This window comes from Microbulbifer sp. SE14 (assembly GCF_059834885.1).
Window position 1 is genome coordinate 115,344 of the sequence record NZ_JCBAJA010000004.1, and the last position, 57,671, is coordinate 173,014.

General features: G+C 62.4%; 43 protein-coding genes and 1 riboswitch (2 of these 44 cut by a window edge). Of the genes, 19 read left to right on the plus strand and 24 right to left on the minus strand.

Going from position 1 to position 57,671, the window contains the following annotated elements; all coding sequences use genetic code 11:
- From AC6R19_RS04565 to AC6R19_RS04635, 15 genes are all read right to left on the minus strand, one after another.
- Positions 1-279, minus strand: the 5' portion of a protein-coding gene (locus AC6R19_RS04565; protein ID WP_500578458.1) for a 3-keto-disaccharide hydrolase. Its footprint begins 423 nt before the window's first position; the window shows 279 of its 702 coding nt (coding positions 1-279); its start codon is at positions 277-279; its stop codon lies beyond the left edge, outside the window.
- Between the two features lie 26 nt (positions 280-305).
- Positions 306-818, minus strand: a complete 513-nt coding sequence (locus AC6R19_RS04570; protein WP_500578459.1) for a type 1 periplasmic-binding domain-containing protein — start codon at positions 816-818, stop codon at positions 306-308.
- 407 nt (positions 819-1,225) lie between these two features.
- Positions 1,226-2,224 carry a lipoyl synthase gene (lipA, locus tag AC6R19_RS04575; protein WP_500578461.1) on the minus strand — a complete coding sequence of 333 codons (999 nt, stop codon included), beginning with the start codon at positions 2,222-2,224 and terminating at the stop codon, positions 1,226-1,228.
- Positions 2,217-2,933: a lipoyl(octanoyl) transferase LipB gene (gene lipB, locus AC6R19_RS04580; RefSeq protein ID WP_500578463.1), complete on the minus strand. Its 717-nt coding sequence runs from the start codon at positions 2,931-2,933 to the stop codon at positions 2,217-2,219. Before lipB ends, lipA begins: the two co-directional genes overlap by 8 nt.
- The gene (locus AC6R19_RS04585; RefSeq protein ID WP_500578464.1) at positions 2,933-3,214 is read right to left on the minus strand and encodes an HP0495 family protein; all 282 of its coding nucleotides are present in this window, start codon (positions 3,212-3,214) and stop codon (positions 2,933-2,935) included. The genes lipB and AC6R19_RS04585 overlap by 1 nt, the downstream gene beginning before the upstream one ends.
- Positions 3,215-3,457: 243 nt before the next feature.
- Positions 3,458-4,603, minus strand: coding sequence for a D-alanyl-D-alanine carboxypeptidase family protein (locus AC6R19_RS04590; RefSeq protein ID WP_500578465.1), 1,146 nt, complete (start codon positions 4,601-4,603; stop codon positions 3,458-3,460).
- Positions 4,604-4,768: 165 nt separating this feature from the next.
- Complete coding sequence (locus AC6R19_RS04595) at positions 4,769-5,638, minus strand: septal ring lytic transglycosylase RlpA family protein (RefSeq protein ID WP_500578467.1); 870 nt, start codon at positions 5,636-5,638, stop codon at positions 4,769-4,771.
- A 249-nt stretch (positions 5,639-5,887) separates the two neighbouring features.
- On the minus strand, positions 5,888-6,898 hold the full coding sequence (gene mltB, locus AC6R19_RS04600) for a lytic murein transglycosylase B (RefSeq protein WP_500578469.1): 1,011 nt from the start codon (positions 6,896-6,898) through the stop codon (positions 5,888-5,890).
- Between the two features lie 50 nt (positions 6,899-6,948).
- Entirely contained in the window at positions 6,949-8,094 is a 1,146-nt protein-coding gene (rodA, locus tag AC6R19_RS04605) for a rod shape-determining protein RodA (RefSeq protein WP_500578471.1), read from the minus strand.
- The gene (gene mrdA / locus AC6R19_RS04610) at positions 8,087-9,982 is read right to left on the minus strand and encodes a penicillin-binding protein 2 (RefSeq protein ID WP_500578472.1); all 1,896 of its coding nucleotides are present in this window, start codon (positions 9,980-9,982) and stop codon (positions 8,087-8,089) included. The genes rodA and mrdA overlap by 8 nt, the downstream gene beginning before the upstream one ends.
- Before the next feature lie 130 nt (positions 9,983-10,112).
- Entirely contained in the window at positions 10,113-10,589 is a 477-nt protein-coding gene (gene rlmH / locus AC6R19_RS04615) for a 23S rRNA (pseudouridine(1915)-N(3))-methyltransferase RlmH (protein ID WP_500578473.1), read from the minus strand.
- A gap of 236 nt (positions 10,590-10,825) precedes the next feature.
- Positions 10,826-11,188 (minus strand): ribosome silencing factor, encoded by a 363-nt coding sequence (rsfS, locus tag AC6R19_RS04620; protein WP_500578475.1) that lies wholly within the window; start codon positions 11,186-11,188, stop codon positions 10,826-10,828.
- Between the two features lie 15 nt (positions 11,189-11,203).
- Positions 11,204-11,869 carry a nicotinate-nucleotide adenylyltransferase gene (nadD, locus tag AC6R19_RS04625; protein WP_500578476.1) on the minus strand — a complete coding sequence of 222 codons (666 nt, stop codon included), beginning with the start codon at positions 11,867-11,869 and terminating at the stop codon, positions 11,204-11,206.
- Positions 11,869-13,158 (minus strand): glutamate-5-semialdehyde dehydrogenase, encoded by a 1,290-nt coding sequence (locus AC6R19_RS04630; RefSeq protein WP_500578477.1) that lies wholly within the window; start codon positions 13,156-13,158, stop codon positions 11,869-11,871. Before AC6R19_RS04630 ends, nadD begins: the two co-directional genes overlap by 1 nt.
- Positions 13,159-13,467: 309 nt before the next feature.
- Complete coding sequence (locus AC6R19_RS04635; protein ID WP_500578479.1) at positions 13,468-14,043, minus strand: LON peptidase substrate-binding domain-containing protein; 576 nt, start codon at positions 14,041-14,043, stop codon at positions 13,468-13,470.
- Positions 14,044-14,163: 120 nt separating this feature from the next.
- Between AC6R19_RS04635 and ypfJ the strand changes: the two genes are divergently transcribed.
- Together ypfJ and AC6R19_RS04645 are read left to right on the plus strand one after the other, a co-directional pair.
- Positions 14,164-15,057 carry a KPN_02809 family neutral zinc metallopeptidase gene (ypfJ, locus tag AC6R19_RS04640; RefSeq protein WP_500578481.1) on the plus strand — a complete coding sequence of 298 codons (894 nt, stop codon included), beginning with the start codon at positions 14,164-14,166 and terminating at the stop codon, positions 15,055-15,057.
- An 81-nt stretch (positions 15,058-15,138) separates the two neighbouring features.
- Positions 15,139-15,420 carry a peptidylprolyl isomerase gene (locus AC6R19_RS04645; RefSeq protein ID WP_500578483.1) on the plus strand — a complete coding sequence of 94 codons (282 nt, stop codon included), beginning with the start codon at positions 15,139-15,141 and terminating at the stop codon, positions 15,418-15,420.
- Positions 15,421-15,647: 227 nt separating this feature from the next.
- On the opposite strand, the gene AC6R19_RS04650 is transcribed toward AC6R19_RS04645, so the two are convergent.
- From AC6R19_RS04650 to mpl, 4 genes are all read right to left on the minus strand, one after another.
- The gene (locus AC6R19_RS04650; protein ID WP_500578484.1) at positions 15,648-18,260 is read right to left on the minus strand and encodes an efflux RND transporter permease subunit; all 2,613 of its coding nucleotides are present in this window, start codon (positions 18,258-18,260) and stop codon (positions 15,648-15,650) included.
- Between the two features lie 113 nt (positions 18,261-18,373).
- Positions 18,374-18,649, minus strand: coding sequence for an Rdx family protein (locus AC6R19_RS04655; protein ID WP_500578485.1), 276 nt, complete (start codon positions 18,647-18,649; stop codon positions 18,374-18,376).
- Between the two features lie 24 nt (positions 18,650-18,673).
- Positions 18,674-19,294, minus strand: coding sequence for a flavin prenyltransferase UbiX (locus AC6R19_RS04660; protein ID WP_500578486.1), 621 nt, complete (start codon positions 19,292-19,294; stop codon positions 18,674-18,676).
- A 20-nt stretch (positions 19,295-19,314) separates the two neighbouring features.
- Positions 19,315-20,703, minus strand: coding sequence for a UDP-N-acetylmuramate:L-alanyl-gamma-D-glutamyl-meso-diaminopimelate ligase (gene mpl / locus AC6R19_RS04665; RefSeq protein ID WP_500578488.1), 1,389 nt, complete (start codon positions 20,701-20,703; stop codon positions 19,315-19,317).
- 155 nt (positions 20,704-20,858) lie between these two features.
- Between mpl and AC6R19_RS04670 the strand changes: the two genes are divergently transcribed.
- From AC6R19_RS04670 to AC6R19_RS04705, 8 genes are all read left to right on the plus strand, one after another.
- Entirely contained in the window at positions 20,859-22,121 is a 1,263-nt protein-coding gene (locus tag AC6R19_RS04670; RefSeq protein WP_500578490.1) for a 6-phosphofructokinase, read from the plus strand.
- A gap of 162 nt (positions 22,122-22,283) precedes the next feature.
- Positions 22,284-22,399, plus strand: a riboswitch (TPP riboswitch).
- 58 nt (positions 22,400-22,457) lie between these two features.
- A complete protein-coding gene (locus AC6R19_RS04675) occupies positions 22,458-24,605 on the plus strand; it encodes a TonB-dependent receptor (RefSeq protein WP_500578491.1) in 2,148 nt (715 codons plus the stop codon).
- Positions 24,606-24,761: 156 nt separating this feature from the next.
- Positions 24,762-25,025: a hypothetical protein gene (locus AC6R19_RS04680; RefSeq protein WP_500578493.1), complete on the plus strand. Its 264-nt coding sequence runs from the start codon at positions 24,762-24,764 to the stop codon at positions 25,023-25,025.
- The gene (gene pnuC / locus AC6R19_RS04685; protein WP_500578495.1) at positions 25,018-25,680 is read left to right on the plus strand and encodes a nicotinamide riboside transporter PnuC; all 663 of its coding nucleotides are present in this window, start codon (positions 25,018-25,020) and stop codon (positions 25,678-25,680) included. Before AC6R19_RS04680 ends, pnuC begins: the two co-directional genes overlap by 8 nt.
- 10 nt (positions 25,681-25,690) lie before the next feature.
- Positions 25,691-26,566 carry a choline/ethanolamine kinase family protein gene (locus tag AC6R19_RS04690; RefSeq protein ID WP_500578497.1) on the plus strand — a complete coding sequence of 292 codons (876 nt, stop codon included), beginning with the start codon at positions 25,691-25,693 and terminating at the stop codon, positions 26,564-26,566.
- A gap of 91 nt (positions 26,567-26,657) precedes the next feature.
- Positions 26,658-27,845, plus strand: coding sequence for an AraC family transcriptional regulator (locus AC6R19_RS04695; protein ID WP_500578499.1), 1,188 nt, complete (start codon positions 26,658-26,660; stop codon positions 27,843-27,845).
- A 171-nt stretch (positions 27,846-28,016) separates the two neighbouring features.
- Positions 28,017-30,233: a TonB-dependent receptor gene (locus AC6R19_RS04700; RefSeq protein ID WP_500578501.1), complete on the plus strand. Its 2,217-nt coding sequence runs from the start codon at positions 28,017-28,019 to the stop codon at positions 30,231-30,233.
- A 121-nt stretch (positions 30,234-30,354) separates the two neighbouring features.
- Positions 30,355-31,845, plus strand: coding sequence for a M20 family peptidase (locus AC6R19_RS04705; RefSeq protein ID WP_500578502.1), 1,491 nt, complete (start codon positions 30,355-30,357; stop codon positions 31,843-31,845).
- Between the two features lie 164 nt (positions 31,846-32,009).
- On the opposite strand, the gene AC6R19_RS04710 is transcribed toward AC6R19_RS04705, so the two are convergent.
- A complete protein-coding gene (locus AC6R19_RS04710) occupies positions 32,010-32,195 on the minus strand; it encodes a hypothetical protein (RefSeq protein ID WP_500578503.1) in 186 nt (61 codons plus the stop codon).
- Between the two features lie 449 nt (positions 32,196-32,644).
- Between AC6R19_RS04710 and AC6R19_RS04715 the strand changes: the two genes are divergently transcribed.
- From AC6R19_RS04715 to AC6R19_RS04730, 4 genes are all read left to right on the plus strand, one after another.
- Positions 32,645-33,379, plus strand: coding sequence for a SapC family protein (locus tag AC6R19_RS04715; RefSeq protein WP_500578505.1), 735 nt, complete (start codon positions 32,645-32,647; stop codon positions 33,377-33,379).
- A gap of 103 nt (positions 33,380-33,482) precedes the next feature.
- On the plus strand, positions 33,483-34,391 hold the full coding sequence (locus AC6R19_RS04720; protein ID WP_500578507.1) for a transporter substrate-binding domain-containing protein: 909 nt from the start codon (positions 33,483-33,485) through the stop codon (positions 34,389-34,391).
- A complete protein-coding gene (locus AC6R19_RS04725) occupies positions 34,391-35,491 on the plus strand; it encodes an MltF family protein (protein ID WP_500578508.1) in 1,101 nt (366 codons plus the stop codon). Before AC6R19_RS04720 ends, AC6R19_RS04725 begins: the two co-directional genes overlap by 1 nt.
- A 302-nt stretch (positions 35,492-35,793) precedes the next feature.
- The gene (locus tag AC6R19_RS04730) at positions 35,794-36,351 is read left to right on the plus strand and encodes a hypothetical protein (RefSeq protein WP_500578509.1); all 558 of its coding nucleotides are present in this window, start codon (positions 35,794-35,796) and stop codon (positions 36,349-36,351) included.
- A 106-nt stretch (positions 36,352-36,457) separates the two neighbouring features.
- Here the strand turns inward: AC6R19_RS04730 and rrtA are convergent, their stop codons facing one another.
- Entirely contained in the window at positions 36,458-37,156 is a 699-nt protein-coding gene (gene rrtA, locus AC6R19_RS04735; RefSeq protein WP_500578510.1) for a rhombosortase, read from the minus strand.
- 451 nt (positions 37,157-37,607) lie between these two features.
- Positions 37,608-42,899, minus strand: coding sequence for a S8 family serine peptidase (locus AC6R19_RS04740; protein WP_500578511.1), 5,292 nt, complete (start codon positions 42,897-42,899; stop codon positions 37,608-37,610).
- Positions 42,900-43,343: 444 nt separating this feature from the next.
- Here AC6R19_RS04740 and AC6R19_RS04745 point away from each other — a divergent pair, with 444 nt between their 5' ends.
- The 5 genes from AC6R19_RS04745 (at position 43,344) to AC6R19_RS04765 (ending at position 47,336) form a co-directional block, all read left to right on the plus strand.
- Positions 43,344-44,198, plus strand: a complete 855-nt coding sequence (locus AC6R19_RS04745; RefSeq protein WP_500578512.1) for a MipA/OmpV family protein — start codon at positions 43,344-43,346, stop codon at positions 44,196-44,198.
- Positions 44,195-44,566: a DUF3019 domain-containing protein gene (locus tag AC6R19_RS04750; RefSeq protein WP_500578514.1), complete on the plus strand. Its 372-nt coding sequence runs from the start codon at positions 44,195-44,197 to the stop codon at positions 44,564-44,566. The genes AC6R19_RS04745 and AC6R19_RS04750 overlap by 4 nt, the downstream gene beginning before the upstream one ends.
- Positions 44,563-45,267, plus strand: a complete 705-nt coding sequence (locus AC6R19_RS04755) for a response regulator transcription factor (protein ID WP_500578515.1) — start codon at positions 44,563-44,565, stop codon at positions 45,265-45,267. The genes AC6R19_RS04750 and AC6R19_RS04755 overlap by 4 nt, the downstream gene beginning before the upstream one ends.
- Positions 45,267-46,445 (plus strand): sensor histidine kinase, encoded by a 1,179-nt coding sequence (locus AC6R19_RS04760; RefSeq protein ID WP_500578517.1) that lies wholly within the window; start codon positions 45,267-45,269, stop codon positions 46,443-46,445. Before AC6R19_RS04755 ends, AC6R19_RS04760 begins: the two co-directional genes overlap by 1 nt.
- Positions 46,446-46,640: 195 nt before the next feature.
- Positions 46,641-47,336, plus strand: coding sequence for an esterase/lipase family protein (locus AC6R19_RS04765; RefSeq protein ID WP_500578519.1), 696 nt, complete (start codon positions 46,641-46,643; stop codon positions 47,334-47,336).
- Between the two features lie 75 nt (positions 47,337-47,411).
- Here the strand turns inward: AC6R19_RS04765 and AC6R19_RS04770 are convergent, their stop codons facing one another.
- Together AC6R19_RS04770 and AC6R19_RS04775 are read right to left on the minus strand one after the other, a co-directional pair.
- On the minus strand, positions 47,412-47,957 hold the full coding sequence (locus tag AC6R19_RS04770; RefSeq protein WP_500578520.1) for an OmpH/Skp family outer membrane protein: 546 nt from the start codon (positions 47,955-47,957) through the stop codon (positions 47,412-47,414).
- Between the two features lie 69 nt (positions 47,958-48,026).
- A protein-coding gene (locus AC6R19_RS04775) for an ESPR-type extended signal peptide-containing protein (protein WP_500578521.1) crosses the window boundary here: on the minus strand, positions 48,027-57,671 show its 3' portion. The gene runs 1,281 nt beyond the window's last position; only the last 9,645 of its 10,926 coding nucleotides appear in the window; its start codon lies beyond the right edge, outside the window — the gene reads right to left on this strand; the stop codon is at positions 48,027-48,029.

Consider the following 57,671-nt stretch of genomic DNA (forward strand, 5'->3'; position numbering starts at 1 on the left):
TTCCAGTTGCAACTCGAAATCCGCAAATTTTTCTGCGCTCACCAGGTCTCCGGCCCCGCCGGCGGTGAGTACCAGGTTGCCATCGATCACCTGCCAGGTGTCACCGATCCGGGAGCCATTTACTCCGGTCCAGCCATTGAGTGTCTCGCCGTCAAACAGTGGGCGCCACTGCTCCGCAACGTCTGCCTGCGCACCCTGCTCACAGGTGGAGGCGCCACATAGCAGCGCCAAGCCGACTGCCACCAGCTTTCCGAGTTTCGTTTTTGTTCCGGTTACCATTATTTTTCTCCCGTTCTGCTAGCGGCTTAGCCGGTAAATGTGTTCAGTCTCGGCAGGGCCCGATGCTCTCCCGAACCACCAGATCGAAGGAGAGCTTGGTGCGCTTCTGCTCCAACTGCCGGCAATAATCTGCAGCAGCATCTGTCCAGCTCCACCACCGGATAGCTGGCGTCGTCGGCAATGCGTTCACGGGCATTGACCATAGGTCCCGACACAGCCAGGGCCGTGTCCTTATCCGCGAAGGGATAACGGCAGTCGAGCTGGATCAGGCCGTCGGCCTGGCTGGTCAGTGCCATACCGGCGTAGAAGTGCTTCCGCTCAGGCTTGCCCTGGGTATCCCCCAACAGTACCGAATAGCCCTGGTCCTGCGCGGCCTGCTCTGTTCCCCTGATCACCTTGGAGAAGAAAGGGTTGGCAACATTGGGCACCAGCACCACGACCGCAAAGGGTTCTCCCGAGCCCAGACCGATCACGAATATGGACAGGTTGCCGACCAGGAATACCCTTTTGTAGCGGGCTGCCTCTGCGGGAGCTTTCATCTGATCCCTCTCCGTTGTCATTATTATTTATTTTTTCGGTGTCACCGGCCCGGTTTCAGTCCAGGCCCAGTATCCTGCGGTTTCTAGCAGTCGATGCACGGCAGTGTAACCGGTTACATTCGAGTTTCGCAACCTTCGTCGACGAATAAAAAGGGAGTTGGCGCCATATTCACCACCAGCCCTCAGCAAATCGAGAGCAGGCAGGAACTCTGAAAGTCCTCGCTAAAACGAGGGCAATACCTTCACTGAGACCGGATCATTCTGAAGAGAAAGAATAGAGATAGAGTCAGGAGGGAATTGATGATTTTATGGAAGAGGGGCTGCGTAGGAACACAATAGCTTCTACTAACAAGCCCCCTTGGGTAGCATTTATCGCGGTGCAGAGTACTTTTGGATTGGGGTTCGCGCTAGCTGACCTTTTCCCCATGCGCCTGCTTATCGGCGTGATAGGAAGAACGCACCAGCGGCCCGCAGGCGGCGTGCTTGAAGCCGATCTGTTCGGCGTAGCGGCGGTACTCCTCGAACTCGTCCGGGTGCACGTAGCGCTGCACCGGCAGGTGCTCTTTACTGGGCTGCAGGTACTGGCCAATGGTCAGCATGTCGATATCGTGCGCGCGCATATCGTCCATCACCCGGAATATTTCTTCCTTCTCCTCACCCAGGCCCACCATCAGGCCGGACTTGGTCAGCACGTCCGGGCGGCGCTTCTTGTATTCCTGGAGGAGTTTCAGCGACCACTTGTAGTTGGCGCCGGGGCGGGACTCGCGGTAGAGGCGCGGCACCGTTTCCAGGTTGTGGTTGAACACGTCCGGGGCCTCTTTTTCGAGGATATCCAGCGCAATGTCCATGCGGCCGCGGAAATCCGGGGTCAGGATTTCCACCTGCAGGTTCGGGGAGTGTTCGCGGGAGATGCGGATGCAGTCGGCGAAGTGCTGGGCACCGCCGTCGCGCAGGTCGTCGCGGTCCACCGAGGTGATCACCACATAGCGCAGGCCCATGGCGGCGATGGCTTCTGCCAAATGTTGCGGCTCCTCCGGATCCAGCGGGTTCGGCTTGCCGTGGCCCACGTCGCAGAAGGGACAGCGGCGGGTACAGATCTCGCCCATGATCATGAAGGTGGCGGTGCCGCCGCTGAAGCACTCGCCCAGGTTGGGGCAGCTGGCCTCCTCACACACGGTGGCGAGTTTCTGCGAGCGCAGGATGCTCTTGATGCGGTCCACCTCCTTGGAGGCGGGCACCTTGACACGGATCCAGTCCGGCTTGCGCAATACCTGGTCGCTGGCAATCACCTTGACCGGGATGCGCTCCACCTTGTCGCCATCGCGCAGCTTCTCGCCCTGCTGCAGGCGGCGGGTGCGTTTTACCGGTACCAGGTCGGGCCTCTCGGTTCTGGAATTATCAGCCATTGCTCGTTTCCTGCTTCTCTGTGTCCTGCTCAGGGGCGCTGAGTCGCGTAAAAATGGGTTCTTCCAGCGGCTGCCAGTTTTCCTCCGGCAGCGCCAGGGTGCGCAACAGTTCGCGCACGAAAATCTCTGCCACCCGGTTCCAGCCGGGCACCGGCTGTACCAGTTCGGCCATCTGCACCATCTGCATGCCGGCATAGCCGCAGGGGTTGATGCGCAGGAAGGGCGCCAGGTCCATATCGATATTGATCGCAATGCCGTGGAAGCTACAGCCGCGGCGTACCCGCAGGCCGATGGAGGCGATCTTGTTGCCGGCGCGGGGGCCCTCGGTCAGGTAGACGCCCGGCGCATCGGGGCGGGGGGCGGCGGCGATGCCGAATTCTTTCAGCATTTCGACGGTGGCGGTCTCCAGCGCGGTGACCAGGTCGCGCACGCCTATCCTGGCGCGGCGCAGGTCCAGCAGCGGGTAGACCACCAGTTGGCCGGGGCCGTGGTAGGTCACCTGGCCGCCGCGGTCCACCTGCACCACCGGTATGTCACCGGTGTTCAGCAGGTGCTCCGCCTTGCCCGCCTGGCCCTGGGTGAACACCGGTTCGTGCTCCACGCACCAGATCTCGTCCAGGCTGCTACCGTCACGGCTATCGGTGTAGCGGGACATGGCGCGCCACACGGACTCGTAATCGCGCCGGCCCAGGTTCCTGACAATGGTCATCAGAGCACCATATGCACCGACGGGTGCGCCTTGAGTTCCTCGAACAGCGCCTGCAGCTGCGCCTCGCCGGTGGCGACGATAAAGAAGGTCATGGAGGTGAAGTTGCCGCCCCTGCTGTCGCGCAGGGTGATGCGCTCCTCATCCAGGCCAGGTGCGTGGCGGCGCATGACTTCCAATACGAATTCATGCACCTCGTCATCGGCATCGCGGACGACCTTGACCATATAGTCTTCGCAGGGGAACTCGATTTTCGGGGGCTGCTGATTGGGATCTCGACTCATACCGCTCTCCGGGGCCGCACAGTAGACAGGGTGAAACCGGGGCGCGACCGGGCGGCGATTATACAGTGGTGCGTGTTTAGTGGACAGGGAGTGCTGTGCGTAGGGGCGAACCTTGTGTTCGCCCGGCGGGCCTGCGGCCCGTTGCGGAGCTGGAGCTCCGCGGTCCCGGGTCCCGAGTCCCGAGTCCCGAGTCCCGAGTCCCGAGTCCCGAGTCCCGAGTCCCGAGTCCCGAGTCCCGGCAGATTAGCTGAAGAAGCCCATCACAAAGCGTTTGATCGCGTCCCAGATGCGCTTGAAGAAGCCGGCTTTCTCCACCTCCTCGGCGGCCACGGCCTTGACCTCGGCGACCGTCTCGCCGTCCAGGGTCACAACCACCTTGCCGACCGGCTGGCCCTTTTCCAGCGGGGCTTCCAGTTCGCCGTCGATGATCAGGTCGGCCTTGATGCTCTCCTCGCCGCCGCGGGGAATGGTGACAAAGACATCCTTCTCCACGGCAATGCCCACCTGCGGTTCCTTACCGCCCCAGACGCGCTCTGTCTGCAGGATATCGTCCTTGCTGTAGACCTTGTGGGTCTGGTAGTAGCGGAAGCCGTAGGCGAGCAGCTTCTGGGTTTCGCCGGCACGCTTCTCGTCGCTATCGGTGCCGACGACGACGGCGATCAGGCGCATGCCGCGCTTCACCGCGGAGGCCACCAGGCAGTAGCCGGCCTCTTCGGTGTGGCCGGTCTTGATGCCGTCCACCGCCGGGTCGCGCCACAGCAGGCGGTTGCGGTTGGGCTGGTTGATCCCGGCGTAGCTGAAGTACTTCTCCGAGTAGATTTTGTAGTGTTCGGGGTGATCGGCGATCAGCGCACGGGCCAGGGTACCCAGGTCGCGGGCGGTGGTCAGGTGGCCCTCCGCCGGCCAGCCGGTGGCGTTGACGAAGTGGGTGTCCTCCATGCCCAGCAGTTCCGCCTGCTGGTTCATCACCTCGGCGAACACCTCCTCGCTGCCGGACACGTGTTCGGCCAGCGCGATACTGGCGTCGTTGCCGGACTGCACGATCACACCGCGCAACAGGTCAATCACCGGCACCCGGTCGCCCACCTTGACGAACATCTTGGAGCCGCCCTTGCGCCAGGCCTTCTCCGAGATGCGCACCTTGTCATCCTCTTTGATACTGCCCTTCTCGATTTCCTCGGAAACGATGTAGGCGGTCATCATCTTGGTGAGACTGGCCGGCGGAATCTGCTTGTCCGCATCGTGCTCCACCAGCACCTGGCCGGTGTGGGCATCGAGCAGCAGGTAGGCTTCCGCGGCCAGCTGCGGCGGCGCCGGAATCAGCGACTGGGCCTGGGCCATGCCGGCACAGAACAGCAGGAGGGTGCAGGCGATAAGGCGCTTGGTCATGAGTGAGTGTCTCATTGTTCCTCGTATTTGTTGATTTCTTCCCGAAAGCAAAGTTTTTTAGTCACTCGGGCCATCCATGGCCCTCGCCCTTTCGGGCAGCCTTCGGCAGTGCTAAACGGCAAATCCGGCCGTTCCAGGCATTCACGGCGCCTGCGGCCCTGCCGTTTAGTCGTAGACAACCTGCGGCTGTCCCAGGCGATTCTGCTCCACCGTCTCCCGCGCTGCTACCAAAGCGCGCTGCTGGGCGAGGGGGCCGATGCGCACACGGTATAGCCTCTTGCCGTCACGCTCAACAGGACTGACCGATACAGGATAGTCGACCACGGCCGACACCCGTGCGCGCATGGTGTTGGCCTGGTCGGCATTGCTGTAGGCGCCAACCTGCAGATAGGTATTCTCCGGCAGCTTGAAACTGGCGTCCCGGGCCAGGGCCTCGCGCGCGGCCACGTCCTTTTCCATCGCCAGGGTCTGTCCCGCCGCGGGCAGCGAATCCGGGTCCAACGCCTCCACTTCGACCCGCGCCACCCCCTTGTTGATGTAACCCAGTTTCTGCGCCGCGGTGTAGCTCAGGTCGATGATGCGCCCGGGCACGAAGGGGCCGCGATCGTTGACGCGCACTATGACGCTACGGCCGTTCTCCAGGTTGGTTACCTTGGCGTAGCTGGGCAGCGGCAGTGTCTTGTGGGCCGCGGACATGGCGTACATATTGTAGACCTCTCCGTTGGCGGTGCGGCGGCCGTGGAACTTGGTACCGTACCAGGAGGCGTGACCGCGCTCCCTGTAACCCTTGACGTCGCCGCGCACCCGGTAGGTGACACCGTTGACTCTGTAGGGGGATTTATTGCCAGCCTGGCCGATGGGCTCGCGCACCGGTGTCGGCTCGGGCGCCGCCAGCATGTCCACCGGAACCGGCGGGCCGCTGTCCTTGATAGGATCTTGGACGGGATCTTTGGCGGGTTTGCTCGGCTGGCCGCTACAGGCCGCCAATAGGAGAGCGGCCAATACCGCTCCCAGTCGCGCATTGTACTGAAACATGATTCCCCCCGGCGCGCGGCGCTAAACTGCCGCCCCCAAGCCGCTTTTCTTCGATACTGCTAATTAATTTGAATTGGTTCGATTACCGGTTTTGTATTTGGTTCCGGGGCGCGCCGTACACCCCCTCCCCCGCAAGCGGGAGAGGGAGCCAATCTTTCGGATCTCGGGCGCCCCCGAGTCCCGAGTCCCGAGTCCCGAGTCCCGAGTCCCGAGTCCCGAGTCCCGAGTCCCGAGTCCCGAGTCCCGATATTATGACCTTCCGCCGCGCGCCTTGACGATCTCCTGGGCCAGGTCGTAGGCCGCCATGGCGTAGAGGCGGCTGCGGTTGTAGCGGGTGATCGTGGAAAAGTTGTTGAGCCCTATCCAGTACTGCTTGCCCTGCTGCGTCTGCAGGGAAAACACGCTGGCGGGCATGTCCGGCGCCACCTGGGCGGTGGTGGGAAAACCCTTTTCCGCCAGTTGGCCGACGGTCCAGTTGGTATCCAGCGAGTCGTTGACGATGGTCATGTCGGCGTTGGGGCGCGGATTGGCGAGCACCGTTACCGGCTCGCCGGGCTTCCAGCCGTGCCGGGCAAAATAGTTGGCGACGCTGCCGATGGCGTCCTCGGTGTCGGTCCAGATATCGATATGGCCGTCGCTGTTGAAGTCCACCGCGTAGGCGCGGTAGCTGGACGGCATAAACTGGCCGAAACCCATGGCGCCGGCATAGGACCCCTTCAATTCGGTGGGGTCAAAATCCTGGTCGCGGGCCAGCAGCAGGAAGTTTTCCAGCTCCTTGGTGAAGAACCGGGAGCGGCGCGGGTAGTTGAAGGCCAGGGTGGCCAGCGCATCCAGCACGCGATAGCCGCCCATATTGCCGCCGTAGCGGGTCTCTATGCCGATGATGGCGACGATCATCTCCGCCGGCACGCCGTATTTCTTCTCGGCCTTAGCCAGCGCCTTGGCGTTCCTGTCCCAGAAGTCGACACCGCCGGCGATACTCTGCGGAGTGACGAACAGTTCGCGGTATTCGTACCAGGGCTTGGCCTTTTCCGCCGGGCGCTTGATGGCCTTGAGGATGGATTCCTTCAGCTTGGCCTCGCGCATCAGGGCGATGAGTTCCTCGCGGTCGAAGTCGTGTTTTTCCACCATGTAGTCGACGAATGCCTTGGCGTGGACATTCTCTCCGTGGCCGGGCTCCTGGGCGCAGGCGGCGAGCATCAATCCCATCCCGGCCAATAATCCTGTGGTCCACTTCAAAACAACCGCTCCTGTTCTCATAGTGCGTCTCTACATCCCGGTTCTTAACATTCGAGTTCTTATTGGGCGCGCTAGAAAGATACCCTGCGCCGCTCCGTGCCTATCGCCATCAGGATACCGAATCCCGCCATCAGTGTAACGACCGAGGTTCCGCCGTAGCTAACAAGCGGCAGCGGTACCCCCACCACCGGCAGCAACCCGGTGACCATGCCGATATTCACAAACACATAGACAAAGAAAGTGAGGGTAATACTCCCCGCCAACAGCCGCCCGAAGACCTGCTGGGCCATAAAACTAATATAGATGCCGCGCGCGATGATCAATACATAGAGCAGCAACAGCAACAGTGCGCCGCGCATGCCCCACTCCTCTGACAGTACCGCGATGATAAAATCCGTGTGGCTCTCCGGCAAAAAATCCAGCTGCGACTGGGTGCCCTGCATATAGCCCTTGCCGTATATCCCCCCGGAGCCTATGGCCGCCTTCGACTGGAAGATATTCCAGCCGGCGCCAAGGCGGTCCGCGTCCGGATTGAACAGGGTGAGGATGCGCTGGCGCTGGTAGTCGCGCAGGCCCCACTGCCAGATGGGCCAGGCCGCCACCGCCAGCGCCATGGCGGCGCCGCCGATCATCTTCCAGCTGAGGCCGGCCAGGTAGAGCGCAAACAGGCCGGAGGCGGCGATCAGGATGGAGGTGCCCAAGTCTGGCTGGCGCACGATCAACGCCGCCGGCACGGCCACTATCGCCAGGGCCCCGAGCACAGTGACGAAGGACGGCGGCAGTGTGCGCTTGTGCAGGAAGGCCGCCACCGACATGGGCACCGCCAGCTTCATGATCTCGGAGGGCTGGAAGCGGAAGCCGCCCAGTTCCAGCCAGCGCTGCGCCCCCTTGGCGCCCACGCCGACAAACAGTACCGCCGCCAGCAGGCCGCAGCCGCCCAGGTAGGCCCAGGGCGACCAGCGCCGATAGACGTCCAGCGGTATCTGCGCGACCACAAACATGCCCACAAATGCCGCCACCATAAACACGGCCTGGCGCTTTACATAGTGCACATCGCCGCCGGCGGCGCTGTAGAGCACCCCCAGCCCCACGGATGCCAACACCATCAGCAGTACCAGCAGCGGCACGTCGACATGCCAGCGGCGCGACAGGCTCACCGGGCGACTGAGGCCACCATGGGAATCCGGCAACCGGTGCATGTAGTCGCGGCTAGCCACGGAGGCGCCCTCCTTTCCTATCGGTGCTCGCAGGCGCCAGGGCCGCCTCTTCCACGGGGCGCGACATCCAGTCGAAGAAGACCTCCCGCGCCACCGGCGCGGCCATCTTGCCACCGCTCTCGCCGTTTTCCACCAGCACCGCAACGGCGATCTGCGGATCGTCCACCGGCGCGAAGGCCACGAACAGGGCGTTGTCACGGAGGCGCTCCTTGAGCGCCTCCGAGTCGTAGCGTTCGCCCTGGGCGATGCCCACTATCTGGGCGGTGCCGGACTTGCCGGCCACCCTGAAGTCCAGGTCCTTGCCGGCCCTCTTGCCGGTGCCTCGGGTGTTGTAGACCACCGCCTCCATACCCTCGAACACCAGGTCCCAGTGCTCCGGCCTGGCCTCCACGTGGTGCAGCACCTCCGGTGGCTGCTCCACGCCGTCCACCGCCATCACCACCTGGGGTTTGTAGTGGGTGCCGCGGTTGGCGATAGTGGCGGTCATCACCGCCAGCTGCAGCGGCGTGGCCAGCACGAATCCCTGGCCGAGCACCGCGTTCAGGCTGTCGCCGGGGAACCAGGGCATGCCGCGGGCACCACGCTTCCAGGCCCGCGACGGGAAGAGGCCCGGGCGCTCCACCGGCAGGTCGATTCCGGCTTTGGCCCCGAGGCCGAAGCGGGTGGCGATATCGTACATACCGTCGATGTTCCAGCGGTACGCCATGTCCCAGAAATAGGTATCGCAGCTCTGCTCCAGCGCCTGGATCAGGTCCACCTTGTCGCCGTGGCCCCAGCGTATGTGGTCGCGGTAGATGCGCGGGTCGTTGGGCAGCTTGTAGAAGCCCGGGTCCTTGATGCTGGTTTCGGCGGTGATGACACCGGCTTCCAGGCCGCCGAGGGCCATCATCGGCTTCAGGGTCGATCCCGGCGCGTACTGGCCCTGCAGGGCGCGATTGAACAGGGGAACGTCGAGGGAGTCGGACAGGGCCCGGTAGTCGTTGAAGCTGATACCGGTGACGAAGAGGTTGGGGTCGAAGGACGGCTTGCTGACAAACGCCAGCACGCCGCCGGTCTTCACGTCTATGGCCACCACGGCACCGCGGTGCTCGCCCAGGGCCTGGGTGGCCACCTCCTGCAGGCGCGCGTCCAGGTGCAGGGTCAGTTCGGTGCCGGGCTTGGGATCGTGGCGCTCCAACACCTTCAGCACGCGGCCGCGGGCGTTGGTCTCCACATTCTCGTAGCCCACCTCGCCCAGCAGCAGGTCTTCGTAGGAGCGCTCCAGGCCCGCCTTGCCGATGCTCTGGGTGCCGCGGTAGCGGCGCACGTCCTCCTCGGAGAAGGTGGCCAGGTCGCGCTCGCTGATGCGGCCCACATAGCCGACGCTGTGGGCGAAGAGATTGGTGAGCGGGTAGTAGCGCACCAGCTCCGCCTCCACCGAGACCCCGGGCAGGCGGAACTCGTTGACGCTGATGCGGGCGATTTCCTCCTCGTTCAAACGGAAGCGCAGCGGCACCGGCTCGAAGGGGCGCCGCCGCTCCATGCGCTTGTGGAATTTCTCCACGTCGCTGTCGTCGAGGCGCACCAGACGGCCGATCAGCTCCAGGGTCCCGTCCAGGTCCCGCACCCGCTCGCGCACTATCGCAAGGGTGTAGCTGGGGCGGTTGTCCGCCAGCAGTGTGCCGTTGCGGTCGTAGATAAGCCCGCGGGTGGGCGCCACCGGGCGCACCTGGATGCGGTTCTCATCGGACTGGGTGCGGTAGTCGTCGTAGTTGACCACCTGCAGGTTGTAGAAGCGCGCCACCAGCACCCCCAGCAGCAGGGTCACACCGGCGAGCGCCACCAGCATGCGGTTGCGGAACAGCCGCTGCTCGGTCAGGGGGTCCTTGAGGTGCAGGTCGTAGGGCATGGGGTAGTTTGTGGGGCTGGCGCGTAAATAGCTGACTAATGAGTGTACAGGTTTAACGGAGAATGATGAATGCGCGATTTGGCATTTCCCCGCCGCTCCTACGGCATGAGATCTACCTGCGCATACCAAATTACTTGTGATACGGATGACCCGCCAATAGCGTCCAGGCGCGGTAGATCTGTTCCGCCAGCAGCACCCGCACCAGCGGGTGCGGCAGGGTAAGGGGGGACAGGGACCAGCGCTGGTGGGCGCGGGACAGGCAGTCGACGGAGAGGCCGTCGGGCCCGCCGATCAGCAGGCTGACGTTTTCGCCCTGCATCTGCCATCCCCGCAGCTGCTCCGACAACTGCTCCGTGCTCCAGGGCTTGCCCTTCACGTCCAGAGCGACCAGGTGGTCCCGCGGCCCCATGGCCGCGAGCATGGCCTCGCCCTCTTTCTGGCGCGCCTTTTCGATCAGCGCCGGGGAGTTCTTCTGGCCGCGCTGGCCCAGCGGTATCTCCACCATCTCCAGCGCCAGCTCCCGCGGCAGCCGCTTGGCGTACTCGGCGTAGCCCTCCTGTACCCAGACCGGCATTTTGCCACCGGCGGCGATGATTCGGATCTTCATAGTGAGTAATCAGTGGTCAGTGGAAAGCGGCTTTATCCAAATCCAACTCGAGTTTCGGAGCTCACATCGAGGGCAGGAAACCTCCGGCTGGCACTGTGCGAGGCCCTGCTGCCGGTGGCCACCGGGCAAATATTTACCGATGAGGTTTTTTGCCAGGTGGCCACTGGCAGCAGGGCCGCTCGAAGGCTCCCCTCGGCATTGGCAATCCCGTGAACTCCCTTCTAACCGCTGAACACTCACTCCCGGTGCGGATCGCTGCCGTCGGCGTCTTCGCGGGTGTTCGGGGTCATGGACCAGAGCTTCTCCAGGTCGTAGAAGCTGCGCACATCCGCCAGCATCACGTGCACCACCAGGTCGCCGTAGTCCACCAGTACCCAGTCGCCCTGCTCCATGCCCTCGACACCGATGGGGCGCACGCCGGCCTTCTTGCCCTCTTCCACCACATTGTCGGCCAGGGATTTGACCTGGCGGTTGGAGGTGCCGGTGCAGATCACCAGGCTGTCCATTACATCGGAGAGTTCGGACACATCCAGGGCGACGATGTCCTTGCCCTTCAGGTCCTCCAGTGCCGCCACGGCGATTTCTTTGATATTCGTCATAACACCTTTGTTTACTTAGCGGCCGCCTTCCACGGCCTTTCGATAGAGTTGATTGTCGTCAATATATTGCAGCACCGCCGCCGGCAGCAGGTAGCGTGGGGACTGGCCGCTGTATATCAGGTGGCGGATATCGGTAGCGGAGATCGGCAGCAGCGTCTGCTCCCGCACCACCAGGCGCCCGCGGGACTCGCTGTGCAGGTCCTCAACTTTGCCGGCGTGCCCCCGCAGCAGACCAGCCACTTCACCATCCGTCGGCAGCTGCCAGCCGGGGCGGGTTACCACCACCAGGTGGGCCAGCTCCAGCAGCTGTTCCCAGCGGTGCCAACTGGGCAGGGTGCGCAGCGAGTCCAGCCCCATGCAGAAGCTGATGGAAACCTCTTCCCCCAGTTCGCCGCGCAGTTCTTCCAGGGTGTCCACCGTGTAGGTGGGCCCGGGGCGATTGAGCTCGCGTTCGTCCAGTTGCAGCTCGCCGCAGCCCTCCAGCGCCAGCGCCAGCATCTGCCGGCGGTGCGCGGCGGACACGCCCGGCGTCTCCCGGTGCTTCGGCTGGTGGCTGGGGAGCAGGCGCATCTCGTCGAAGCCCAGCGCCTGGCGCAGCTCCAGCGCCATGCGCAGGTGGCCGAAGTGCACCGGGTCGAAGGTGCCGCCGAACAGGGCGATGGTGTGCCGTTTGCTGCTCATTACTGGCGAATATGCCCGTCGCCCAGCACTATCCACTTCTGCGACGTGAGCCCCTCCAGGCCCACCGGACCGCGGGCGTGGATCTTGTCGGTGCTGATACCGATTTCCGCGCCCAGGCCGTACTCGAAGCCGTCCGCGAAACGGGTGGAGGCGTTCACCATGACCGAGCTGGAGTCCACCTCGGCCAGGAAGCGCCGCGCGCGGCTGAAGTCCTCGGTGACTATGGACTCGGTGTGGCCGGAGCCGTACTGCGCTATATGGTCCATGGCGCCGTCCATGTCCCCGACCACACGGATCGACAGCACCGGCGCCAGGTACTCCTCGCTCCAGTCGCTCTCGCTGGCCGCACTGCAGTCCGGAATTATCGCCCGCGTCCGCTCGCAGCCGCGCAGCTCCACGCCCTTTTCCCGGTAGGCGTCCGCCAGCCGCGGCAGTACCTTCCCTGCAATGCCCTCGGCCACCAGCAGGCTCTCCATCGCATTGCAGACACCGTAGCGGTGGGTCTTGGCGTTCAGGGCGATATTGAAGGCCTTTTCCGCGTCGGCGCGATCGTCCAGGTAGACATGGCAGACGCCGTGCAGGTGCTTGATCACCGGTACCCGCGCTTCGCGGCTGACCCGCTCGATCAGGCCGGGGCCGCCGCGGGGCACTATCACGTCAACGTATTCCGGCATGGTGATCATGGCGCTCACCGCGGCGCGGTCGGTGGTGTCCACCACCTGTACCGCCGTCTCCGGCAGGCCCGCCTCCTTGAGGCCGCTGGCGATGCAGGCGGCGATGGCGCCGTTGGAATGCAGCGCCTCGCTGCCCCCGCGCAGTATGGTAGCGTTGCCGGACTTCAGGCACAGGCTGGCGGCGTCTATGGTCACATTGGGGCGGGACTCGTAGATGATGCCCACCACGCCCAAGGGCACGCGCATCTTGCCCACCTGTATGCCGCTGGGGCGGTATTTCAGGTCCTCGATCTCACCCACCGGATCCGGCAGTTCGGCGATCTGGTGCAGTCCCTCGATCATCGCGTCTATGCGCACATCGGTCAGCTCCAGCCGGTCCAGCAGCGCCGCGTCCAGGCCGTTGTCGCGGCCGGCCTGCATATCCCGCGCGTTGGCCACCAGCACCTCCCCGCGGTGCTTGTCCAGCTGTGCGGCTATGGCCTCCAGGGCGCGGTTCTTGGTCGCGGTATCGGCGCGGGCCATCTGCCTCGCCGCGGCGCGCGCGGCGCGTCCCATCTCTTCGAGCTTGGTGAGAGTGGACGGGGTGGATTGCTGGTCGGCTGTGGAACTGTTCACTTCGGCTCTCCGTGCGACGTTCGGTGGGCCGCGCAGTATAACCGTTGTGTCCTGTAAGGTGCTAAATGCGGTTATCAGAGCTCCCCAAATCGTTCACAGTTGGGCGCCGCTCGCCGGGAATGGCGTGCCCTTTCCAAGAGCGGCAACGCTGCTGTGGACCCTCTCTACCAGGTGAAGAGGGGGGAGCTCCCTTCGGGCGGGCCGCTAAGCAGCCATCTACTGCGTTGCATTTGCTTGACGTAGCCTACTATGCCTGCATCTGGCCGCTTAGCGGCCCGCTGATAACCGCATTTAGCACCTTACAGGACACTACTCCCTGGCCCAGCGGTCCAGGTTGGCGGCTATGTCCGCCAGGCGCACCAGCGGGTCCGGTATGGCGAGCAGCTCCACCCGCACCCTGTCGTCGAGGGGCAGCAGCTGCGCCAGTTGCCAGGCCAGGGCGTCGGCGGAATCCACCGGGGAGAATTTGAGGGACAGCACGGCGGCGTGCTGTTTCAGCTCGTCCAGCACCGCCAGCAGGCCATCGCAATCCGCGGGGATCGGCTTGGGTGCCTCTTCCGCCAGCCACTCCACCTCGCCGAGCAGCAGGCCGTCCCCAGCCCTGCTGGTGCCGCTGATATGAAAGCGGCGCTCGCCGACCACCTGCACATGCAGCAGCCCCTCCACCCCCTGGCTCCAGTCGACGATCTTCACGTAGACCCCGTAGGGCCACACGTTGGCGCGCCCCACCTCGCCGCCGGAGCGGACCAGCACCACGCCGAAGCCGCTGTCCGCCTTCAGGGTCTCGCTGACCAGGCGCAGGTAGCGCTGTTCGAAGATGCGCAGCGGCAGGGTCACGCCGGGAAACAGCGCCACGTTCAGTGGGAACAGGGGGATCTGGGGCAAGGTTCTCTCTCTGACCGGATCTACTGACCTTAAAGATAACATCCGCGCCGGCGGCCAACGGAAAAGAATTCTGTGCCAGCTCGTCTAAACTGATTGGAAACAGGGTTCCGGAGAATTCCGATGCGCTGGCGCCAGGGTCGCAGAAGCAGCAATATCGAGGACCGCCGCGGCCAGTCACCCGGCAGGGGCATGGGCGGACTCGGCAACCTGTTGGCACTGGCACCCTTCCTGCTGCGCAGCAAGACCGGCTGGCTGATCCTGGCCGCCATCGCCGCCTTCTACCTCTTCGGCGGCGATCGCCTGTTCGAGGGCATGCCCCAGCAAGCGCCGCCCCAGGGCACAGGGCAGCCCGACCAGACCGCCCCCGGCGACGAGGTGGCGGACTTCGTCTCGGTGGTGCTGGCGGATACCGAGGACGCCTGGGGCCAACTGTTCCAGACCGCCGGATACCGCTATGAGCCGCCGAAGCTGGTGCTCTACGACGATGTGGTGCGTTCCGCCTGCGGCCTCAACACCGCCGCCGTAGGCCCCTTCTACTGTCCGACGGACAGCAAGGTCTACCTGGATCTCAGTTTTCTCGGCGACCTGAAGCGCCTTGGCGCGCCCGGCGATTTCGCCTTCGCCTATGTGATCGCCCACGAGGTGGGCCACCATGTGCAGAACCTGCTGGGCACCTCGCAGAAGGTGCAGCAGGCGCGCATGCAGTCCGGCCAGGTCACCGCCAACCGCTTGTCGGTAATGCTGGAACTGCAGGCGGACTGCTTCGCCGGCGTCTGGGCCTTCTACGCCCACCGCGACCGGCAGATGCTGGAGCCCGGGGATGTCGAGGAGGGGCTGGCCGCCGCCGCGGCGGTGGGCGACGACCGGCTGCAGAAGCGCGCCGGCCGCGCCGTGTCCCCGGACTCTTTCACCCACGGCAGCGCCGAGCAGCGGGTCTACTGGTTCAAGCAGGGATTCACCAGCGGCGATGTGAACAAGTGCAACACCTTCGCCGCCCTGTCCGGCCGGCAATAAAGGGGGCAGTGATGAGTGGCGGTCGTGAGGCAGGCGCACTAAGCTGCTGCCGGAGAACAGCCCTATTTAGGAGAAATTCCGATGGCCAAAGCCAAAGCGCGACATATCCTCGTCGAGACAGAGGAGAAATGCCTCGATCTGAAGAAGCAACTGGATGAAGGCGCCGATTTCGGCATCCTCGCCCAGGAGCATTCCAAGTGCCCCTCCGGCCGCACCGGCGGCGACCTGGGGGAATTCAGCCAGGGGCAGATGGTGCCTGAGTTCGACAAGGCGGTGTTTTCCGGCGAGCTGAACAAGGTGCAGGGGCCGATCAAGACCCAGTTCGGCTATCACCTGGTGGAGGTCACCAGCCGCAGCGACTGACCCGCCCTCCGATGCAACAGAGTTTTGTAGGGTGGATAAGCGCCAAGCGCATCCACCAATTGGCCGCGGCTTCCGGTGGATGCGCCGGCGTGGATGCGCCCGGCGTGGATGCGCCCGGCGTGGATGCGCTTGACGCTTATCCACCCTACAGCTTTCCTCAATGCAGACAAAAAAGCCGGGCGGCAAATGCACGCCCGGCTTTTTATTTTGCTAACTGACAGTTCAAATCAGGAGCTAACCAGCTCCTCCCCCGCCGCCAGCGGCTTTCCCGCCGGCTTTTCCGGCAGCTCAGGCGCCGGCAGCGGCTTGATCAACAGCAGCAGCAGCGGCAGCAGTGTCAGCGAGCCCAGCAGGGCCGCGGACATGGCCAGGGCGGTGAGCAGGCCGAAGTAGATGGACGGCACAAACTCGGACAGGGCCAGTATCGAGAAGCCTGCGATGATAGTGATGGCGGTGTAGAACATGGCCCGGCCGATGGTCGCGTGGCTGCGGTGCATGGTCGCCAGGTAGTCGCCGTCCTTCGCGAACTCCTCGCGGAAGCGGTATATGTAGTGGATCGCGTGGTCCACGCCGATGCCCACGGTGATTGCGGCAATGGTGATGGTCATCATGTCCAGCGGTATGCCGGCCAGGCCCATGCCGCCGAGCACCACGCAGGCGGCGAGCATATTCGGCACCAGGGCGATAATCGCCAGCCACAGGGACCGGAACAGCACCAGGAACATCAGCAGTATGCCGACAAACACCGCGCCCAGGGTCAGTATCTGCGACTTGAACAGGCTCTGCAGCATATTGTTATAGAGCACCAGCAGGCCCGTCTGGTGCATATATTCCGGCGTTATGCCCATTTCGTTTTCGGCGTAGTCGTAGATGCGCTGGATCAGTTCGCCGCGGCGCAGGTTCGGGTCCGTCTCCATCACCCGCAGGGTGATGCGTGCCTGCTGGTGCTCCACCGACAGGTAGGGCTCCACCAGCACATCGCTGATCTCCTCCGGCAGGCTGGTGCGCGCCACCGCCAGCTCGAAGTCGTTCAGCGGACCGCCGTTCAGGTCCCGCGCCACCTTGTACAGGGTGGCCAGGGACTGCACCTTGCCGATTTCCGGTTGCTGCTCCAGGTAGTCGTGCAGCTGCTCTATCTGCGCCAGGCCGGCGACGGTAAACCAGTAGCTCTGCTCCGCCGCCTCGCTTTCACCGCCGAAGGGATCGCCGGTGGCGAAGGGGTCTTCCTCGACGCTCTCTTCAGTCACCGCCTCCTCGCCACCGAACGCTTCCTCACCTCCCATGGCGAAGGGGTCTTCTTCGCCCTCGAAAGCAGGCTCCTCGATCTCGGGCTTGTCGAGAACGATATCCAGGGTCACCGTGCCGCCAAGGCGGCGGTCGATCACCAGCATGCCCTGGTAGATCTCGGTGGAATCGTCGAAGTAATCGATAAAGCGGTTTTCCACCTTCAACTGGGAGATGCCCACAGCGCTGGCGATTGCCGCCAGCAGCGACACGCCGAGGACGACGCCGCGGCGGCGCTCGGCGAAGCGGGAGAAGAGCAGCGTAAAGGCGTGGGAGTTGTCGGCACCCATGCCGCCGGTGCGCTTCGGCAGCAGCATCAGCAGTGCCGGAATCATCAGGAAGGACAGCGCCAGGGCCAGGGTCACGCCCATGGTCATCATCCAGCCGAAATCGATCACCGGGCGAATACCGCTCACCACCAGCGACACGAAGGCGACGATGGTGGTCAGTGCCGTGTACAGGCAGGGCTTGGCCATAAAGCGCACCGCGGCCAGGGCCAGCTGCTCGCGGGTCCACTCCGGGTGCTGGGCCGCATATTCGCGGTAGCGCACCGCCAGGTGGATGGTGATCGCCAGGGTGATGATCAGCAGCAGGGCGACGAAGTTGGCGGAGATCACCGTCAGGCGCCAGTCGAGCCAGCTGAGCAGGCCCAGCATCACCACCGCGGTGGTGACGCAGGTGGCCAGCGGTATCAATACCCAGCGCAGCTGGCGGAAGATGATCAGCAGGGTGGCGATGATAAACAGCAGTATGCCCGTGCCGAACACCACCAGGTCACTCTGGATAAAGGAGATCATATCGGCGGTGATCATCGACACGCCGCCGAGGAACAGCTCCGCCTCGCCCTTGTATTGATCGAGAATCTGCCGCACCTCTTCGACGCGCGCGCGGGAGCGCAGCTCCTGCGTCGTGCGATGCTGCAGGTAGACCGCGGAGACCTCCTCCAGGCGCGCGGCTTCCTCCCCGGTCAGGCCCTCGCTGTTGCGCTTGCGGCGCAGGGCATCGCGCTCGCGCACCAGCTCTATGCCGCGGCTGTCCAGCGCGAGATTGACCAGCAGCGCGGTGGTCTGGCCGTCCGGGCTCAGGATCAGTTCGCGGTATATCGGACTGGACAGGAACTCCTGCCGCGCCAGTTTCTTATCAGTGCTCGGCGTGGACAGGGTGCGGATGCCATCGCTGATATCGGCGATCGACAGCTTGGGGCTGTACAGCAGCGGCACATCGAGAATGCTCTGCACGCTGGTCACGCCGTCCACCTCCGCCAGCTGGTCACGCAGGCGGCCCAGGGTGGCGAGCGACTCGTCATCGAACAGGTCGCCGTCCCTGTAGCGGTAGGTGACCACCAGGAAATCGCCGCTGGCGTAGCGCTCGGCGATTTCCCGGTAGTAGTCGACGGACCTGTCGGCCTCCAGGGTCAGCGAGTCCGCGGACGCATCCAGCTTGAAGCGCGGCAGGCCCAGGGCCGCGGCCAGCGCCAGCAGGGCCACCAGCAGCAGCAGCGTCTTCGGCCGCCGGATTACCAGGTTTTCGTAACAGGTCTTTAAGGCTGACAGCATAGGATTTCGCTTAAATTACTAATATAGCTTGCCGCATGGGCGGGAATATTTTACTCACCCCGCCCACTTGGGGAGAACATAAGGTTCGCCCCTACTAATAAACTTGGGATTTTCTAAGACTTGTCGATATGTCCCAGGTCGCGCTCGGGGAACAACAGATCCCTGACCCTCTGTTTAAGTTCCTTGGGCCCGGGAAAACCGCCGTCCCGTTTGCGCTCCCAGATCAGTTCATCGTCCACACGTATTTCAAACACACCGCCGCTGCCGGGCTTCATCGCCACCTGTTCCAGGTCGTCGGCGAAGGTGTAGAGCAGCTCCTGGGCCATCCAGGTGGCGCGCAGCATCCAGTTGCATTGCACACAGTAATGAATGGTAATTGCCGGTTTCATCTGGTCTCTCTTTCGCCCCCCAACTCATTCACCCCAGTTGGGCAGCAGCTTCTGTTCCACGCCCAACTGGTCCAGCAGCCGCGCGACGATGAAGTCCACCAGATCCTCCACTGAACGGGGGCTTTGATAAAAGCCCGGGCTGGCTGGCAGTATCACCGCGCCCATGCGGGTCAGCTTGAGCATATTCTCCAGGTGGATCTCCGAATAGGGCGCCTCCCGCGGTACCAGGATCAACCGGCGGCGCTCCTTCAGGGCCACGTCCGCGGCGCGCTCGATCAGGTTGTTGGAGGCCCCGCAGGCGATCGCCGACAGGGTGCCGCCGCTGGCCGGGCAGATCACCATGCTGGCGGGAGCGCCCGTGCCCGAGGCCACCGGCGAGAACCAGTCCCGTTTGCCGAACAGTGTCAGCTGGCCCTCGCGGGCCCCGAAGCGCTCGGCGAAAAATGCCTGCAGTTGCGCGTCGTCGCCCCCGGGCAACTGATATTCGGTCTCGGTGTCGATCACCACCCGCGCCGCATCGGACATCAGCAGCCAGACTCGCACCTCCGCGGCCAGCAGGCACTGCAGCAGGCGCAGGCCGTACTGGGCACCGGAGGCGCCGGTCATCGCCAGGGTGACTGTCTTACTAAATGAGGGTTGACCCAAAGCAGACCCCGTGTGGTCGGTTAGGAAGCGCGGCCGTGCTTCTGTTCCAGCGCACCTAAAAGACGCTGGTGAATACCGCCGAAGCCGCCGTTGCTCATGACGACGATATGGCTGCCAGGCTCGGCCAGATTGACCGCGGATTCTACCCCAGTCTCGATATTGTCGAAAATCTTCGCCGGCACGGTCGAGTGGTGCACCACTTCCCCCAGGGACCAGTCCATGCCCTCCGGCTGGTACCAGAGCACCAGGTCGGCGCCCGAGCAGGCCTGGGCCAGCTTGTGCTGGTGTACGCCCATGCGCATGGTGTTGGAGCGCGGCTCGATCAGGGCGATGATCTTGTCGTCGCCGACCTTGGCCCGCAGGCCGCTCAATGTGTATTCGATGGCGGTGGGGTGATGGGCGAAGTCGTCGTAGACGCGGATACCGGCCACCTCGCCCAGGCACTCCATGCGCCGCTTGACCCCCTTGAAGCTGCCCAGGGCCAGGGCGCCCAACTTGGGATCCACGCCCACATGGCGCGCCGCGGCCATGGCGGCGAGGCCGTTGCGCACATTGTGCAGGCCGGTCAGGTCCCACTCCACGCGCGCCACCTCGGCGCCGCGGAAACTGACCCCGAAGCTGCTGCCGTCCGCGGCGATATCCACCGCGCACCAGTCTCCCAGGCGCACCCCGTCCTCCACCTCGGTAGAGACGCGCTGCACCTCGCTCCAGCAGCCCTGCTGCAATACGGCTTCCACCGTGTCCTCGGCGGATGCCACTATCAGGCCGTTGCCGGGCACCGTGCGCACGAGATGGTGAAATTGCCGCTGGATGTCCGCCAGGTCGCGGAAGATGTCCGCATGATCGAACTCCAGATTGTTGATGATCAAGGTGCGCGGGCGGTAGTGGACAAACTTGGAGCGCTTGTCGAAGAAGGCGGTGTCGTACTCGTCCGCCTCCACCACGAAGAAGGGGCTCTCGCCGAGGCGCGCGGACACGCCGAAGTTGCCCGGTACGCCGCCGATCAGGAAGCCCGGCTGCATGTCCGCCTTCTCCAGGATCCAGGCCAGCATGCTCGAGGTGGTGGTCTTGCCGTGGGTGCCGGCCACCGCCAGCACCCAGCGCCCGCCGAGGAAGTGGTCGCACAGCCACTGGGCGCCCGATGTATAGGGCAGGCCCCGCTCCAGCACCGCCTCCACCGCCGGGTTGCCGCGGGACAGGGCATTGCCGATGATCACCAGGTCCGGCGCCGGCTCCAGTTGGGCCGGGTCGTAACCCTCGGTCAGTTGGATACCCGCCCGCTGCAGCTGGGTGCTCATGGGCGGATAGACGTTGGCATCCGAACCGGTCACCTTGTGCCCCTCGGCCACGGCCAGCTGGGCCAGGCTGCCCATAAAGGTGCCGCAGATGCCTAGAATATGGATATGCATGGCGGAAATTTGTACTCCTGGAGATAGCGGCGCAAGCTTAACACGGCGTTTGACAGCAGTACTTGTCAAATACCCCAGTTTCGATGCAATTTCATCGCCATTCCATTAGACTCCGCCCCCTCATTTGCCAGCCTCAACCCCCTTGTAGGATGACCATGTCGATGAAGAACGCCTTTTATGCTCAATCTGGCGGCGTGACCGCTGTGATCAATGCTTCCGCCTGCGGTGTGATCGAAGCCGCGCGCGAGTATCACGACCACATCGGCACTGTGTACGCGGGGTTGAACGGCATACTCGGCGCCCTGCGCGAGGAACTGATCGACGTGGGCCAGGAAAGTGTGGACACCGTCACCGCCCTGCGCCACACCCCCTCCGGCGCCTTCGGCTCCTGCCGCTACAAGCTGAAGAGCCTGGAGGAGAACCGGGCCGAGTACGAGCGCCTGATCGAGGTGTTCAAGGCCCACGATATCGGCTACTTCTTCTATAACGGCGGCGGCGACTCCGCCGACACCTGCCTGAAGGTGTCCCAGCTGTCCGAGACCATGGGCTACCCCATCCAGGCCATCCACATCCCCAAGACCGTCGACAACGACCTGCCGATCACCGACAACTGCCCCGGCTTCGGCTCCGTGGCCAAGTATGTGGCCGTGTCCACCAAGGAGGCCTCCCTGGACGTGGCCTCCATGTGCGCCACCTCCACCAAGGTGTTCATCCTCGAGGTGATGGGCCGCCACGCCGGCTGGATCGCCGCCGCCGGCGCCCTGGCCCAGGAAGAGGAAGGCGATGCGCCGCATATCATCCTGTTCCCGGAAGTGGCCTTCGACAGGGAGAAGTTCCTGGCCAAGGTGCAGCAGACCGTGGATGAGAAGGGCTACTGCGTGATCGTCGCCTCCGAGGGCGCCCAGTACGCAGACGGCACCTTCCTCGCCGACGCCGGCACCACCGATGCCTTCGGCCACAAGCAGCTGGGCGGCGTGGCGCCGACCCTGGCCAATATGATCAAGAGCGAGCTGGGCCTGAAATACCACTGGGCCCTGGCCGACTACCTGCAGCGCGCCGCGCGCCATATCGCCTCCGCCACCGACGTGGCCCAGGCCTACGCCGTCGGCCGCGCGGCGGTGGAAATGGCGGTGGCCGGCAAGAACGCCATCATGCCCGCGATAGTGCGCGACGCCGGCCCCGAGTACGGCTGGTCCGTGGGCGAAGCGCCGCTGTCCGAGGTGGCCAACGTCGAGAAGATGATGCCGCGGGAATACATCAGCGAGGACGGCTTCGGCATCACCCGGGCCGGCCGCGACTACCTGCTGCCGCTGATCCAGGGCGAGGACTACCCGCCCTACAAGGATGGGGTGCCCCAGTACGCGAAGCTGAAGAAGGTATTGGTGGAGAAAAAGCTGAGAGACGGTTTCGACGTATAAGCGGTTGCAACCGCACCGGTTCAGAGAGAAAGCCCCGGCAGTGATGCCGGGGCTTTTTCGTTGCAGCAGCCAATCGCAGAACTAACCCTCCCCAGTTTGGTACTGTTCAACTGCAGCCTTTGTCAGTTTCCGCTCCCTCCCACATCTGATACCATCGCGCCCGCAAAACCTAAGGGGTGGCTTACGCCTGAGATGCCGGCGGATCTGAAAGATCCCCTGTGCAAACCCTTGAACCTGATCCGGTTAATACCGGCGTAGGAATAGGTACATATCCAATCATCCTCTTCGCGTCGCACACCGGGTCTCTTTCACTCCTGTTTCCCCCGAGAGAGAGCCATGAATCAAGCAATCAGAATAAAACCGCTGAGTTGGTGGATCGGCCTCGCCGGCTGCGTGACCGGTGCCGTCACCGCTACATCGGCAAGTGCCGAAACGGCGGGGCTGGAAGAGGTCGTGGTCACCAGCCAGTTCCGCGATACCGCACAGCTGGACACGCCCACCAGCGTCAGCGTGTTCGACGAAAAGGCCATTGCGGCCCGCGGCGCGCGCAATCTCGAACAACTGCTCAACCTGGCCCCCAATGTGAATTTTTCCAGCGGTGCGTCGCGGGGGCGCTTCGTGCAGATCCGCGGTATCGGCGAGCGCAGCCAGTTTATCGACCCGGTCAATCCGTCGGTGGGCCTGCTCATCGACGGTATCGACTTCACCGGCCTGGGCCTTGCAGCCAGCACGCTGGATATCGACCAGGTGGAAATCCTGCGGGGACCCCAGGGCACCGTCTATGGTGCCAACGCCCTGGCCGGCCTGATCAGCATGAGCAGCCAGGCTCCCGCTCCCGATCCGATGGCAAAGGTGTCCGCCGAGATCGCCGAATACGGCAGCCATACCCTGACCGCAGTCTCCACCGGCCCGCTGACCGACAAGCTGGCCTACCGCCTCGCCGCACAAAACCAGCAGTCCGACGGCTATATTCAAAACCGCTACCTGGGCCGCGACGACACCAACAACATCGATGAATCGGTCGTGCGCGGCAAGCTGCGCTATCGGGCCCGGGACGATCTGCAGCTGGACTTTTCACTGCTCTATCTCGACGCCGACAACGGCTACGATGCCTTTTCCCTCGACAATAGCCGCAACACCCTGTCCGACCAGCCTGGCCGGGATACCCAGGAGACCCTGGCGGGCGCCGTCAGCGGCCTGTGGACCGGCAACGGGGCGTTCACCCTCGAGTCCGTTTTCAGTTTCGCCGGCTCGGATACCGGGTACGGCTACGACGAAGACTGGACCCATCCGGGCTTCCACCCCGACGGGTACAGCTCCACCGACAACTACCAGCGCGACAGGGACAACCTGAGTGCCGACATCCGCTTTATCTCCACCGAAGAATCCCGATTGTTCGGCGACAGCACCGGCTGGGTGGCCGGCGTGTACCTGCGCCGGGAAGAGGAGGCCCTGGCGCGCAACGGCAGTTTCAGCAGCCAGTTCGATACTGAAAACGCCGCACTCTACGGCCAGTTGAGGAGCACACTCAGCGACAGGCTCGACCTGGTGACCGGCCTGCGGCTGGAGCGGCGCAACGCCGATTACGCCGACTCCCTGGCAGTCGCCGCCGATACCGGCGAAAACCTATGGGGCGGCAATATCACCCTGGAGTACGGCCCTGCGGACAATACGCTGATCTACGGCACCATTTCCCGCGGCTACAAGGCCGGTGGTGTCAACGGGCGGATCATTTCAGCCTCCGCGAGCAACCCGCTGATCGGAAGCGAGGTTTTCGAATTCGATACCGAGCATATGCTCAATTACGAACTGGGTATCAAAGGCAGCTGGCTCGACAAGCGCCTGCAGGCCCAGGTGGCCGCTTTCTACCAGGACCGCAGCGACGTCCAGGCCAAGCAGTCCATCTTCAATCCCGACGACTTTTCCTTCGACGACTTCCTCACCAATGCAGCGGGCGGAAAAACCACCGGCCTGGAAGCGGAGGTGAATTACCTGGCCGGCGACGCCCTGCGCCTGTTCGCCGCTGCGGGCTGGCTGGACGCGGAGTTTGAGCACTTCACCAGCAGCTCCCACGTGGATGCCAGGGATGATTACAACGGTCTCGTACTGGCGCCGGTGGACCTGGACGGCCGCGACCTGGCCCACGCGCCCAACTACCAGTTCTTTACCGGCGCCGAGTACGCCTTGACCGCGAACCTGGTCCTGCGCCTGGAAATGGAAGGCAAAGACGCCTTCTACTTTTCCAACAGCCACAATGAGAAGTCCACCGCCTACGAGCTGGTCAACGCCCGCCTCACCTACCGCGGCAACAACTGGGACCTGTCCCTGTGGGGCAGGAACCTGACCGACGAGGACTACTACACCCGGGGTTTCTACTTCAGCAACCAGTTCGGCAACAACCCTGCCAATGGTTACGCGCCGGAGGCCTACTACCAGTTGGGCGAGCCGCGGATTGTGGGAGTCTCCGGCAGCTATACCTTTTAAACGGTTATCGAGGAGTAAAGCCCGGTGAAACTGTCGGTAGTGCCGTAGGGTGCGCCGTGCGCACCAGCCCAGGACTGACGCGCGTTTCAGGCCTGTTGGTGCGCACGGCGCACCCTACGACCTCAGCGCCATTCGCACAAGACTGGAGTAAAAATCGTGAAACTGTCCGTAGAAATCAGCATGTACCCGTTAAAGGACGAGTACATTCCCCCGATCCAGGATTTTATCGAGCGCCTGAACCGCCATCCGCAGTTACGGGTCATCACCAATACCATGAGCACCCAGGTGTTCGGCGACTACGACCTGCTGATGGACACCCTGAAAACGGAGATGCGCGCGTCCTACCAGAAGTTCGGCCGCGCCATTTTTGTCTGCAAGTTTATCGACGGCGACCTGAGCCCGGAGACGGCCGATGTCTAGCACCCAAGTCCGCGATGCCATCGCCAGCGCATTTGCAGCCATGTCCCTGTGGGAACTGGCCGCGGTGATTCTCGCGCTGGCCTATCTGCTGCTGGCGATGCGGGAGAAGATCAGTTGCTGGTATGCGGCCTTCGCCAGCACGGCGATCTATCTGGTGCTGTTCTGGGATGTCAGCCTGCTGATGGAGTCCGCCCTGCAGGTTTTTTACCTGCTGATCGCCATCTACGGCTGGTGGCAGTGGAAAAACGGGCGCGCCGGCCGGCGGGAACTGCATATTCACCGCTGGTCGACGGCAAGCCACCTCACCGCCATATCCATCGTGGGTGTATTGACCCTGGTGTGCGGCTACCTGCTGCAGAAGTACACCGGTGCGGCATTGCCCTACCTCGACTCCTTCACCACCTGGGGAGCGGTCGTTACCACCTATATGGTCACGCGCAAGGTGTTGGAGAACTGGCTCTACTGGATCCTGGTCGACGGCGCTGCCATTTACCTGTACATCGACCGGGAACTCTACCTGACCGCCGTGCTGTTCGCGCTGTATGTGGTGCTGGTCATCATCGGTTTCTTCCAGTGGTATGCCCTGTACAGGCGGCAGAATCCGGCGGCCGGACAGCCGCTGGCAGCGGAGCGGGATGTAGTCCCCAGTGCGTGACGGTGTGCGTATGACCACTTCCCCCGCGGACGTCATCCCGGGCGACTGGCCGCTCTGGGGCACGGCCAGGCCCGCGCTGGTCCAGCCGCTGCCCGGCGGGCTGACCAACCGCAGTTTCCTGCTGGAGGCCGGCGCTGCGCGACTGGTGCTGCGCAGAAACTCCCCCATCAGCGCGGCGCTGGACCTGGACCGCACCGCAGAAGAGCAGGCCCTGCGCCTGGCGGACCGGGCGGGCCTGTGCGCGCCGCTGGTCTACTGCGATCCGGGACATCAATACCTGGTTACCCGCTATCTCGGAGGGGGGCAGTGGAATGCCGATAACGAGGGCGCACTGCAACAGCTGGCGCAGTTACTGCGCGACATTCACCGGCTGCCAACCGTCGATGCCGAGCTGGATATAGGCGAGAAAATCTCCCGCTACTGGCTGTCGATCGCCCCGGACGGCCGGTTTCTGCAGCCACTGCGATCCCTCGAGCGGCAGGTGCGCCCCCATATCGCCGCAGCCCGATCCCTGGGCAGTGGAAGGGCCCTCTGCCACAACGACCTGCTGGCGGAGAACCTGGTGGTCAGCGACGGAAAGCTGTACGCGATCGACTGGGAGTATGCCGCAACCGGCGACCCCTTCTACGACCTGGCGGTGATCACCGAAGGACTGGGGCTGGGCGGGGACCGGCAGCAACAGCTGCTGTCGGCCTACCTCCGGCGCCCGGCTGCAGAATCGGACCGGCAGCGGCTGCATCACTGGCAGGTGATCTACGGATACCTCTCGGCACTGTGGTACGCCGTCCAGCTCTCCAGCGGCGCCCTGACGGCCCCCGGTCTTGAGAGTGAGCTCATCGCCCGGATGGACTCCCTTTCCGAGCGGGCGGCCCGCTTCCAGGGCTGATCGGTCCTGGCAATGGCGACAGGGAGAAGCGCGGTTTTGCTGCGGGAGACTTTAATTTAATATCCTCGGCAGTTACGCCGACGGTATCACCATGATTAGTCTCCACACCATCAGCCTGGTCATCCTCTTCGGGGTCTCCACCTGCCTGACCCTGGCCCTGATCCTGTGGATGGCGCCCTGGGGCAACCGCAGGGCCAACCAATGCCTGGGACTGTTATTGGCAACCATTAGCGCCATCTCCCTTGCCTATGTCCCCCGTATAGAGGTGGAATCACTGCCCTGGCAGTTCCAATTCCTTTTCTCCCTGCAGTTGACCTTCGGCCCCCTGCTCTACTTCTACACCCGCATTCTCACCCAGCCCGCTTTCCGCTGGCGCTGGCGACATGCCTGGCACCTGCTGCCGGCAGCAGCCTCGGCGCTGCTCTGGCAACTGCAACTGCCGCATAGCGCCGACGGTCTGCTGAGCCTGCCCTGCCCCGTCGCAGCAGACTGCGATCCCGTCTACCGGGCCAGGTTCGTCCACCGGGCGGCCGCCTTCCTGTCGCTGATCGGCTATTCGATCGCCTCCCTGCGGCTGTTGCGCCCGTACCTGCAGCGGGTGAAGGAGAACTACTCGGCAATCGAGGAGGTCAACCTGCGCTGGCTCAAGGTCCTGATTTACGCCGTACTGCTGGCCACCGCAACGGGCATTGCGGTAGAAGTGCAGGGCTTCTTCTCCCCGCGACGGGACCTTACTCCCGGGCTGGTGCAGGCCCTGGCCCCGCTGCTGCTGAGCCTGCTGCTGGGCTGGTTCGGCCTGCAGCAGCGCCGGATCCATTTGGGGGAAGCCTCCGCCGAAGACGCTGCCGTGGAACCTGCGCCGGGCGGATCAACCACCGACGCGGTGGAGAAAAAGTACCAGACCAGCAGCCTCACCGATGAGAGCGCCGAAGCCATCTGGCAGAAGCTGCAACAGCTCATGGCCCGCGACAAGCCCTACTTGGAAGCGGGGCTGAAGATCGCCGACCTGGCGCGGCTGTTGGACCTGCCGGTACACCACGTCTCCGAGACCATCAACGGCTTTGCCGGCCAATCCTTCTACGATTTCATCAACCGCTACCGGGTGGACGAGGCCGCGCGTCTGCTGGCCGACGATTCACAGCGGCACCTGTCCGTCACCGATATCGCCCTGCACGCCGGGTTCAACGCCAATTCCACCTTTTTCACCCACTTCAAGAAGCGTTTCAACGAGACGCCCCGCCAGTACCGCCAACGGCACAAAAAGTCCGTAAGTAATTGATTTAAAAGGAAATTTTTTTTCAAATTTGCAAATCTGAATTCCGCGCAGCAGTGGCTTTCTGCGGATTTGCAAACCGAGAGGAATAGGCCTTCCGCTGGGGTTATAAGACTGTGTAGCCCTTCAGCCTCTGCTGAAGGGCACCGATAAGAATAACCCTACAGGAGAGTCGTCATGAAGGCCCCCCGATTCCTGCCCCAAGCCCTGGCCGCAGCGGTAGCCGCCCAGGCCGCATCCCTGGTTTCCGCCGCCGAAATCGAGGAAGTGATCGTCACCGCCCAGAAGCGCAGCGAACGTCTGACCGAAGTGCCCATCGCCATCACCAGCATGGGGGCCGAAAGCATCAAGCAAACCGGCGTACGCCAGGTGAAGGAGGTGGCTCAATATGTGCCCAACCTCACCATCAGCTCCGGCACCGACTTCACTACCGCGGTCACCATCCGCGGTGTGGGTTCCAACAGCCGCAATATCGGCTTTGACACCCGCGTCGGCGTCTACCTGGACGGCGTCTACCTCGGCCAGTCCCCGGCCATCAACCAGGACCTGGTGGATCTCGAACGCATCGAGGTGCTGCGCGGCCCCCAGGGCACCCTGTTCGGCAAGAACACCGTGGCCGGCGCCATCAACCTGATCTCCCAAAAACCCAGTGACGAGTTCGAGGGCAGTATCGGCGTCGAGTACGGCAGCATGAATTCCCGCCAGGTGTCCGCCACCCTGAATGCGCCCCTGTCCGACAGCCTGTTCGGCAAAATCTCCGTCAACAGGCAGCAGCGCGACGGCTACGTGAAAAACCTGACCACCGGCAGCGGCCTGAACGAACAGGACGGCACCGCCTACCGCGCCCAGCTGATGTACGATGCCGGCGGCAGCTTCGCGGCCACCCTGGCCCTGGACGGCATGCAGAGTGACCGACTGTCCACCACCGGCGAGCCGGTCACCGATACTTTCGGCATCGCACCGAACAGCGCCGCGCCGGAAATACACGAGGTGGCCATGAACGTGGATCCGCGCGAGGAACGCGATATACAGGGCGCGGCCCTGACCATGGAGTGGATCCTGGACAACGACTTCACCGTCAAGTCCATCAGCGCGTCCCGCACCACCGAGATACAGTACTTCAACGACCTGGACTACTCCCCACACGATCTGGTGGAGCTGGCCTACGAGGACAGCTACAACCAGGTCACCCAGGAATTCCAGCTGATCTCCCCGGACGCCGCCGACTTCAAATACGTGGCAGGCCTCTACCTGTACCGACAGGAGGGCGACAGTACTCGTGTGGTGAGCAGCTCCCCCCTGTTCGAGGGCCTGCTGGCACAGCAATACGGCGCTCCCGGCCTGGTGAATCCGGACAACCCCGTCTACACCGACGGCATTGTGGACACCAGCAGCTACGCAGCCTACGTCAACGGCTCCTACCAGTTGAGCGACGACTGGAAGCTGGGCTTCGGCCTGCGCTATTCCCAGGAGGAGAAGGACGTCGACTGGATGATCGACGGCAGCAGCGCCCCGCTGTTCCGCATCGCCACCGGCCAGGTACAGGATTCACGCAAGGACAGCCACCTGTCTCCGACCTTGAGTATCAACTACGCCCTGAACCAAGACGTCAACGCCTATGCCAAATACAGCAGCGGCTTCAAGAGCGGCGGCTTCAATCTGGACTTTATCGGCGCCGGCGACCTGGCGGCGGGTACCGACTTTGACAAGGAAACCGTGGATGCCTTCGAAATAGGCCTGAAAGGCACCGCCCTCAGCCGCCAGTTGAGCTATAACCTGGCCCTGTTCCAGTCCACCTATCAGGACTACCAGGTCAACCAGTTTATCGACCTGGGCGACGGCGCCACCTCCATTTCAATCCGCAACGCAGCGGAAGTGGAGACCACCGGCCTGGAAGCGGAAATCAACTATCTCGCTACCGACAACCTGACGATCAATGCCTCTCTGGGCCTGCTGAACGCGGAGTTCGCCAGCTACCCGAACGCGGACGCCAATGGCAGCGACCTCTCCGGCAATCAGCTTCCAAACGCTCCGAAGACCTCGTTCAACCTGGGCGGCCAGTACTATGTGCCGATCGACGCTATTGGTGCCGACCTGCTGCTGCGCCTGGACTATTCCTTCCGCGACAGCTTCTACAACACCGCCGAGAACGAGGAATCCCGCACCCTGGCCAGTGGCGACACGGTGCAGTTCGGCTGGGTGGACTCCTACCAGCTCGTCAACGCCCGCGTCGGCCTGGAAAGCCAGACGGACACCTGGGACGCAGCACTCTTTGTGCACAACCTGACCGACGAGGAGTACCTGACCGACACCCGCCGGGACTTCCTCGGTACCCTGCGTCACTTCTACGGCCTGGGGCGCACTGCCGGTATCGAGCTGGAATACCGTTTCTGATATCCCGGCTCGCGGCTGGCCCGGCAAAATGGCTTGCCGGGCCATCAGTCCTCTCACTCCGTGAACTTACCCGCCTGCCCCATACAACGGGCCGGCAAACTACAAACAGAAGTTGTCAATAATGCGCAAATCACTTTTGAAGAAAGTACTTGCCAGCGCAGGGGCCGCAGCGCTGCTGGTCGTCGCCGTTGTACTGATTCGCACCCTGTATTTCACCGCCGCCCCCCTGTCCGATCATCAGCCACAACCCGCCGAACTCGGCGGCGCCCCGATCGCGGAGCGGCTTTCCCAGGCTATTCAGTTCCGCACCGTATCGTCACAGCTGAACGAGTCGCAAACCCGGACACAATTCGAAGCCTTTATCGACTGGCTCGCCGCCACCTACCCGGAAGTACACAGTGCCATGCCGCCCGCCCGCTTGGGAAAGAATCCCGAACAACAGTACACGCTACTGTTCACCTGGCCGGGGCGCCGCGACGACCTGCAGCCGATCCTGCTCTCCGCACACTACGACGTAGTACCCGTCATCCCCGGCACAGAGGAACTCTGGACCCAGCCGCCCTACAGCGGCACCGTGGACCAAAGCCATATCTGGGGCCGCGGCGCCCTGGACGACAAGAGCGCTGCCATCGCCCTGATGGAAGCCGTGACACTGCTGCTCGCGGAAAACTTCCAGCCTGAACGCACCATTTACATCAGCCTGACCCACGACGAGGAAACCGGCGGATACAACGGCACCGCCGCAGTGGTGGAGAAGCTCAAACAGGATAATATCCAGCTCGCCTGGAGCCTGGACGAGGGCTCTTTCCTGCTACAGGGTTTCTTCCCCGGTATCGAGCACCCGGTGGCGAGCATCAACGTGGCGGAAAAAGGTTTCCTGACGCTGGACCTGGTGGCGCGCGGCCGGGGCGGCCACTCCTCGATGCCGCCGCAGGAAACCGCCGTGGATATCCTCGCCGAGGCGCTGCGGAAACTCCGCCAGTCTCCGCTGCCCAGTGGCCTGGAGGGCGTCAGCGAGGATATGTTCAATGCCATCGCCCCACATATGCCCTTCAGCCATCGACTGCTGTTCGCCAACCGCTGGCTTTTCGACGGAGTGATCAGCTCGAAAATGAAATCCAACGCCGGCACCGCCGCCATGCTGCATACCACCGTTGCGCCCACCATGCTCTCCGCCAGTGTCAAGGAAAACGTCCTGCCGATAGAAGCGGTGGCTACAGTGAACCTGCGCGTCCACCCCAGGGACAGCATCGAGAGTGTCGTCGACCACGTAGAGGCCGCGATTGACGACGAGCAGATAGAGGTAAAAGTACGCCGGCAGCGACCGCCGTCGCGGGTGTCCAGCGCGGACACGGCGGGTTTTTCGGCCATTACCAATGCCGCGCGCGCCACCTATGGCCCGCTGGTCGTCGCCCCGGGACTGACCATCGGCGGCACCGACAGCCACCGCTACGAGACAATTGCCGACAACAGCTACCGCTTCAACCCGATGGTTGTCACCAAAAAGGACACCCACGGATTCCACGGCACCGACGAGCGGATCAGTATCGAGAACATGGTCAACGCCACGAACTTTTTCAGTTTTCTGATCGAAGGGAACAGTGCCCGCTAGGGAAGCGGTATTCTTGAATACTCAAGTTTCGGAGTTCACCGGGATTGGCTGGCCCGGGGTGAATCGGCTTCGATCGGCCCTGTTGGCGGTGGTTACCCGGCAAAAAACCTCATCGGTAAATATTTTCCAGGTAACCACCGCCAGCAGGGCCGCGTGCAGTGCCACTAGAGCGTTCCAGCCCTCGATGTGAACTCCAAACTTGAGTTGAATACCTTCCCACCCTTTATGATCACCATGAAGTTCTTCGCGAGGTCGGCCAGTGCGCGCTCCTCCACAACATCAAGTTTGCCTGGATAGCGGTAGCGCGGACCGGACATAGCCAGCAACTCTGCATTGTTGCTGGTCGCCATTCTCAATATCTCCACCGGGGTGTACCAGCGCGCCAGGGTAACAGGCCGCTCGGCCTGGGTTAAGGGATAGTGATACAACGCCTATTGCCCTGCCGGCTCATCCCAGAAATCGCTTGAACTATCCTTTCAACAATCCAACCCCCTAAAAAATACCGATAAAAGCGCTTCAGTTTTTCTGCCCCCGGAAATATCCGCAACCGATCCAAATGCGCGGCCAATCTTCACATAGTGGCCCAATCGGACAGGAGTGAAAAACGCTAAATTGCTTTTCAAACGTTTGGCAGATGAGGCCGCTATGTACTCTATATTTTCCTGACAAGAATCCGGTTCCTTCCAAGAATATTGATTAATACGCCGGCAACACGCGGTTAACTTTCCTGCAAGTGAAAACCCTGATCTTGTGTCTACAATCAATTACGGACCTTTAAACAAGCAAGGAGTAGAAGTAGATGAGAAAGCTGCTGTTCTATCGCCAACCCGTGACCCTGAACAGGAAAGCGCACCGTAACCTGAAGTTTTCAGCCAATGGGAAATATCAATTCTCCCGCCCCGTAAATTCCGTACCAGTAACAGGTATCGAGTTCTTCGAAGCCAGTCGCGATATGCCCGTTATGTTCAGTCGCAGCAAGTCCGGACGCTACTCTCCGCTGGTCCTGATGTCCCTGTGCAACAACAACCACGCCTTGGTGGACGATGAGGGCAGTTGGGCCGGAAACTACGTGCCCGCCTTTATCCGCCGCTACCCCTTCGCACTGACCGACAACCAGACAATCTGCTTCGACAAGCAGGCAGAGCAGTTCTCCGAGGAGAAGGGCGAGCCTCTCTTCAATGAGGAAGGCAAAAATACCGATACCCTAAACAACATTATCCAGTTCCTGAACCTATTCGATGACGCCTTCAAGCGTACCCGGGAATTCTGCGATCAGGTGCAAAAGGCAAAATTGTTCAAGCCGTTCAATGTCCAGATACCAGCCGGAGACGACAAAGCAGTGCGCTTGAAAGGTCTGTACATTATCGACGAGGCCAAAATGCTTGAGGTGGACAGGGAACAGGTGCTGCAATGGTTCAAGGGTGGGCAGCTGGCCTGGATCTACGCACATCTACACTCTCTCGGCGCTTTGAGGCAGCTGTCCAAACGGCAGACACTTGAAAATATAGAGGAAGAGGCTGGCACCTCCACCTAAACTGATGCCCTGCGTCACCAGAAACAACCTTCTCGGAGATGACACTAGAATCTGGCTATCCTCGACTGCTGGAGTTGTCAATGGCCGGCCGTAGCATTCTCACTTGGCTGCCGTTTATCGCAATCCTCGCCCTCCTCAGTGGCTGCTACGAGGGAAGGTCGAAGCAGAAAGAACAGGCATCCCGGAACTCAGCCCCAGCGCGCGGTTTTCCTTCTCCAACTACCGGGAAACAGGAGACCTGGATGCAATCCGCAAGCGCGGAATTATCCGCTTCGTCAGCCTCTCCCGGCCCGTGGAAGACCAGCTGCCGCGCTCAGAAATCGTCACCCAGGGGCATTTTAACCTGGCCAATCGCTTCGCGCGGCACATAGGGATCGAGGCAAAGTGGGTAAAAGCGAAAGATCCAGAAGCGGCTATTGCACTGGTCGAACAGGGCCACGCGGACGTTTTGGCGGACAACTTCACCGATACGAAGCAGCGCCGCGGGCGACTGGACTTTTCAGTTCCATTGCAACAAACCCGGCAACTTCTGATCACCGGCACCAGAGGGCCGGATATCGATACAGTGGAAAAACTTTCCGGCGTAAAACTGGTAGTACCCGCGCGCAGCACCCACGTGCAGACTGCCGCGCAACTGATCGAAAACCATCCCCTCGCAGGACTCAGCATGGAGGAAGTGCCTTACAACGATCAATTGGATCTACTGATCGATCTGGTCAACAAGCAGCGCAACCAGGTCACCATACTCGATAGCAATGTTGCGGAAGGGTTGCTGGAGTACAGGGATGATGTACGCATAGGCGCGGCGGTGTCAGCCACGGAAAACATTGCCTGGGCAACGCGAAACAACTCCCCAAACCTGCTGCTGTTGATCAACAACTTCCTCACCATGAAGCTGGTTAAAAATGAGGAGAATCGAATATCCGACTGGAAGGAAATCAAAGAGTCCGGCGTGCTGCGACTGCTTACCCGCAACAGCGCCGCCAGCTACTTCCTTTGGAAGGGTGTCTGATGGGCTTCGATTACGACATGGCCAGGACTTTCGCGGAAAATAACGGCCTTGAGATCCAGGTAATCGTTGTTCCCTACAAAGACGACATTGTCGACTGGCTGGCGGAAGGGCGCGGTGATATTGCCGGAGCCTCCCTCAATATTACCCCTGAGCGCATCGAGGAAGGAATGGGGTTCAGCGCCCCATACCTGGAAATGCCATTGCGGCTGGTGAACAACAGGAAGGATCCCCCGATTTCCACCGTGATGGATCTCGAAGGGCGCACCCTCACCGTGCGCGCGCACTCTTCTTTCGTCAGATATGCAGAGCTGCTGCGGGACAGCGGCATCGGCGTCAAGGTGGAAATCGCCGATCCAAAGGTTTCCTATCAGCAGCTTATCGGCATGGTGGAAAGCGGTGAGGTTGAGGCGACCCTGGCGGACGCCGCGGGGATCGACGTAGAGGCAACCCTGCGCCCCTCACTGCAGCCCGGCGCGGTAATTACCGATCCACTGCCACAGGCCTGGATGCTGCTACCACAGAACAAAGAACTTTTGCGCAAGGTCAACGCATTTGTAAAGGAATTCCGCAATAGCAAGGAGTACAAGAAGAAGTACGATGCCTACTTCAAACCCAACAAGCGTTTCGCACAACGCATCAAAGCGCGCATAGTACCGGGCCAGGACCTCTCCCCTTACGACGGCATGGTCAAGAACTCTTCGGCGGAACACCAGTTTGACTGGCGTATGGTGGTCGCGCAGATGTGGCAGGAAAGCAATTTCAACCCCAGGGCGGTATCCCCAGTGGGAGCTCAGGGTCTCCTTCAGGTAATGCCGCAGACGGCTGAGGAGATGGGCTTTCGCCCACCGCTGTTCGATCCGGAACGAGGCATCAAGGCGGGCGTCAAGTACCTGGACTGGGTACGCGGGCGATTCGACGACACGCTGCCCCTCGATAACCTGTTGTGGTTCACACTGGCCTCTTACAACGCCGGCTACGGCCACCTGCTGGATGCCAGCTCTCTGGTAATCGCCCTGCCCTCTGCTATTGGTCAGCGGCAACCTGCCCCTCGCTGCCCGAGCCCCATGGCTGATTACAGCCCTTGCTCCGCAAAAACATGAACCAAGTTGTCCTTTGGGCCAGTTGGCATGTGATTCCCTGCCTCTGACATGGCCTTGTAATTGCTCCGGTACTATTCTCGCCGAGCTATACCACCCGAACACGATCCCCCGGCGGACTGCATTACAGCGGCCTGCTAGTGGGCCTTGGTATAGAGAAAAAGCCGACAGGGCATCTCTATCGTCATTCCCGCGAAGGCGGGAATCAAGAAACCCCGTGGCAACTGGACCCCCGCCTTCGCGAGGGTGACGAGAATCGAAATTTTTTGGAGATGCCCGATAGAATATGAACAAGGGAGATTTTTATGAAAATGAAGAAATGCGGTAAATTGCTCACAGGACTGGCACTGCTCGGAATATCCCTGCTATTCCTGGTTCCAGCCAGCGCCCAGCAGGTGGATGCGACCTGCCTGGGGAACGTCGATCTGCAGTTCAATCCGCCACTCAAGCTGTTGCCCAATCCGACCCACGTCACCGGTGCCGGTTCGGCCAGCTGCGTGTTCGGCGAGGACCTCTCCAGCCACACCGCATCATTGACGGATATCGATGGCAACGGCGACCTGTCCTGCCTGGTCAACACAACCGCAGAGGGCACCGTGCTCGTCAATTGGGACGACCGGCCCGCGAGCCTGGTTAACTGGAAGACGGTGCAGGTTGAGTTGTTTGATATCGAGCTGGGACTGCCCAGCGTACCCCGCGTCTTTGTGCTGGAGGGAGAGGTTTTGAGTGGAACCTTTGAGGGCAGCACCATGGTGATCAGTTACAACGACATTCCGACACTGGCCTATCTGGATTGCCTGTTCGGCGGTCTTGGCAGTATCAGTGGTCCGGTGAGCATGACATTCACCCAGCCGTTGATGTAGCCGGCTCCGGCGCCCTGTTTCCATACGGGGCGCCGGTTGGTGTCAGAGGTAGGGGTGTGTAAGTTGTCCAGCCTGGCCTTCCGATCCTCGTAAATCAACCTGATTACTACCTAAGCCAAGCCGAGTTCCAGCAATCTTTCCGGCGTTCGGCAACAGTTACTTCTACAACCGAACTTCGTCGACCAAGAGAGTTTTTATCCTTTTCCGGAGGGATGGCCTGTACGGAATTTTCGCGCCACCGCAGCCCGATGAGAAAAATTAGCGTACCCGCCACGGCTCCCCATAGATGGACATCCACTGCCACGTCGACACCAATTAGTTCAGCAGTGGCACTGCTTGCCCCCTCCCACTGTTCATAAGCGACTTTCAGCCAGTTGCCGGCCGGCAGCAGGGTACGCCAGCCGCGCAATATGTCTCCGCCCGCACCCCAGACAATCAGGCCGTGCAATACGCCGGACAGCCCCAGGTACCCGTGGGTATCCAGAGAGCAAAAGTAGAGACCCGAACTGCAGCCCAGGGCGATGAAAACGCTGGCGCCGGCAAATGTCGCCGTCTTGTACTGATCGTCGTGCAGAATCCACAACAACAGCAGGCCGGCGCCGTTCAGCAGATAGTGATGGCCATTGGCGTGCACCAGATTGCCGCCTAGCAGGCGCCACAGCTGGCCCTGTTGCAACAGGTCACGGTCGTATATCAATAGCGGCTCGAGGTCGGCAGCAAAGAGTTGGACAAGCGTGACGATTGCGAAGAGAAGGATAGGCTCCAAGGCGGTCTGGGGATTTTCGAGTCTCGGAATCTTGAACATTGTGCGACAACCAGCCAACTCAACACCGTGAGGTAGTCTAATACCAATGCCCTCACCCAAGGAATAGCACCGTATTTCTTAAGAGCTTAGTGCGCCGTACACAAAGTTCTGTAAAAGTTTGCTACGCCAAAACGCCCAGCTCTGCGTTGAGAAAGCTGGAATAGAACTACTATTCCAGCGCTTTCTCGCCTTGATCTGAACGTTTTGGCTGTGCTCCTTTGTTACAGAACTTTGTGCACGGCCCACTAAGCGGTTATTCAAAAAGGAGCTCCGCGAATACTCCCCTGCTAACAGGTTCCCGCAGAATCCAAGCCACAATGGCACTCTGGAGGTTCTACTTCTCGAGATTCAGAAACGGCAGCGACGATGTAACCACACTGAGAAACGACGGCGTCAAAAAAAGGGGCGAACCAGAGGTTCGCCCCAAGCAGGAGCATCAATTTGATGTTTACTACGTGGTGGCAGCGCGGCGTCGTCTCATCAAGCCGGCTATTGCGAGCAAGCCTAGCAGATAGTAGATAGAGCCACCTTTCTTGCTCTTCTTAGGTTTAGGTTCCGGTTGAGGCTCGGGCTGAGGCTCGGGCTGAGGCTCGGGCTGAGGCTCGGGCTCGGGCTCGGGCTCGAACTCATCCACTCCGTCCGAAACCACTGTCAGATTGAAGGTAGTGGAAGCTGCATCCCCGGGGTTTTCCACGTCTGCCACGGTAATCGTGACTTCCGTTTCGCCATGGAAATCGGGCGCCGGAGTAATGGTTACTATGGAGCCGGGTTCCCAACCGGAGGCTTCACCGGAGACATTGTCGCCGGATACGGTGATCTGGTTGATACCGCTATCCTCATCCACATAGAGGACTGTGATATCGATGGAGCCGTCTTCATCCACTGTCTGGTCGGCGATATCGCCGATGGTGATGTTGGATGGCACAGTGATTGTGTGCGCCATTTCCTTGTCTTCCAGGCCGTCGACACTGCTCACCGCCGCGAACTGTATTTCCCTTCCTGAGGTACCGGCTTCCACATCCGTCCATACGGTGACTTCGAACTGGCTGGATTCGGGCCCTTGGTAGTCCCAGCAGAGCAGCAGGTCGTCGTGGATCACGTCCTGAAGTTTGCTGCCGGCTTCGGGCTCCAGGAAATGGTTCATGGAGTATTGCTCGCCCAGATACCATTCGAGGGGGCCGAGCTCATCCAACTGCCCCTTGAATCCCTGCAGGCCGATGGTATTTATGCCGTTGCGGGTACCGAAGTCCAGGTTGTCGTAGGCAAAATAGAGTTCGTGCTCGTGTTTACCGAAGCGGGTGTTGGCGTTGAACACTATCTCGAAATCGAAGCTGTTGTCGTAGCGGGTGTTGTTGTACGTACCGGTACTAGTGTCATACTCCGACCTGAAGTCGCTCGCGTTGTCGAACTCGATGATGCCCCAGCCCGACTGGGGGGCGACGGCGGTGGTTATACCCTCGTTCAAGTCACTGTTGAATGAGGGATTGTACTCGTTGGCGAGCACAAAGTAGTTCTCGAAGACGGCACCGCGCCACAGGGGAGCGATCTTCTCGTAGGGGAAGGTGTTGTCAGGCAAAACGTCACTTGCCTGGAAAAACACCGGCATATTGGTCAATGAGAGGAGGCCGTTGGCCTTGATCGACAGCTCGTTCTGTACAAACGCATTGATGGTGTCGTTGTTGTTGTACAGATGGAAGCGGTCGTGATAGCCCTGGAAGAATTCCTGCACCGGAATGGTGACGCCCTGCTGCCAGTTGACCCTGCCGTCGTAGGTGATACCGGTGGTCGGGTCGTACCAGGGGTAGCCGGTCTCCTCGTCGATGATCACCTCGTTGATACCGCCGAAGTTGGTCTGGTATCCGAACTCGCTGTGCAAATCCAGGTAGCCGTCCCTGCGCGCCTGGCCGAAATCGGGCATCTTGCAGTGCGGCGAATACTCCGGCGAATCCGAGTCGTTGGAGGTCACCACGTAGCGGGGCTGCAGGTCGGTGGTGTCTGGCTGCACGCCGCTGATGGTGATGGTGTTCCCCGACACTTCGATGTCGGTGACGATATCGTCATTGCTGGAGAGGACGCTGTCACTAGAGAAACCCAGCCCTTCGGGTACTGAGGCGGTGATTGTAAAGGAGCGGTCGTAGCCGCTGTTGTTGGGCAGAATCGAGAAGGTGAAAGGAATCTGATCGCCCACCATGGCGGCAGTTTGCGGCACATTCAGGGAGACGTCGTCCTTGCCCCTAACCAGTTTGATACCCACGCGGCCGATATTGCCGGCATTGATACTCGAGGTGCCGAAGTCGATAACTGAGTAGTAGATATCGCCGACTTCCATTTCCGGCTTGTTCCAGTTCAGCGCAACATCCACCGGTTCCTTGCCATTGCTGGCCGGCACGTCGAGGGACATATCAGCGGCCAACTGGTCGGTAACCACGGCGGTGGCGTAGCTGAAGGTCTCCATCGCGCCCGGATTCTGGAAACTGTAGGGACTGTAGAAAACCACCCAATAGCGGCCCGGTTCAGGGTCGTTCACGTTACAGAAATTATCGTAGCTGGTGTGGCTGGACACACACAGGAGTTCATCCAGCGGATCCACCTGGCCGTCGCCGTCGTAGTCCTTGCCCACGTAGACGACCAGGTTTCCCATGTCGAAGCTGCCGCGCAGTTCCGATTCCACAGTACCGTGGGATTCCGCGATCAGGCGCTTGGCGTTCGCCGGCACCGTCACCCACTCGGTGTGGGTGGCCTCGTCCAGCCTGCCCTCCAGTGCCACCGTTTCGTCGCGCTCCGGCGACCAGGGCATGTCGGATTCGTCATCCTTCGGCAAAGTTACTGTTTTTACGTCGGCTTTTACCCCGGCGAATACACGGCCGTGGGGCGTAGCCGTCTGCGGCAGCCTGATATCCTTGAACAGGAAGTTCCCCAGGTTTCGGTGTGCGGTGGCCTTGAGTCTGCTGGGCATACCGTTGGCATCGTACTGGAAGGCCATCGGCAGGCGCAGTTGTTCGCCGCTGTTTTCCGTCAGGATCAGCTCGGAGTGCAGTTCGACCTCCGAGTTGCTGAACCAGTCCTGGGTGTCCATTATCGAAGCGGTGACCACCACCGTCTGGGTTTCACCCGCTTGCAGGGTGAATTCGTTTGGAACGGCGGTAATGGTGATGCCGTTCTGGGGGCTTTGCCAATTCAGGTCGTAGTCCCAGTTGAAGACTTCCCCGCTATCGATTTTCCAGGAACCGGGCTTGGTTGCGGTAAAGGTGCGCAGCCACTGGCAGTTGGGCGCGCAGCTGAGATCCACCAGTTGCGGCAGGTTCAGCCGATGCACCGTGCCGCCGTTTTTGGGGTTGGCGGCGAGGAAATTCTCCGCGGTTTCGTCCATGACCAGCCCTGCATCCACGGCTTTGGCGACATTGATACGGCCCGCGCCGGCGCGGTAGGTACCGGCCTCGCCGACATCGCCGTTGGCCTGGTTCAGGCGGCGGTAGCGCACTGTATCCTCGGCGGTGAGCATCAGCGCGGACTGTACTTCGGTGGCGCTCCATTCCGGGTGTGCCTCACGGAGCAGTGCCATGGCACCGGCGGCGTGGGGAGAGGCCATGGAAGTGCCGCTCAGTGACGCAAAGTCGCCTGAGTAGGGTACTGAAGTGAAGGGGTGTTGGTCGGCGTAGGCAGCATAGACATTGACACCGGGCGCAGCCACCATCGGAATCAGGCTCTCCGGTGTGGTCCAGCTGGGACCTCGGGAAGAGAAGGGGGCCAGCCAGTCAGCGTACTGCGGATCCAACTCGCGGGTGATACTGGTGATGCCGATGGTGACCGTATGGCCGCGCTCATCGCCCCAGCCGTCCACCCAGTCGCCCAGGCCGTCTGTTTGCCAGTCAGGTCCATGCCAGGCCTCGTAGCTCAGGTGCACCGCCGGCAACTCATACTCCACAGGCGGTATCGGGTCGCCTGAAGCGAAGTTATACATAATGAAGCCATCGGCGCCGCCCGCCTTAACGTTGGCGACCTTGTCTGTCCGCGCCACGCCGTTGGGATCGCTGAGGCTGTTGCGCTGGCAGACCACGATGACGTTGGGACGTTCGCCGGCGCTGTCGAGAATTGGATCGCCGTTTGGATAGTTGTCGAAAGTCCCTTCTGCATAGGGCGAGCCGCAGAAGCCACTGTAATCAATATTGCCGTCAGCATCGGGGTAATCCTTGGCCATCACCACGACGCCGGTGATCTCAGTGTTATTGACGGAGGCGCCGCTGAGGCCTGTTTCCGACCAATCCGGCACCGGGCCCAGGGGTTCGGAGTCGATAAAGCCTGCATAGCCCACCGGCGTATCCACTCTGATCTCTCGGTCATGGGTCGAGGCAGCGACGTTCAACAGCCAGGGAGAGGCGTGATCGATCGCACTGAAGCACTCCTGGCCACATTGCTGCCCGGCGTTACCGGCGGAGGCGGCCACATTGATACCGGCCTCGCGAGCGGCGAGGAAGGCCATCTCGATGGAACTCTCCCAGGGGAACCCCTCAGTACCGCCGATGGAAAAGTTGATTACGTCCACGCCGTCGCTGATGGCATCCTCGATACCCGCCACAATGGCTTCCAGGGGACAGCCGACGTAGCCGGAGTCGTTGTCCGGGTAGCAAACTTGGTAGGAAACCACGTTGGCATGGGGCGCCACGCCGGAAAGCTGCGGAAAGAGCCCGCTGGCGAGCGTCTCGCCATCGTGCTCGACCTCCAGTTGCGGCAGACTGTAGTGGACATCGGTAAGCACATTGCCCGCCGCGGTTGAGGCGGTATGGGATCCGTGGCCCTGGTAATCCTCGCCGTTTTTCGCCACATTGGTACCGGCGGTGAGATTCAACTCATCGTACACACCGGTGACCGCCGGATAGCTGCGCACACCTATCAGCTTGTCATTACACAAGGATTTCTGACCGGCAACGGCGCAATCTCCCACATAGACACCAGTTCCCCAAGGGTTGGTATGATCGTAGCCATCGTCCCCCACATCGGCAAAAGAAGGGTGATCCGTATTCACGCCGGTATCGATGATGCCAACGATAATCCCCTCCCCCTTGTGCGGCACCGAGTCTGTCGCATCCGCCGCACCAGTCCACAATTGATCGGCTCCAATCCATTGCGGGCCGGCGTCGGAGTGCAGCTCATAAGTTCTGGAGCGCTCCACGAAAGCGACCTCGGGAAGCTGGGCGACTCTCTTCGCCTCCTCTTGGGTCAACTTGAGGCTAAAACCATTGATGGCGTTGGTGAATTGACGACGCACTTCCCTACTGCCCACTCGCTGGGATATTTTGTTGATCGCATCCGCCTGCCTGCCCATCAGGTAGCCGCGATAATTCTCAACACCGGCAACTAGCGGCCTGCCCGCGCTGAACAGTTTTCCCGATTTGGACCGGCCGGCATCGGTGGTGGAAAAGCCGGCCGTGTCGCCGCTGTAGGTGGCGACCGGTTTATCGTGCAGGCGTACTATATAGACGTGCTCGCCGGCAACGCCCCGCTCTTCCTTGAACTTGTCGTGCTGCCTGCGTAGATGCACATTGACTCCGTTGTTCTCCAGAACCGAGTAGTCACCCGGCGCCTTGCCGGCAGCCTGATACTCGGCCAGCTTCTCAGGTGTTATTTGCAGTTGCTGCAAATCCTGCGGCGATCCGACTTTCGGACCAACCTGTGCCGCCGAGTGCGTGGCACCAATGGTATAGAGCCCGGCGGCTAAGGCACCGAGCATGTTTCTTATATTCATATAGGAATCCTCCAAAACAACCCTGGACAGCCCTGATTTACAGTCATATATCGTCTCCCCAAGAGAAAAGTTTTTATATATTCGGTCGCTTTATCGATAGTTTTGCGAACAATCAGATGAAATCACGCACCTAGAAATCCGGCTACGGGTTTCGCGTAACAGTTTGTAAGCCCAGCAGGGCGACGATGAGCAGCATCAATCGAGGAAGAAGCACCTGCGGGTACGCAAAAGGCGGTTCGCTACTGGAACCACCCTTCCGGAAACTACCCGGTCAAAATTTGCCGAACCAGGAGGATAGTTTGCGGTGGAAAGCTCTTTTGGAGAGAAATTCTACAGCTGGGATATTTGTAACGAATTGTCACCTTTTTCGCCAAGCCATGGCCGGCGCCTTGTGGCCCGTGATATACAAGGCACCCAAAGTAGTCGGCCATCCATTGACCCCTGATGTACAGAAGAATAAGAAACCAACTCATAACGCTGTTGCTCGCCTCGCTCGGCCATGCCGGGGCTGCGGCCGAAGACGTCAGCGCCCCCGAATGGAATTTCAGTCTCGCCATGGGACGCGGCCTGCTGGAAAACCCGCTCAAGGGCCGGGATAACGCCGAGGGCTTCCTGCTGCCCTCCTTCAGTTACTATGGAGAACGTTTCTTTGTCTGCAACCTCACCGCGGGCTACAGCCTGCTGGAGGAAGACAACTTCTACCTGGACCTGGTGGTACGCCCCAACGAAGACGGCCTCTACTATCACTTCGGCAACCGCGGAGTCACTACGGCCACCATAAGCCCGGCCCTGGGCCTCGTCGGTGAGGAGGAGGATGTAGAGGAAGGCCCGAGGGCCGTTGAGCGCAAGCTATCCGCGGTGGCCGGTCCGAGTTTTACGCTGGTGACCGATTTAGCAGACGTCTCCTTCTCCTACTTTCATGACGTATCCCATGTGCATGACGGCAGCGAGACACACCTGAGTTTCGACAAGCAGTACCGACTCCTCGGCGGCACCCTGGGGTGGAGCCTCGGGGCGGTAAAGAAAGACGCAGACCTGGTGGAGTACTATTACCATATGCGGGAATCCGAGGCCGGGGCCTTTGCGTTTCTCTACGCCTTGCACTCCCCACCGGATGACGTCACCGACCGCTATGCGCGCCTGAATTTTTCCTACCCCCTGGGCAAAAACTTCGAGTTCAAACTGGCGGCCAAGTACAATCGCTACGACATGGACGGGCGGCACGCACTGATGATGGAGAAGCCGGAAACCCTGAGCTGGTTTGCCGGCGTTCAGTACACCATTGGTAGCGAACGATGAAGATGCGGTTTTCTTGTTTTCTGTTGGCTCTGTGCCTCTCGCAACTTGGAACTGCGGCGGAATTGCGGATCACTCCTTCGCTCTGTGCTATCAATGGAGGCGAAGAACTCTGCACTATCCCGGTCAGGATTGAATTTTCCAACGACGACAATGCGCGCTATTGCCTGACCATTTCCGGCAAGGGGCTGATCCGCTGCTTTGCCGGCGGTTCCGTGCAGGAGATGCAGGTCTACGTCACCGCCGACGAAGACGTCCTTTTTCTGGTGACAGCGGAGGAAAGCGGAAAGGGTATCGCCTCGGCGACCCTCAAGGTCGCCCGATACCGCCCCAAGCGCCACCAGCGCCGCTACCATTGGGGACTGCTGTGAGCGCCGACGGAGGTTACCGGATCCTCCTTCTCGAGGACGACGACCAGCTCGCCTCCCTGATCCGCCGCTTCCTGCTTGAGCGCAGGTGCGATGTTACCCGGGCGGAAAACGGCGCTTCCTTTATGAAAGCGCTGCACCACCGGGACTACGATCTGATTCTCGCTGACGTGGTGCTGCCGGATGCCAGCGGCTTCCAGTTGCTCCGACACTACAATAACCAATTGACCTGCCCGGTGATTTTTCTCAGCGCCCTGAGCTCGGTGCAAGACCAGGTAAGAGGCCTCGAACTGGGCGCCTGCGATTACCTGGTGAAGCCGGTGGTGCCGGAGTTGTTGTGGGCAAAAATAGAAGTGAACCTGCGCCGTGCCCGCGGCATAGCGCCATCGACCGCAGACATCCGCATCGGACCGCTACAGGTCAGCCCGGAAAATCGTGAAGCCCAGGTGAACGGCCGGCCACTCGCACTGACCGACTATGAGTTCGAGCTGCTCCTGATATTTGCAGAACACCAGACGCGACCACTCAGCAGGGAGTACCTGTTCCGGCGCGTGGTGGGGCGCGAGTTCGATGGTCTGGACCGCGCCTTGGACATGCGCGTGAGCCGCCTGCGCAAAAAACTCGACTCTATTACCGAAAACATTACCATTCGCTCCATTCGCGGACGCGGCTATACCCTGCATATCTCCGACGGGATCAGCTGATGCGCTTGCAGATGTTCCGCCTGCTCAGCATGATGGCGCTGGCACTGGTTATCGTCTACACGGCAGTGAGCGCCCTGTACCAGAATTATTCCGACTCGCCGGGTGAATACACCATCAGTGCTGCCCAATTGGCGCAAGCTCTCGAACGGGGGGAGGCGCCGTTGGCGCAGAGCTACTCGATAGATGCCATACATTTCCCCGACGACCTGCTGGCTCGCCTGCAATCCGGTGAAATTATCGGCCTGGACGCCGGTGACCGGCAGATCCTCTTCTACCGATTGAACGACAAGGGCGTCCTCCAGATAGGGCCGTTCCCCCAACAACAGGCCGAAAGCATCACCCAATGGCGGCTATTGCTGATCGGCGCCATGCTGCTGGTGTTGCTGCTGCTGATCTGGCCGCTGTTTCGCGATCTGCACCTGCTGCAAAAGCTGGCCATCCGCTTCAGTGAGAAGCCCTTTCGCATGCCCGCCAAAACCAGCCGGCGCTCGGCCATCTACCCCCTGGCGGAAACTTTCCGCCGGATGGCGAATATCGTGCTGGACTACTGCCAGATGAACCAGGACCTGGCGCGCACCATAGCGCATGAAATTCGCACGCCTCTCGCGCAGATCAAGTTTCAACTGGCACTGATGAAGGAAGGCCCGGACAACGCCCTGATCGCCGATGCAACCAGGGACATCGAGCAACTGGTAGACAGATACCTGAGTTTCGCCCGCCTGGAAATTCAGGAAAAGTTCATTTCCCGAAAGTGGGTATCCCTGGAAAATTTCTTCAGTGGCCTCGCGTCGACACTGGAATCCCAGTGCCCGGAACTGCAGATCGGCTACTACTTCCCGGACTGCAAGGCCTGCCTGGAACCCGACGCACTCGCCATCGCCATACAGAACCTGGTCACCAACGCCAACAAGTACGCCCGTGATCGGGTCGATCTGCAGTTCGACTGCGATGGTGAGTATTGCACCTTGACCGTCGAGGACAACGGACCGGGCCTCGCTGGCGACGCGCTCGAACTTACCGACGCATTCACCCGCTCCGCCACCGATGACCAGGGCTACGGTCTGGGCCTGTATATCGTCAAGAAGGTGATGATGTGGCACGACGGCAAGTTACATCTGGACCGCTCGCCCAAACTGGGAGGCACCCGCGCCACCCTGAGCTGGCCCAATTCACCCTGAGTGCCCGAGTTCAGGTCACATTTCGTTATTGCCCCCCGTTTCCCGGAAGGAATGGAGCCTATGCGACACGGTAACCCCTGCAGCCCCATCCCGACACAGTGGTCTTTGTAACAGTCTGTCTCCGACCTGCCTTCCGCTCGGCGGCTAGAATCTATTGAATACCCCGGCTACCTGATGAGAGTTGGCTCGCAGTCGATGAAGATGGTCATTCTGGCCCTACTGATGTCGCTCCCCCTCACCGCCAAGGCCAGTTCCTCGTGCGTAATACTACTCCACGGCCTGCTCCTGTCCGACGGCTGGATGGCGACGATGGAGCGGGCAATTGCCAGGGCGGGCTTTGCGACGGTAAACGTGGACTACCCGTCCACCCGATACCCCATCGAGAAACTGGCCGGGCCCGCTATAGCGCCGGCCCTGGACCACTGCCGGGGCTACGATGAAATCCACTTCGTCACCCATTCTCTCGGCGGCATCCTGGTGCGCTACTACCTAGGCCGGGTGCCGGTGGAAAACCTCGGGCGGGTGGTGATGTTGGGACCGCCGAATAAGGGGAGCGAAGTAGTGGACAAACTTGGGAGGATACCCGGATTTCACTTCGTGTTCGGCGATGCTGGCCTGCAATTGGGTACAGATCGGCAGAGCTTTCCGCGCAAGCTTGGCGCCGCAAATTTTGACGTAGGGGTTATTGCTGGAACCTGCAGTATCCACCCATTTCTCTCGCGGGTAATTCCGGCGGTCGACGACGGCATTGTCTCAGTGGAAAGCACGACGCTCGCGGGCATGCGCGATCACCTGCAAATGCCGGCAACCCATCTATTTATGATTAGAAACGAAGCGGTGATCGCCCAGGTGATTCACTACCTCACGCACGGGGATTTCAAACGGCCGTAGCACTCGAAAGGCGGGAAGGGGATAAATCACACCTTCTTGGCGCGGGCTCGAAGCTTACCGCAATGCGCACAATAATTATGGTTTTTCATCAGTTCCATTTTCTGCGCTCCCCATTTTTTTCAGGATACTCGCCGTGATATCGAGCGATACATCCTCGAGGTGCAGAAACTGACTGCGCGCGGCTACCGCGGAACACCCCCGCTCCTTCGCAGAAGTGCGGATCACCGGTTGTGCCAGGCGCATGACACTCGCGGTCAGTTCGGTATCGAGTTCCTCAAGTTCGCGGTTGAGCTGGCGGCGTTTTTCCTGGAGCGCGACGAGGCGCCGTGCCAGTTCTTCCGCACGGGCATTGGAGGTCTGCACGGAAAGTGAGACCCGGGCCTCTTCGAATGCCTGGGTGTCGGCCTCCAACTTCTTGATATCCCTCTCGTAGCTCTGCCGGGCCCTCTCTCGAATCTGCTGGAAGCGCTCAGCCATATTTACCGCCACCTGCGAATTCAACAACAGGAAGTTTTCATCGACAACGCACAGGAGAAACGGCCGGGCCGGTTGAGCATGGACCGGTGCAGATAACACCGCAACGGCGATCAGGAGACACCTGCAGGGTGATGTAATTCGCATAGGACAGTTTCCTGGCTGGGTACATACGACATGGAGGAGGGCCGGAATACGGCCCCCCTCTGCCAGGCGTCAGAACTCGAAGCCGACGCCGATTGCTGCACCCACATTTCCGGTGCGGGCGCCATAGGTGGCACCGCCCTTGATCACGAAGCTGCCGGTGTTCAGCGAGCCGCCGAATGCCACGGCGCTCTCGCCCTGGTAGGTGCCGGCACCGATCGCGATCATGCTCTTGCCCGGCGACGAGGGCTGGGGTATGCCAGCCACCGCCATGGCCGCGGCCGTGCCCTCCTCGCCGTCGTTGCGCACCTCGTGCAACTCCCGGGTGAAGCTGAAGTCGAGATCGGCGATGCGCTGATCGGTATAGGCATTGGCCTCGCTCAGGGTGTTGGACAGGCCCCGATTGAGCTGGCGGACATTCACCGCGTCGGTGTCCCGGGTGCCGTCAGCCACGTTGGCGATTTGTCGCTCCGAGCCAGCGGCGCCGACGGAGACGACATTTTCGCGACCGTCGTCCGTAGAGCCGTAACCCAGCGCCACCGAGTTGCGGCCGCTCGCCTTGGCGTTCACGCCGACCGCTGTCGACATTTCACCGCTGGCCGAGGCGCCATAGCCTCCGGCGACGGAGTTGGCGCCGGAAGCGTTGGGCTTGTCGAAGCCGCCGCTGTTATCCGACACGAACGGAGCAGCTTCCACGGAGACACTGGCAATCGCCTCCGCCAACTGCCCTACAGTGGCAGCGTCGTTGTCGGCGATGCCGTCGGCGAGGCCTGTGATCAACCGATTGCCATCGGTGCCGCTGACATCAATGGTGGTGCCGCCGGTCATGGAACCGATGGTGAGCTGGCCACTGCCCGGCGCACCGCCAGTCTGGCGTACCAGGCCGACGTTGCCACTGTTGATGTCGTTGGTGAGATTGGTGATATCGCCTTCCACCGTGGTGACGCGACCATCCAGGTTGTTGATCGCCGTATCCTGCGCGTTCAGCGCATCGCCGACATTGTTGAAAGTCGATCCCTGGACGTTGTAGCTCGGCGGCGTATAAACCCCGGTTGTGGAGTCGTAGGCGGCGCCGCCGCCCAGGGAGTTCGCCGTGTTCTGGGCGACCTGGTTGAGCTGGCTGACATTCACCACGTCGGTGGACGCAGAGCCGGGGGCGACATTGGTGATTTTCCGCTCCATACCGGACTGGCCAACCGATACTTCGCCCACCGAGTCCTGCGGTGCCACCAGGCCATAGGCCGTATAACCGACCTGTGCCCCCAGCGAGGTGAAGGCATTGGCGCCCAGGGCGATGCTGCCGTCGTGGTTGACGGTGGCGCCAGTACCGAAGGCGATGGCATCCAACCCGGTGGCGGTGGCGGCACCCACGGCGATGCTGCCATCGCCCGAGGCCAGGGCATCCACACCCGCCGCCAGGGAGTTGACGCCAGTAGCGCCGTCATTGTCGTAGTTGGTGTCGATGGTGCCGCCGTCGTTCACGCTGTAGTAGTGGGTGGTGGCAGCGGCCTGCGCTTCCTGCAGCTGCGCCACGTTGACGGCATCGGTATCCGCTGTACCAGCAGCCACACCGGTGATCTGGCGGGTGACGCCGCCGCCGGCGTCACCCACGCTCACCGCACTGGCAGTACTCAACCAGGTGGGTGATGTGTCGGTGGAGGGCGCATCGGTGGCCGGATCGTAGCCGGCAACGCCGGCCGCGGTGGAGGCCACCGAGCCGCTGCCGATGGCCACGCCGCCGGCCACGGTGACGTCCGCACCATTGCCGATCACGAAGGCGTCCGCCACGTCCACATCGTTGCCATTGCCGATAATACGGCTGCCGTCGGCGGCGGCCTGCAGGATATTGTCGTTGCCGAAGATGCCAGTCTCATCGGCGTCGATGGTGTTGTTGTTGCCCAGCGCATAGGAGCCAGTACCGCTGATGGTATTGGGGTCACCGATGGCGCCGGAGTTGTCGCCATTGACGACATTGCCGGTACCGATGCTGATGGACTGGGCTCCGTTGGCCACGGCGCCGGTACCCATGGCGATCGCGTTGATACCGGTGGCAGCGGCGCCAGACCCCTGAGCCACGGCATTGATACCACTGGCGGCGGCGGAGCCCACTGCGATGCTGCCGGCACCGGAGGCCAGGGCGTCCACGCCCGCGGCCAGGGAATTGACGCCAGTGGCGCCGTCGTTGTCGTAGTTGCCGCTGATGGTGCCGCCGTCGTTCACGCTGTAGTAGTGGGTGGTGGCGGCGGCCTGGGCCGCCTGCAGCTGCGCCACGTTGACGGCATCGGTATCCGCGGTACCCGCGGCCACGCCAGTGATCTGGCGGGTGATGCCGCCGGCCGAATCACCGACGCTCACCGCACTGGCAGTACTCAACCAGGTGGGCGAAGTATCCGTGGATGGCAGGCCGGTGACCGGATCGAAACCGGCTACGCCGGCGGCGGTGGAGGCGACGGAACCGCTGCCGATCGCCACGCCGCCAGCCACGGTGACGTCCGCGCCATTGCCGATCACGAAGGCATCCGCCACATCCAGGTCGTTGCCGTTGCCAATCACGCGGCTGCTGGTGGCGCCGATCTGCAAGATATTGTCGTTGCCGAAGGCTCCCGCCTCGTCGGCGTCGATGGCGTTGTTGTTGCCCAGTGCGTAGGAGCCGGCGCCGTTGATGGTGTTGGGATCGCCGATGGCACCGGAGTTGTCACCGTTGACGATATTGCCGGTGCCGATGCTGATGGCACTGATGCCGTTGGCCTGGGCACCGGTACCCAGGGCTATAGCGCTGTCGCCGCTGGCAAGGGCACCCGAGCCCTGAGCGATGGAGACCAGGCCGCTGGCATTGGCGGCACCGACGGCGATACTGCCATCGCCGGAGGCCAGGGCGTCTACACCGGCGGCCAGGGCGTTGAGGCCGGTGGCACCGTCGTTGTCGTAATTGCCACCGATGGTGCCGCCGTCGTTGACGCTGTAGTAGTGAGTGGTGGCCGCGGCCTGGGCCGCCTGCAGCTGCGCCACATTGACCGCGTCGGTATCCGCGGTACCCGCGGCCACGCCAGTGATCTGGCGGGTGATGCCGCCACCGGCATCGCCCACGCTCACAGCACTGGCGGTGGAGAGCCAGATGGGCGAAGTATCAGTGGACGGCAGGCCGGTGACCGGATCGAAACCGGCTACGCCGGCCACGGTGGAGGCGACGGAACCGCTGCCGATCGCCACGCCGCCGGCCACGGTGACGTCCGCACCGTTGCCGATCACGAAGGCATCCGCCACATCCAGGTCGTTGCCGTTACCGATCACACGGCTGCCGGTGGCACCGATTTGCAGGATATTGTCGTTGCCAAAGGCACCCGCCTCGTCGGCGTCGATGGTGTTGTTGTTGCCCAAGGCATAGGAGCCGGCGCCGTTGATGGTGTTGGGATCGCCGATGGCACCGGAGTTGTCGCCGTTGACGATATTGCCGGTGCCAATGCTGATGGACTGGGCACCATTGGCCTCGGCGCCATTGCCCAGTGCTATGGCATTGAGGGCAGCGACTGCGTTGGTACCCAGGGCAATGGCATCGGTACCGCTGCCAAGGGCGTTGAAGCCGGCGGCAATGGCGCGATCACCGGATGCCAGGGTACCGTCGCCAGTGGCGATGGCGTCGACGCCGAGTGCCACCGCATTGACGCCAATGGCGACGGCGTTCAGGCCGACTGCACCTTCGTTGGCAAAATTGGTGGTGGGTGTGCCGCCGTCGTTGACGCTGAAGTAGTGGATGGTGGCCGCGGAGAGCTGCGCCACATTGACTGCGTCGGTATCCGCGGTACCGGCTGCCACGCCGGTGATCTGGCGGGTAATGCCGCCGGCGGCGTCGCCGACGCTAAGCGCACTGGCGGTGCTCAACCAGGTGGGCGAGATATCGGTGGAGGCCGCGCCGGTGACCGTATCGAAGCCGGCCACGCCGGCGGCGGTGTCGGCCAGCGAGCCGCTGCCGATGGCCACGCCACCGGTGACGGTGACGTCGGCGCCATTGCCGATCACGAAGGCGTCCGCCACATCCAGGTCGTTGCCGTTGCCGATCACGCGGCTGCCGGTGGCGGCGAGTTGCAGGATATTGTCGTTGCCGAAGACACCAGCCTCGTCGGCGTCAATGGTGTTGTTGTTGCCCAAGGCGTAGGAGCCGGCCCCGCTAATGGTGTTGGGGTCGCCGATGGCGCCGGAGTTGTCACCGTTGACGATATTGCCGGTACCAATACTGATGGCGTTCAGGCCGTTGGCCTCGGCGTCGGCACCCACGGCGATGGCATTGTCGCCGGCGGCAACGGCGCCGGTACCCTGGGCGGTAGCATCCACACCACTGGCAGTAGCGGCGCCCAGGGCGATGCTGCCGTCGCCGGAGGCCAGCGCATCTACACCGGCCGCCAGGGCGTTGATACCTGTGGCGCCGTCGTTGACAAAGTTACCGCCCGTGGTACCGCCGTCGTTGACACTGAAATAACGGGTGGTGGCGGCGGTGAGCTGAGCTACGTTGACCGCATCGGTATCTGTAGTACCGGCGGCTACGCCGGTGATCTGGCGGGTGATACCGCCGGCGGCGTCGCCCACACTCACCGCACTGGCGGTGGACAGCCAAGTGGATGAGGTGTCGGTGGAACCGGTGCCGGTGACCGGGTCGAAACCGGCCACGCCGGCGGCGGTGGAGGCAACGGAACCGCTGCCGATGGCCACGCCGCCGGCGACGGTCACGTCCGCGCCGTTGCCGATTACGAAGGCGTCCGCCACATCCAGGTCGCTGCCGTTGCCAATCACGCGGCTGCCAGTGGCGCCGATTTGCAGGATATTGTCGTTGCCAAAGGCGCCCGCCTCGTCGGCGTCGATGGTGTTGTTGTTGCCCAGGGCATAGGAGCCGGCGCCGTTGATAGTGTTGGGATCGCCGATGGCACCGGAGTTGTCGCCGTTAACGATATTGCCGCTGCCGATGCTGATGGCGTTGGCACCGTTGGCCTGGGCGCCGTCCCCCATGGCAATGGCGCTGGCACCGGCGGCCAGGGCATCCACGCCGGCGGCGATGGCGTTGGGCCCGGTGGCACCGTCGTTGTCGAAGTTGCCGCCGGGCGTACCGCCGTCGTTGACGCTGTAGTAGTGGGTGGTGGCGGCTGCCTGGGCCTGCTGCAGCTGCGCCACGTTGACCGCATCCGTATCCGCGCTGCCGGCGGCCACGCCAGTGATCTGGCGGGTGACGCCGCCGGCGGCGTCGCCCACGCTCACCGCGCTGGCGGTGGAGAGCCAGGTGGGCGTGGTGTTGGTAGAGGGCGCATCGGTCGCCGGATCATAGCCGGCCACGCCGGCGGCGGTGGCGGCCACCGAGCCGCTGCCGATGGCCACGCCGCCGGCTACGGTGACATCCGCGCCATTGCCGATCACAAAGGCATCCGCCACATCCAGGTCGTTGCCGTTGCCGATGGCGCGGCTGCCGGTAGCACCGATCTGCAGAATATTGTCGTTGCCGAAGGCGCCCGCCTCGTCGGTGTCGATGGTGTTGTTGTTGCCCAGGGCATAGGAGCCGGCGCCGTTGATGGTGTTGGGATCGCCGATGGCGCCGGAGTTGTCGCCGTTGACGATATTGCCAGTGCCGATGCTGATGGACTGGAGTCCGTTGGCCTGGGCGCCATTGCCGATGGCCACGGCATTGTCGCCGCTGGCCGCGGCGCTGGCCCCCAGAGCGGTGCTGTCGCTGCCCATCGCCTGGGCGTTGACGCCGATACCGGTGGCATTGTTTCCGGCGGCGTCGGCGAAGGCGCCCACGGCGGTGCCGAACTGGCCGCCGCTGGTGGCGCCGCGGCCCAGAGCGGCGCTGCTGGCGCCGCTGGCGGCGGCGGTATCGCCCAGGGCGATACTGTTGGCCGCTGAGGCCGCGGCGGCGTCGCCTATCGCCAGGCTGCTATCGGCACTGGCACTGGCCAGGGTGCCGAAGGCCATGGTGGACGCGCCCTGGGCGCTGGCGCCAGTGCCCAGAGCCACGGCGGAACCGGCGGTGGCGTCGGCCACCGCACCGGTGCCTATGGCGATATTGTCGGGCCCACCCAGTGTACCGCCGGCGGCGGCGCTGTCGCCCAGGGCCAGGTTGCCATCCCCGGCGGCGCTGGCATCCACGCCGATGGCCACCGCGTTGAGGCCGGTAGCGCCGTCGTTGGCGAAGTTGCCGCCGGCGGTGCCGCCGTCGTTGACACTGTAGTAATGCACGGTGGCGGCCTCCAACTGGGCCACATTGACCGCGTCGGTCTCCGCGGTACCGGCGGCCACACCGGTGATCTGGCGGGTGACGCCGCCGGCGGCATCACCGACGCTGACCGCGGCGTCGGTGGACAGCCAGGTGAGGCTGGTGTCGGTGGAGGCAGCGCCGGTGGCCGGATCGAAGCCAGCCACGCCGCCGGCGGTGGAAGCCACAGCACCGCTGCCGATGGCCACGCCACCGGCCACAGTCACGTCGGCGCCGTTGCCCATGGCGAAGGCATCCGCCACATCCAGGTCGTTGCCGTTGCCGATCACACGGCTGCCGGTGGCGCCGGCCTGCAGGATATTGTCGTTGCCGAAGGCGCCGGCATTGTCGGCGTCAATGGTGTTGTTGTTACCCAGGACATAGGAGCCGGCGCCGGTGATGGTATTGGGATCGCCGATGGCGCCGGAGTTGTCGCCGCTGACGCTGTTGCCGCTGCCGATGCTGATGGCGTTCTGGCCGCTGGCCTGGGCGCCGTCACCCAGGGCGATGGCGCTGGCACCGCTGGCGGCGGCGTCCACGCCCAGAGCCATGGCATTGAGGCCGATGGCACCGTCGCTGTTGAAGTTGCCGCCGGGCGTGCCGCCGTCGTTCACGCTGTAGTAGTGTGTGGTCGCCGCGGCCAACTGGGCAACATTGACTGCATCGGTATCCTCGGTACCCGCGGCCACGCCGGTAATCTGGCGGGTGACGCCGCCTGCCGCGTCGCCAACACTGACTGCAGCATCAGTAGAGAGCCAAGTGGGCGTGGTATCGGTGGAGGGCGCTTCGGTGGCCGGATCGTAGCCGGCCACACCACCTGCGGTGGAAGCCACCGAACCATTGCCGATCGCCACGCCGCCGGCCACGGTCACATCGGCACCGTTGCCGATCACGAAGGCGTCCGCCACATCTACATCATTGCCGTTGCCGATAATGCGGCTGCCGGTGGCGGCAAGCTGCAGGATATTGTCGTTGCCAAAGGCGCCAGCCTCGTCGGCATCGATGGTGTTGTTGTTGCCCAACACATAGGAGCCAGCGCCGTTGATGGTATTGGGGTCGCCGATAGCGCCGGAGTTGTCACCGTTGACGATATTGCCGGTGCCGATGCTGATGGAACCAAGGCCATTGGCCTGGGCACCAGTACCAAGGGCAATGGCATCCACCCCGCTGGCAGTGGCGGCGCCTGTGGCAATGCTGCCGTCGCCTGAGGCCAGGGCGTCCACGCCACTGGCCACCGAGTTGATGCCGGTGGCGCCATCGTTGTTGTGGTTGCCGCCGATGGTGCCGCCGTCATTCACGCTGTAGTAGTGGGTGGAGGCGGCTGAGAGCTGGGCCACGTTGACCGCGTCGGTATCCGCGGTGCCCGCGGCCACGCCAGTGATCTGGCGGGTGACGTCGCCTGCGACATCGCCAACACTTACCGCCGCGTCGGTGGAGAGCCAGGTGGGTGTAGTGTCGGTGGACGGCGCGCCGGTGACCGGATCAAAACCGGCTACACCACCGGCAGTGGAGGCCACCGAACCGCTACCGATCGCCACGCCGCCGGCCACGGTCACATCCGCGCCGTTGCCGATCACGAAGGCATCCGCCACATCCAGGTCGTTGGCGTTGCCGATGATACGGCTGCCGTCGGCGGCGGCCTGCAGGATATTGTCGTTGCCGAAGGCGCCCGCTTCGTCAGCGTCGATAGTGTTGTTGTTGCCCAATGCATAGGAGCCAGCACCGTTGATGGTATTGGGGTCGCCGATGGCGCCGGAGTTGTCACCGTTGACGATATTGCCGGTGCCGATGCTGATGGACTGGGCGCCGTTGGCCTGAGCGCCGTCACCCAAGGCGATGGCGCTGGCGCCGGTGGCCAGAGCACCCACGCCACTGGCGACGGCATTGAGGCCGGTGGCGCCGTCGTTGGCGTAATTACCGCCGACCACGCCGCCGTCGTTCACGCTGTAGTAATGGGTGGTGGCGGCGGCCAGTTGGGCCACGTTGACCGCGTCCGTTTCCTGGGTACCCGCGGCCACACCGGTGATCTGGCGGGTAACGCCGAAGGTGGCATCGCCCACGCTTACGGCGCTATTCGAGCTCAGCCAGGTTGGGGAAGTATCGGTGGAGGCCGCGCCGGTGACGGGATCGAAACCGGCCACACCGCCGGCGGTGGAAGCCACCGAGTCGCTGCCGATCGCCACGCCACCGGCGACGGTCACATCGGCGCCGTTGCCGATCACGAAGGCATCCGCCACATCCAGGTCGTTGCCGTTGCCGATCACACGGCTGCCGTCGGCGGTGGCCTGCAGGGTATTGTTGTTGCCGAAGGCACCGGCGCTGTCGGCGTCGACGGTGTTGTCATTGCCCAACACATAGGACCCGACGCCATTGATGGTATTGGGGTCGCCGATGGCGCCGGAGTTGTCGCCGTTGACGATGTTGCGATTACCGATACTGATGGACTCGGTGCCGTTGGCCTGCACCCGGGAGCCGATAGCCACCGCGTCCTGGCCATTGGCCTCCGCCAGCAGGCCGACGGCGATGGCGCCCGACGCCGTCGCCGATGCCGTGTTGCCCAGGGCCACGGCGTTGTCGCCGGAGGCCGTGCTGGAATTGCCCGCACCCAGGGAGCTGATGCCGGACGCAACTATCTGATGCCCCAGGGCCGTCGCGTTCTGGGCAGTGGCCTGGGACAGGTCGCCGAAGACGGACGATGCTGCCCCGCTCGCCACAGTGGCGGCGCCGACCGCGGTGGCGGCGGCCCCACTCGCATCGGCATTGTCGCCCACGGCGATGGTCTGGCCGGCGCTGGCGCTGGCGAGCTGGCCGATGGCAATGGCACTTTCGCCATTGGCGGTATTCTGGTCGCCGATGGCCACGGCGCCCTGCCCGGCCACTGTGTTGGAAAAGCCAATGCCCACGGCCCCCTGGGCCGGTGTGCCGGCCACACCGACGGCCTGGCCGCCGCCGCCCACCAGGTTGGTATTACCCATGGCGATGGCGCCGTTACCGGTGGCGGTATTGTCCAGGCCCTGCGCCACCGCGCCGTTGCCGGTGGCCGTGTTCGGATCGCCGATGGCCACCGCGCCCGCTCCGTCGGCTACGTTGCCGACACCAATGGAAACCGCCGAACCGACACCAGCCGTACCGGTAGCGGAAGCGCTCTGCCCGATGGCGATATCGCCGTCCTGATTCGCCACGGCGGCGGAACCCTGGGCGATGGAGTCGGCGCCGATGGCCTGGGCATCCACGCCGATGGCAATCGCGTTGAGGCCGGTGGCGCCGTCGTTGTCGAAGTTGCCGCCGGCGGTACCGCCGTCGTTCACGCTGTAGTAATGAACGGTGGCGGCATCCTGGGCTGCCTGCAACTGTGCCACGTTGACCGCGTCGGTATCTGCGGTACCGGCGGCCACTCCGGTAATCTGCCGGGTGATGCCACCGCCGGCATCGCCCACGCTTACCGCGGCGTCGGTGGAAAGCCAGGTGGGCGTGGTATCGGT

Bases quoted from the DNA above. Each gene is read 5' to 3' on its own strand.
- mltB (WP_500578469.1), bottom strand. From the start codon at position 6,898: ATGAGAACAGGAGCGGTTGTTTTGAAGTGGACCACAGGATTATTGGCC.
- AC6R19_RS04675 (WP_500578491.1), top strand. From the start codon at position 22,458: ATGAATCAAGCAATCAGAATAAAACCGCTGAGTTGGTGGATCGGCCTC.
- AC6R19_RS04715 (WP_500578505.1), top strand. From the start codon at position 32,645: ATGAGAAAGCTGCTGTTCTATCGCCAACCCGTGACCCTGAACAGGAAA.
- AC6R19_RS04655 (WP_500578485.1), bottom strand. From the start codon at position 18,649: ATGAAACCGGCAATTACCATTCATTACTGTGTGCAATGCAACTGGATG.
- pnuC (WP_500578495.1), top strand. From the start codon at position 25,018: ATGTCTAGCACCCAAGTCCGCGATGCCATCGCCAGCGCATTTGCAGCC.
- AC6R19_RS04730 (WP_500578509.1), top strand. From the start codon at position 35,794: ATGAAAATGAAGAAATGCGGTAAATTGCTCACAGGACTGGCACTGCTC.
- rlmH (WP_500578473.1), bottom strand. From the start codon at position 10,589: ATGAAGATCCGAATCATCGCCGCCGGTGGCAAAATGCCGGTCTGGGTA.
- AC6R19_RS04595 (WP_500578467.1), bottom strand. From the start codon at position 5,638: ATGTTTCAGTACAATGCGCGACTGGGAGCGGTATTGGCCGCTCTCCTA.
- AC6R19_RS04590 (WP_500578465.1), bottom strand. From the start codon at position 4,603: ATGACCAAGCGCCTTATCGCCTGCACCCTCCTGCTGTTCTGTGCCGGC.
- lipA (WP_500578461.1), bottom strand. From the start codon at position 2,224: ATGGCTGATAATTCCAGAACCGAGAGGCCCGACCTGGTACCGGTAAAA.
- AC6R19_RS04650 (WP_500578484.1), bottom strand. From the start codon at position 18,260: ATGCTGTCAGCCTTAAAGACCTGTTACGAAAACCTGGTAATCCGGCGG.
- AC6R19_RS04745 (WP_500578512.1), top strand. From the start codon at position 43,344: ATGTACAGAAGAATAAGAAACCAACTCATAACGCTGTTGCTCGCCTCG.
- lipB (WP_500578463.1), bottom strand. From the start codon at position 2,933: ATGACCATTGTCAGGAACCTGGGCCGGCGCGATTACGAGTCCGTGTGG.
- AC6R19_RS04770 (WP_500578520.1), bottom strand. From the start codon at position 47,957: ATGCGAATTACATCACCCTGCAGGTGTCTCCTGATCGCCGTTGCGGTG.
- AC6R19_RS04570 (WP_500578459.1), bottom strand. From the start codon at position 818: ATGAAAGCTCCCGCAGAGGCAGCCCGCTACAAAAGGGTATTCCTGGTC.
- AC6R19_RS04670 (WP_500578490.1), top strand. From the start codon at position 20,859: ATGTCGATGAAGAACGCCTTTTATGCTCAATCTGGCGGCGTGACCGCT.
- AC6R19_RS04695 (WP_500578499.1), top strand. From the start codon at position 26,658: ATGATTAGTCTCCACACCATCAGCCTGGTCATCCTCTTCGGGGTCTCC.
- rsfS (WP_500578475.1), bottom strand. From the start codon at position 11,188: ATGACGAATATCAAAGAAATCGCCGTGGCGGCACTGGAGGACCTGAAG.
- rrtA (WP_500578510.1), bottom strand. From the start codon at position 37,156: ATGTTCAAGATTCCGAGACTCGAAAATCCCCAGACCGCCTTGGAGCCT.
- AC6R19_RS04710 (WP_500578503.1), bottom strand. From the start codon at position 32,195: ATGGCGACCAGCAACAATGCAGAGTTGCTGGCTATGTCCGGTCCGCGC.
- AC6R19_RS04585 (WP_500578464.1), bottom strand. From the start codon at position 3,214: ATGAGTCGAGATCCCAATCAGCAGCCCCCGAAAATCGAGTTCCCCTGC.
- mpl (WP_500578488.1), bottom strand. From the start codon at position 20,703: ATGCATATCCATATTCTAGGCATCTGCGGCACCTTTATGGGCAGCCTG.
- AC6R19_RS04765 (WP_500578519.1), top strand. From the start codon at position 46,641: ATGAAGATGGTCATTCTGGCCCTACTGATGTCGCTCCCCCTCACCGCC.
- AC6R19_RS04690 (WP_500578497.1), top strand. From the start codon at position 25,691: ATGACCACTTCCCCCGCGGACGTCATCCCGGGCGACTGGCCGCTCTGG.
- AC6R19_RS04760 (WP_500578517.1), top strand. From the start codon at position 45,267: ATGCGCTTGCAGATGTTCCGCCTGCTCAGCATGATGGCGCTGGCACTG.
- AC6R19_RS04705 (WP_500578502.1), top strand. From the start codon at position 30,355: ATGCGCAAATCACTTTTGAAGAAAGTACTTGCCAGCGCAGGGGCCGCA.
- AC6R19_RS04740 (WP_500578511.1), bottom strand. From the start codon at position 42,899: ATGAATATAAGAAACATGCTCGGTGCCTTAGCCGCCGGGCTCTATACC.
- AC6R19_RS04750 (WP_500578514.1), top strand. From the start codon at position 44,195: ATGAAGATGCGGTTTTCTTGTTTTCTGTTGGCTCTGTGCCTCTCGCAA.
- mrdA (WP_500578472.1), bottom strand. From the start codon at position 9,982: ATGCCCTACGACCTGCACCTCAAGGACCCCCTGACCGAGCAGCGGCTG.
- AC6R19_RS04725 (WP_500578508.1), top strand. From the start codon at position 34,391: ATGGGCTTCGATTACGACATGGCCAGGACTTTCGCGGAAAATAACGGC.
- nadD (WP_500578476.1), bottom strand. From the start codon at position 11,869: ATGAGCAGCAAACGGCACACCATCGCCCTGTTCGGCGGCACCTTCGAC.
- AC6R19_RS04645 (WP_500578483.1), top strand. From the start codon at position 15,139: ATGGCCAAAGCCAAAGCGCGACATATCCTCGTCGAGACAGAGGAGAAA.
- AC6R19_RS04700 (WP_500578501.1), top strand. From the start codon at position 28,017: ATGAAGGCCCCCCGATTCCTGCCCCAAGCCCTGGCCGCAGCGGTAGCC.
- ypfJ (WP_500578481.1), top strand. From the start codon at position 14,164: ATGCGCTGGCGCCAGGGTCGCAGAAGCAGCAATATCGAGGACCGCCGC.